65 protein-coding genes and 1 riboswitch (1 of these 66 only partly in view) are annotated in these 56,676 nt (G+C 50.1%); of the genes, 53 read left to right on the forward strand and 12 right to left on the reverse strand.

The genetic code is table 11. The features are described from left to right. A partial coding sequence (locus C508_RS19895) for an IS3 family transposase (protein WP_156817631.1) occupies positions 1-264 on the forward strand: 264 nt, incomplete at its 5' end. On the opposite strand, the gene C508_RS20855 is transcribed toward C508_RS19895, so the two are convergent. Then, positions 208-606: a helix-turn-helix domain-containing protein gene (locus tag C508_RS20855; protein ID WP_018704083.1), complete on the reverse strand. Its 399-nt coding sequence runs from the start codon at positions 604-606 to the stop codon at positions 208-210. The two genes, C508_RS19895 and C508_RS20855, sit on opposite strands and share 57 nt — an antisense overlap. 298 nt (positions 607-904) lie before the next feature. Between C508_RS20855 and C508_RS18620 the strand changes: the two genes are divergently transcribed. Continuing rightward, positions 905-2,155 (forward strand): purple acid phosphatase family protein, encoded by a 1,251-nt coding sequence (locus tag C508_RS18620; RefSeq protein ID WP_018704084.1) that lies wholly within the window; start codon positions 905-907, stop codon positions 2,153-2,155. A 145-nt stretch (positions 2,156-2,300) separates the two neighbouring features. On the opposite strand, the gene C508_RS0113420 is transcribed toward C508_RS18620, so the two are convergent. From C508_RS0113420 to C508_RS0113445, 6 genes are all read right to left on the reverse strand, one after another. Then, complete coding sequence (locus C508_RS0113420; protein ID WP_018704085.1) at positions 2,301-3,659, reverse strand: MATE family efflux transporter; 1,359 nt, start codon at positions 3,657-3,659, stop codon at positions 2,301-2,303. A 156-nt stretch (positions 3,660-3,815) separates the two neighbouring features. Continuing rightward, complete coding sequence (locus tag C508_RS0113425) at positions 3,816-4,682, reverse strand: fumarylacetoacetate hydrolase family protein (RefSeq protein ID WP_018704086.1); 867 nt, start codon at positions 4,680-4,682, stop codon at positions 3,816-3,818. A gap of 53 nt (positions 4,683-4,735) precedes the next feature. Next, entirely contained in the window at positions 4,736-5,374 is a 639-nt protein-coding gene (locus C508_RS18625) for a TrmB family transcriptional regulator sugar-binding domain-containing protein (protein ID WP_018704087.1), read from the reverse strand. A 423-nt stretch (positions 5,375-5,797) separates the two neighbouring features. Beyond that, entirely contained in the window at positions 5,798-6,166 is a 369-nt protein-coding gene (locus tag C508_RS0113435) for a hypothetical protein (protein WP_018704088.1), read from the reverse strand. Between the two features lie 22 nt (positions 6,167-6,188). Next, positions 6,189-6,629, reverse strand: coding sequence for a helix-turn-helix domain-containing protein (locus tag C508_RS19575; RefSeq protein WP_018704089.1), 441 nt, complete (start codon positions 6,627-6,629; stop codon positions 6,189-6,191). A 338-nt stretch (positions 6,630-6,967) separates the two neighbouring features. Next, positions 6,968-7,423, reverse strand: coding sequence for a hypothetical protein (locus tag C508_RS0113445; protein WP_018704090.1), 456 nt, complete (start codon positions 7,421-7,423; stop codon positions 6,968-6,970). 120 nt (positions 7,424-7,543) lie between these two features. Between C508_RS0113445 and C508_RS18635 the strand changes: the two genes are divergently transcribed. From C508_RS18635 to C508_RS0113650, 40 genes are all read left to right on the forward strand, one after another. Continuing rightward, entirely contained in the window at positions 7,544-7,795 is a 252-nt protein-coding gene (locus C508_RS18635) for a hypothetical protein (RefSeq protein WP_018704091.1), read from the forward strand. Between the two features lie 16 nt (positions 7,796-7,811). Next, positions 7,812-8,009, forward strand: a complete 198-nt coding sequence (locus tag C508_RS0113455; protein WP_018704092.1) for a helix-turn-helix domain-containing protein — start codon at positions 7,812-7,814, stop codon at positions 8,007-8,009. 21 nt (positions 8,010-8,030) lie between these two features. Then, positions 8,031-8,411, forward strand: a complete 381-nt coding sequence (locus tag C508_RS0113460) for a hypothetical protein (RefSeq protein WP_018704093.1) — start codon at positions 8,031-8,033, stop codon at positions 8,409-8,411. A 113-nt stretch (positions 8,412-8,524) separates the two neighbouring features. Continuing rightward, positions 8,525-9,031 carry a hypothetical protein gene (locus C508_RS0113465; RefSeq protein WP_018704094.1) on the forward strand — a complete coding sequence of 169 codons (507 nt, stop codon included), beginning with the start codon at positions 8,525-8,527 and terminating at the stop codon, positions 9,029-9,031. A 148-nt stretch (positions 9,032-9,179) separates the two neighbouring features. Continuing rightward, complete coding sequence (locus tag C508_RS0113470) at positions 9,180-11,099, forward strand: DNA-binding domain-containing protein (RefSeq protein WP_018704095.1); 1,920 nt, start codon at positions 9,180-9,182, stop codon at positions 11,097-11,099. A 12-nt stretch (positions 11,100-11,111) separates the two neighbouring features. Next, a complete protein-coding gene (locus C508_RS0113475) occupies positions 11,112-12,065 on the forward strand; it encodes an AAA family ATPase (protein WP_018704096.1) in 954 nt (317 codons plus the stop codon). A 57-nt stretch (positions 12,066-12,122) separates the two neighbouring features. Next, positions 12,123-12,413 carry a hypothetical protein gene (locus C508_RS0113485; protein ID WP_156817633.1) on the forward strand — a complete coding sequence of 97 codons (291 nt, stop codon included), beginning with the start codon at positions 12,123-12,125 and terminating at the stop codon, positions 12,411-12,413. Between the two features lie 18 nt (positions 12,414-12,431). Further along, on the forward strand, positions 12,432-12,929 hold the full coding sequence (locus tag C508_RS0113490) for a host-nuclease inhibitor Gam family protein (protein WP_026319536.1): 498 nt from the start codon (positions 12,432-12,434) through the stop codon (positions 12,927-12,929). Between the two features lie 160 nt (positions 12,930-13,089). Then, the gene (locus C508_RS18640; protein WP_018704100.1) at positions 13,090-13,539 is read left to right on the forward strand and encodes a regulatory protein GemA; all 450 of its coding nucleotides are present in this window, start codon (positions 13,090-13,092) and stop codon (positions 13,537-13,539) included. Between the two features lie 20 nt (positions 13,540-13,559). Continuing rightward, positions 13,560-13,907, forward strand: a complete 348-nt coding sequence (locus C508_RS18645; protein ID WP_018704101.1) for a Mor transcription activator family protein — start codon at positions 13,560-13,562, stop codon at positions 13,905-13,907. Between the two features lie 139 nt (positions 13,908-14,046). After that, on the forward strand, positions 14,047-14,325 hold the full coding sequence (locus C508_RS0113505) for a hypothetical protein (protein WP_018704102.1): 279 nt from the start codon (positions 14,047-14,049) through the stop codon (positions 14,323-14,325). Further along, a complete protein-coding gene (locus C508_RS0113510) occupies positions 14,322-14,663 on the forward strand; it encodes a hypothetical protein (RefSeq protein WP_156817635.1) in 342 nt (113 codons plus the stop codon). Before C508_RS0113505 ends, C508_RS0113510 begins: the two co-directional genes overlap by 4 nt. Then, positions 14,644-15,303, forward strand: a complete 660-nt coding sequence (locus C508_RS0113515) for a VgrG-related protein (RefSeq protein ID WP_026319537.1) — start codon at positions 14,644-14,646, stop codon at positions 15,301-15,303. The genes C508_RS0113510 and C508_RS0113515 overlap by 20 nt, the downstream gene beginning before the upstream one ends. A gap of 5 nt (positions 15,304-15,308) precedes the next feature. Beyond that, positions 15,309-15,785 carry a hypothetical protein gene (locus C508_RS0113520; RefSeq protein ID WP_156817636.1) on the forward strand — a complete coding sequence of 159 codons (477 nt, stop codon included), beginning with the start codon at positions 15,309-15,311 and terminating at the stop codon, positions 15,783-15,785. Further along, positions 15,736-16,473, forward strand: coding sequence for a hypothetical protein (locus C508_RS0113525; protein WP_018704106.1), 738 nt, complete (start codon positions 15,736-15,738; stop codon positions 16,471-16,473). Before C508_RS0113520 ends, C508_RS0113525 begins: the two co-directional genes overlap by 50 nt. Before the next feature lie 11 nt (positions 16,474-16,484). After that, on the forward strand, positions 16,485-16,811 hold the full coding sequence (locus C508_RS0113530; protein ID WP_018704107.1) for a hypothetical protein: 327 nt from the start codon (positions 16,485-16,487) through the stop codon (positions 16,809-16,811). After that, complete coding sequence (locus tag C508_RS18650) at positions 16,808-17,116, forward strand: hypothetical protein (RefSeq protein ID WP_018704108.1); 309 nt, start codon at positions 16,808-16,810, stop codon at positions 17,114-17,116. The genes C508_RS0113530 and C508_RS18650 overlap by 4 nt, the downstream gene beginning before the upstream one ends. Beyond that, a complete protein-coding gene (locus C508_RS0113540; protein WP_018704109.1) occupies positions 17,109-17,645 on the forward strand; it encodes a phage protein Gp27 family protein in 537 nt (178 codons plus the stop codon). Before C508_RS18650 ends, C508_RS0113540 begins: the two co-directional genes overlap by 8 nt. 14 nt (positions 17,646-17,659) lie before the next feature. Then, entirely contained in the window at positions 17,660-19,123 is a 1,464-nt protein-coding gene (terL, locus tag C508_RS18655; RefSeq protein WP_018704110.1) for a phage terminase large subunit, read from the forward strand. Positions 19,124-19,136: 13 nt separating this feature from the next. Further along, on the forward strand, positions 19,137-21,350 hold the full coding sequence (locus C508_RS0113550; RefSeq protein WP_018704111.1) for a phage portal protein: 2,214 nt from the start codon (positions 19,137-19,139) through the stop codon (positions 21,348-21,350). Positions 21,351-21,475: 125 nt separating this feature from the next. Next, the gene (locus tag C508_RS19580) at positions 21,476-22,642 is read left to right on the forward strand and encodes an XkdF-like putative serine protease domain-containing protein (RefSeq protein WP_018704112.1); all 1,167 of its coding nucleotides are present in this window, start codon (positions 21,476-21,478) and stop codon (positions 22,640-22,642) included. A gap of 15 nt (positions 22,643-22,657) precedes the next feature. Further along, positions 22,658-24,154 (forward strand): hypothetical protein, encoded by a 1,497-nt coding sequence (locus tag C508_RS0113560; RefSeq protein ID WP_018704113.1) that lies wholly within the window; start codon positions 22,658-22,660, stop codon positions 24,152-24,154. A 25-nt stretch (positions 24,155-24,179) separates the two neighbouring features. Further along, entirely contained in the window at positions 24,180-24,419 is a 240-nt protein-coding gene (locus C508_RS0113565) for a hypothetical protein (RefSeq protein WP_018704114.1), read from the forward strand. A gap of 11 nt (positions 24,420-24,430) precedes the next feature. Further along, positions 24,431-24,784 (forward strand): head-tail connector protein, encoded by a 354-nt coding sequence (locus C508_RS0113570; protein WP_018704115.1) that lies wholly within the window; start codon positions 24,431-24,433, stop codon positions 24,782-24,784. Then, positions 24,781-25,320: an HK97 gp10 family phage protein gene (locus tag C508_RS0113575; protein ID WP_018704116.1), complete on the forward strand. Its 540-nt coding sequence runs from the start codon at positions 24,781-24,783 to the stop codon at positions 25,318-25,320. The genes C508_RS0113570 and C508_RS0113575 overlap by 4 nt, the downstream gene beginning before the upstream one ends. Next, positions 25,317-25,751 (forward strand): hypothetical protein, encoded by a 435-nt coding sequence (locus C508_RS0113580; protein WP_215731977.1) that lies wholly within the window; start codon positions 25,317-25,319, stop codon positions 25,749-25,751. The genes C508_RS0113575 and C508_RS0113580 overlap by 4 nt, the downstream gene beginning before the upstream one ends. Beyond that, a complete protein-coding gene (locus C508_RS0113585; RefSeq protein ID WP_018704118.1) occupies positions 25,744-25,935 on the forward strand; it encodes a hypothetical protein in 192 nt (63 codons plus the stop codon). Before C508_RS0113580 ends, C508_RS0113585 begins: the two co-directional genes overlap by 8 nt. A gap of 1 nt (position 25,936) precedes the next feature. Continuing rightward, a complete protein-coding gene (locus C508_RS0113590) occupies positions 25,937-26,665 on the forward strand; it encodes a hypothetical protein (RefSeq protein WP_018704119.1) in 729 nt (242 codons plus the stop codon). Positions 26,666-26,687: 22 nt separating this feature from the next. Then, positions 26,688-27,035 (forward strand): hypothetical protein, encoded by a 348-nt coding sequence (locus C508_RS0113595; protein ID WP_018704120.1) that lies wholly within the window; start codon positions 26,688-26,690, stop codon positions 27,033-27,035. Between the two features lie 101 nt (positions 27,036-27,136). Next, positions 27,137-27,322, forward strand: a complete 186-nt coding sequence (locus C508_RS0113600; RefSeq protein ID WP_018704121.1) for a hypothetical protein — start codon at positions 27,137-27,139, stop codon at positions 27,320-27,322. After that, positions 27,322-30,633, forward strand: a complete 3,312-nt coding sequence (locus C508_RS0113605; RefSeq protein ID WP_018704122.1) for a hypothetical protein — start codon at positions 27,322-27,324, stop codon at positions 30,631-30,633. The genes C508_RS0113600 and C508_RS0113605 overlap by 1 nt, the downstream gene beginning before the upstream one ends. A gap of 4 nt (positions 30,634-30,637) precedes the next feature. After that, positions 30,638-31,237, forward strand: a complete 600-nt coding sequence (locus tag C508_RS0113610) for a DUF2460 domain-containing protein (RefSeq protein WP_018704123.1) — start codon at positions 30,638-30,640, stop codon at positions 31,235-31,237. Then, a complete protein-coding gene (locus C508_RS0113615) occupies positions 31,238-32,107 on the forward strand; it encodes a phage/gene transfer agent baseplate hub protein (RefSeq protein ID WP_018704124.1) in 870 nt (289 codons plus the stop codon). An 11-nt stretch (positions 32,108-32,118) separates the two neighbouring features. Continuing rightward, the gene (locus C508_RS0113620) at positions 32,119-32,547 is read left to right on the forward strand and encodes an NlpC/P60 family protein (protein ID WP_018704125.1); all 429 of its coding nucleotides are present in this window, start codon (positions 32,119-32,121) and stop codon (positions 32,545-32,547) included. Positions 32,548-32,553: 6 nt separating this feature from the next. Next, entirely contained in the window at positions 32,554-35,559 is a 3,006-nt protein-coding gene (locus tag C508_RS18665) for a phage tail protein (RefSeq protein ID WP_018704126.1), read from the forward strand. Between the two features lies 1 nt (position 35,560). Beyond that, complete coding sequence (locus C508_RS0113630; protein WP_018704127.1) at positions 35,561-35,962, forward strand: hypothetical protein; 402 nt, start codon at positions 35,561-35,563, stop codon at positions 35,960-35,962. Further along, a complete protein-coding gene (locus C508_RS0113635; protein WP_018704128.1) occupies positions 35,959-36,252 on the forward strand; it encodes a hypothetical protein in 294 nt (97 codons plus the stop codon). Before C508_RS0113630 ends, C508_RS0113635 begins: the two co-directional genes overlap by 4 nt. Beyond that, positions 36,252-37,334 (forward strand): SUMF1/EgtB/PvdO family nonheme iron enzyme, encoded by a 1,083-nt coding sequence (locus C508_RS19585; RefSeq protein ID WP_018704129.1) that lies wholly within the window; start codon positions 36,252-36,254, stop codon positions 37,332-37,334. Before C508_RS0113635 ends, C508_RS19585 begins: the two co-directional genes overlap by 1 nt. Before the next feature lie 41 nt (positions 37,335-37,375). Continuing rightward, positions 37,376-37,714 carry a diversity-generating retroelement protein Avd gene (avd, locus tag C508_RS0113645; RefSeq protein ID WP_018704130.1) on the forward strand — a complete coding sequence of 113 codons (339 nt, stop codon included), beginning with the start codon at positions 37,376-37,378 and terminating at the stop codon, positions 37,712-37,714. 276 nt (positions 37,715-37,990) lie between these two features. Next, on the forward strand, positions 37,991-38,992 hold the full coding sequence (locus C508_RS0113650) for a reverse transcriptase/maturase family protein (protein ID WP_018704131.1): 1,002 nt from the start codon (positions 37,991-37,993) through the stop codon (positions 38,990-38,992). Here C508_RS0113650 and C508_RS20930 read toward each other — a convergent pair. Next, complete coding sequence (locus C508_RS20930; RefSeq protein ID WP_018704132.1) at positions 38,981-39,208, reverse strand: helix-turn-helix domain-containing protein; 228 nt, start codon at positions 39,206-39,208, stop codon at positions 38,981-38,983. The genes C508_RS0113650 and C508_RS20930 overlap by 12 nt on opposite strands. A 142-nt stretch (positions 39,209-39,350) precedes the next feature. Here C508_RS20930 and C508_RS0113660 point away from each other — a divergent pair, with 142 nt between their 5' ends. The 3 genes from C508_RS0113660 to C508_RS0113670 all read left to right on the forward strand — a co-directional run bounded on the left by C508_RS0113660 (position 39,351) and on the right by C508_RS0113670 (position 42,345). Further along, complete coding sequence (locus C508_RS0113660; RefSeq protein ID WP_018704133.1) at positions 39,351-39,995, forward strand: cyclase family protein; 645 nt, start codon at positions 39,351-39,353, stop codon at positions 39,993-39,995. A gap of 36 nt (positions 39,996-40,031) precedes the next feature. Continuing rightward, positions 40,032-40,892, forward strand: coding sequence for a ferredoxin-like domain-containing protein (locus tag C508_RS0113665; RefSeq protein ID WP_018704134.1), 861 nt, complete (start codon positions 40,032-40,034; stop codon positions 40,890-40,892). 127 nt (positions 40,893-41,019) lie between these two features. Next, positions 41,020-42,345, forward strand: a complete 1,326-nt coding sequence (locus C508_RS0113670; RefSeq protein WP_018704135.1) for an MATE family efflux transporter — start codon at positions 41,020-41,022, stop codon at positions 42,343-42,345. A gap of 170 nt (positions 42,346-42,515) precedes the next feature. On the opposite strand, the gene ribB is transcribed toward C508_RS0113670, so the two are convergent. Then, positions 42,516-43,157: a 3,4-dihydroxy-2-butanone-4-phosphate synthase gene (gene ribB / locus C508_RS0113675; RefSeq protein WP_018704136.1), complete on the reverse strand. Its 642-nt coding sequence runs from the start codon at positions 43,155-43,157 to the stop codon at positions 42,516-42,518. A gap of 126 nt (positions 43,158-43,283) precedes the next feature. Then, positions 43,284-43,435: riboswitch (FMN riboswitch) on the reverse strand. Between the two features lie 111 nt (positions 43,436-43,546). Here ribB and C508_RS0113680 point away from each other — a divergent pair. Beyond that, positions 43,547-44,080, forward strand: coding sequence for a DUF4337 domain-containing protein (locus C508_RS0113680; protein ID WP_018704137.1), 534 nt, complete (start codon positions 43,547-43,549; stop codon positions 44,078-44,080). 22 nt (positions 44,081-44,102) lie between these two features. Continuing rightward, complete coding sequence (locus tag C508_RS0113685; RefSeq protein WP_018704138.1) at positions 44,103-45,104, forward strand: hypothetical protein; 1,002 nt, start codon at positions 44,103-44,105, stop codon at positions 45,102-45,104. A 344-nt stretch (positions 45,105-45,448) separates the two neighbouring features. On the opposite strand, the gene C508_RS0113690 is transcribed toward C508_RS0113685, so the two are convergent. The 3 genes from C508_RS0113690 to C508_RS0113700 form a co-directional block, all read right to left on the reverse strand. After that, positions 45,449-45,880, reverse strand: a complete 432-nt coding sequence (locus tag C508_RS0113690) for an OmpH/Skp family outer membrane protein (RefSeq protein ID WP_018704139.1) — start codon at positions 45,878-45,880, stop codon at positions 45,449-45,451. 202 nt (positions 45,881-46,082) lie between these two features. Continuing rightward, complete coding sequence (hcp, locus tag C508_RS0113695; protein ID WP_018704140.1) at positions 46,083-47,726, reverse strand: hydroxylamine reductase; 1,644 nt, start codon at positions 47,724-47,726, stop codon at positions 46,083-46,085. Positions 47,727-48,004: 278 nt separating this feature from the next. Continuing rightward, positions 48,005-49,267, reverse strand: a complete 1,263-nt coding sequence (locus tag C508_RS0113700; RefSeq protein WP_018704141.1) for an amidohydrolase family protein — start codon at positions 49,265-49,267, stop codon at positions 48,005-48,007. 166 nt (positions 49,268-49,433) lie between these two features. On the opposite strand from C508_RS0113700, the gene ppnP reads away from it, so the two are divergent. From ppnP to C508_RS0113730, 6 genes are all read left to right on the forward strand, one after another. Then, a complete protein-coding gene (gene ppnP / locus C508_RS0113705; protein WP_018704142.1) occupies positions 49,434-49,751 on the forward strand; it encodes a pyrimidine/purine nucleoside phosphorylase in 318 nt (105 codons plus the stop codon). A 186-nt stretch (positions 49,752-49,937) separates the two neighbouring features. Continuing rightward, positions 49,938-52,409: a PAS domain-containing hybrid sensor histidine kinase/response regulator gene (locus tag C508_RS18675; protein ID WP_169342534.1), complete on the forward strand. Its 2,472-nt coding sequence runs from the start codon at positions 49,938-49,940 to the stop codon at positions 52,407-52,409. Further along, positions 52,406-53,497: a response regulator gene (locus C508_RS0113715; protein ID WP_018704144.1), complete on the forward strand. Its 1,092-nt coding sequence runs from the start codon at positions 52,406-52,408 to the stop codon at positions 53,495-53,497. Before C508_RS18675 ends, C508_RS0113715 begins: the two co-directional genes overlap by 4 nt. Before the next feature lie 57 nt (positions 53,498-53,554). Next, positions 53,555-54,535 carry a metallophosphoesterase family protein gene (locus tag C508_RS19590; RefSeq protein ID WP_018704145.1) on the forward strand — a complete coding sequence of 327 codons (981 nt, stop codon included), beginning with the start codon at positions 53,555-53,557 and terminating at the stop codon, positions 54,533-54,535. Positions 54,536-54,666: 131 nt separating this feature from the next. Next, the gene (queF, locus tag C508_RS0113725; protein ID WP_018704146.1) at positions 54,667-55,164 is read left to right on the forward strand and encodes a preQ(1) synthase; all 498 of its coding nucleotides are present in this window, start codon (positions 54,667-54,669) and stop codon (positions 55,162-55,164) included. Positions 55,165-55,423: 259 nt separating this feature from the next. Next, positions 55,424-56,676: the 5' portion of an APC family permease gene (locus C508_RS0113730; RefSeq protein ID WP_018704147.1), read on the forward strand. The gene runs 586 nt beyond the window's last position; the window shows 1,253 of its 1,839 coding nt (coding positions 1-1,253); the start codon lies at positions 55,424-55,426; the stop codon falls past the right edge of the window.

Consider the following 56,676-nt stretch of genomic DNA (forward strand, 5'->3'; position numbering starts at 1 on the left):
TGGATTTCTAGAATGAAAAACGCGGGTCTTCAACGCTCCATGTCAAAGAAGGGGTGCTCTCCAGACAACTCTGCTTGTGAAGGTCTGTTTGGACGTTTGAAAAATGAAATGTTCTATAATCGTAACTGGTCCGGTGTAAGCATTCATCAGTTTATCGAAATCCTTAACAACTACTTAATCTGGTACAATGAAACAAGGATTAAAACGTCACTGGGAAATAGAAGTCCATTGGAGTACCGACGAAGTCTTGGATTGGTTGCTTAGGGTGTCCAAGATATCGTCCGCACCCCCAGGCTTGCCCGATTCAAAAGGAAAAAGAGAGAATAGAGACAGGCCGTCATTAGCATCCTTTACAAGGGGGCAAGAGGCTTGGCGCACGATTTCAACTTGCTGCTTATCTTCCCACAGTAAATCGTTAAAAGAAACACGCAGGCCTGTGGCAATTTTCCAAAGCGTATTGACGGTGGGATTGGATTCGCCCCGCTCGATTTGGCTGAGCATAGCTTTGCTCACGCCGGAAAGCTCAGAGAGTTTATCAAGGCTGAGGCGTTTTTGAAGACGCAATTTGGCTAAGTTTTTACTGATGGTTTGTGTTAGATTATGCAAGAAAAAGTCTCCTTAATAATAGTTATATTGACAATTTATATATTATAACATATGACTTTTCGCAATGCAGCAGTGGAAAAACAAGAAAATGGGTCATACGATAGAGAGAAAGATGCTTGAACGTAAAAAAACGTTAAAAGTCGCAGCTAGGTAGAGCTAGAAGCAGCCTAGCAATTGATTCAGAATAAAAAAGAAATCAAATTGCTAAGATTTCCTAGGGGCATTATGAAAAGCAGGGAAATCGGTTCCTGTCAACGAAAAGGGCAACAACATTAGAGAAAGCTAAGGCGGAACAAGTATGAAAAAAATGTATCTATGCTGTCTCGGAAGCGTCCTTTGGTTACTTGGCTGGAGTTGTGTAGCTGCAGCGGCGCCAGTCCCGGAGCAAATTGTCTTGACCTGGAGCGAAGAGCCGACTACGACGCAAACGATTTCCTGGAAGATGGAAACGGGAACTGGCTTGGTTCAGTACGGTGAAGCTGCAGCAAGACCAGCAGCAACTGGAACGTTTCGTGCGATAGCGGCGCAAGCAGTCGTGTTGCCAACGAATTTAGGGGAAGTGAAACAGTTTTCCGCTACCTTGCGGCAGCTTCGCCCAGGCGTTCGCTATGCATACCGCGTAGGTGACGGCGTTAATTGGAGTGCTTGGCGTACGTTTAGGACGGCTGCGTATCAGCCTGCAAAGCTGAAGTTTTTGGTGTTTGGAGACTCTCAGAGCTTAAATTATCAAGTTTGGGGAAATACGCTGCAAAAAGCCTTTCAGGCCAATCCGGATGCGTCCTTTATGGTGAACATGGGGGACTTGGTGGATGTAGGGGAGGATTATGGACAGTGGAAAAGCTGGCTAAATGCCGGGCAGGGAGTGGTTGATACTATTCCGGTAGTGCCGGTGGTAGGCAATCATGAAACCTACACGCCCAATCGTACCTTCTCTATGCCTCAATTATTTGCGTCGCAGCTGCCTGTGCCGCACAACGGACCAGCAGAATTGCGCGGTCAGGTATACTCTTTGGAATATGGGGATGTTCATTTGGCGGTGCTGGACAGCCAAATAGGGGAAGAACGGGCTTTTGTGCCGTATAGTCTTTTTTTGCAGCAGGAGTGGTTGAAAAAAGATTTGGCACATAGCCGCAAGCCTTGGAACCTCGTGTTGACGCATCGGCCACTTTACGGCAATCGCAAGGCGAAAGATTCGGAAGTTCTTCGCAACGCCTTTGTGCCGATATTGCAGGAAGCCAAAGTCGATATCGTCCTTACGGCGCATGAGCATGTCTATGCGCGATCCGTTCCTTTGGACGGTAAAGGGAATGAGTTTCCTGGTACAATCCATGTAGCTACCGGACGCAGCGGCACCAAAACCTATCCGGATCCGGCGCGGCAGGTTTGGAATGAAAGCTTTTATAATCCTGTGGACGAGCCGAATTATCTCACCGTAGAGGTCGGGCGTAATGTGTTGCTGGTGAAAGCCTTTAAAGTCAGCGGCGCACTGCTGGACATGTGGAGTCTTCATAAGCTGCGCCCTGCAGCGGGTTCCTATAGTGTTTTTTAGGAGCCGCCAATTTATTCGCAGTTTGCGCCAGCGCGGCCTTTTTCTCGTCGTACTTTGTCAAAACCTCTCGGCATAGCTCTACTATGCCGAGAGGTTTTTCTTTGTAATCCGCATGTGAACTTTCTCGTGACTCCTGTTCTCCTGTTCAATTTCCCGTAACTTCATTCCCCGCGTTTTTCAAGCGCCGAAGTTCCCTTAGCAGGAAGAAGCCCGTTAGGCAGGCGGAGCCAAGGTCGGCTACAGGACCGGCTGTCCAGATGCCGTTGAGGCCCAGCCACTGCGGCAACAGATAGACCAGCGGAATGAGCAGGATGAATTGGCGCAGCAGATTGAAAACAATAGAATAGCCTGCTTTGCCTATTGCCTGAAAATAGTTGGCGCCGATAATTTGAAAGCCGATGACAGGCAGCATGGCCAGGAAAATGCAGAGTCCTTCCGAGCCGATACGGATGAGTTCGGGGTTATCGTTGAATAAGCGGACAAGCGCTTCGTGACCAGTGAGGACTATGACTAGGCCTGCGATACAAAGCAATGTGGCGCTGCCGGCGGCCAACTTGATGGCTTGGAGAACGCGGCTATAATTTTGGGCGCCGTAATTATAGCCCACAATGGGCTGGACGCCTTGACTGATGCCGAGTACTGGCATTAACAGCAGCATCAATACGCGGTTCACGATGCCAAAAGCGGCAATAGCCAAGTTGCCGCCATAAGATAGCAAGGTAAAGTTAAAGATGACAATGACTAAGCTGCTGCCAAGCTGCATTAAAAACGGAGCCATGCCGATGCGGGAAATGTCGAGAACTAGCTTTTTTTGCAGCGGCAGACAGGCGAGGCGCAAACGCAGCGTGCTGCGTCCATAGAGAAAATACATTAATACCCAGACTGTAGCGACAAACTGGGAAAGAACCGTAGCCCAGGCGGAGCCGGCGATTCCCCATTGGAAAACAAAAATAAATAAAGGATTGAGCGCCGTATTAAGCAAGGCGGCGATGAGCATGGTATAGAGCGCTGTTTTGGCATCTCCTTGGGCGCGGATCAGGCCGTTAAGGCCGAAGCTGATGTGCATAAAAATGCTGCCGCATAAAATGATACGGGTAAAATCCATGGCGTAGGGCAGAACTTCAGGACTGGCGCCGAGCCATTGCAGCAGCTCTTCTAAAAAGAGCAGCGCCAAGCCGGTGGTGGGCAGCATAATTAGACAGAGCAGCGTCAAAGCATTGCCAAGGATGCACTCTGCGCCTTGCTTGTCACCGGCGCCTAAGCGCAGCGAAGCGATGGAAGCGGCGCCTAAGCCGACAAACATGCCCAGTCCCATGAGGATGGTCATGAGTGGAAAGGCGATAGTAACGGCGGCCAGAGCCAATTCGCCAACGCCTTGGCCGACAAAAATGCTGTCAACAATATTATAGAGGGCGTTTACCAGCATGCCGATAATAGCCGGCAGCGAGCAGCGCCAGAGCAAGGGGCCGATGGGCTCTTTGCCCAAGGCTTCCGTATGATTCATAGGTTCGTCCTCCTTTGGTGTCTCTGGTATTATAGCTCGTTTTATTTTTTGTTTAAAGGAAAATCAATAAAAGTTCATCCAACTGACACAAAAATGCCGAAACAATCCGCTAGGGACTGCTTCGGCATTTCTGTTTTATAGCTTCATTATGGTTGTTTAGTCGGTTAATTTATTTACCAGTCGTCCGATGCCTTCGATTTCGATGACGACTTCATCGCCAGCTTTCAGCCAGACTTGCTTTTCTTCCGGGTATCCTAAGATGACGCCGCTGGGCGTGCCGGTAAAGATGAGGTCGCCGGGTTGTAGCGTCAGATGCTGCGAGAGGTAGCTGATGACGGTGGCGCAGTCGAAAATCATGTCGCTGGTGTTGGAATGCTGGCGGATTTCGCCGTTAACGCGGCTGGAAATTTCGAGCTTCGCGGGGTTAAGCGAAGCGGCTGTAACCACGCAGGGGCCAGTAGGTGCGAAGTGATCACAGGTTTTTCCCAACAGCCACTGAGGGGTGCGCATTTGCAGATCCCGGGCGGAAAGGTCGTTGCCGGCGGTGTAGCCGAAGACATAATCAAGAGCTTTTTCTTTGCTGACATTATTGGCGGTTTTGCCAATAATGACGACTAGTTCTGCTTCATAGTCCACTTTAGAGGTGCAGGGCGGTATAGGAATGCTTTCTTGGTGCGCCGCCAAGGTATTGTTGAATTTGCTGAAGATCACCGGCACAGTTGGCAAATCGGCTTTGCATTCGGCGCTGTGTGCGGCGTAGTTGAGACCGACGCAGAGGATTTTTTCCGGCGATGCGATGCAGGGTGCATACGTAATGGCATCAAGAGAAAGAGCTTCCGGTTTGGTTGCCAAAAGTGCTTGCAATTGAGCAAGAGCCTCTTGGCCTCCGGCGATGACTTCCTCCATAGTCCGCGGCGCAGCCAGAGAAGCAGCCGCAGCGGCTGTGGCTACAGGGATGATGCCGTTTTCCTGTTGGATGCCTAGCGTGGGTTGGCCGTTTTGATAGAAGCTAACAAGTTTCATTATTATTCCTCCTTAAAATCGAATAAGGGGATGCAATGTTGCAAAATTTTCTCTTAGCGATTTTCGGGCATGTGCGCCGAAGAAAACTTCATTTCCGAGGCAACGTCACGGACAAAGCGGCTGAGAGGAAATGAAGCGTCCGTTTTTTCTCTCAGTCGAGAGAATAAGACGTCGTGAAACACATAGTCTTCCATTAAAAAAATATGAGTGGCGTCATTCGTGAAAAACGCGCTGCCTTCGTTAGTAGTAGTATGACCGTAAAGCAGATCGCGGCTGTCGACGGAAAGAATAAACCATTCTGCAGGCGTTTCCTGCTTGTGGAATTTCAAAGCGCGGTGTGAGGCGAGAGGCGGGAGCGGCTGTTCTACCTGAAAGGTGATGCCGCCGAGTGTGCAGCCTCGTGCGACGCAGGCTTGCAGTTCCGGCAGCAGCTCTTGGTATAAGTCGTCCCAAAGAGAGACGATAATTTTATCGGCAGCTTCTTGTAGCAGTTGTCGGCAAAAAGCAAGAATAGGCTCGCGCCCACGCACCGTGGAAACATAACGTTCTTCCTGAGGCTGTTCTTCCAGACGACATAGTTTATCTGCCAACTGTCCGTAAGAATGAGTCCATTGGCTGCGGAGCTGCTCTAAAAATACGGTAGCTGGTAACGGTGCATAGGCTTTGGTGCCATCGCTGTCGGCTTCCAGCATCACGACGCCTCGCTCGGTATAATGAGACATGAAGTTTGAGAAAAGTGTGGACAACTTTATTTTACTGTGGATAACCCTGGACAAGGCTTGTCTACTGGGGTTGTGGGCTCCGGCGGCGTCGCGGGCTCGCGGTGGCGTGGGACATCTATTTTGAGAAATCACGGTGGGCTGTGGACAAACTCGTCGTTTTTACCCTTTTTGAAAATTGGATTTTTAAAAGTCTTCAACGTCCCTTTAATACTGGTTTCAACGCCTTTAAGAGGTATGTAAAAACAAAAGAAAGTGTCCTTTGGTAGTGTACAGGTGCGGTCATTTTTTTAGTAAGTGCGGTCAGTGAAGAAAAAAGCCGATAAACCCAATAAAATCAAGGGTTTACGGCTTTGCAATGCTTAATAAAGGTGCGGTCAATAAATGAACTGGGTTTTATTTGTCGAAGTCTAGTTTAACAAGAAACCATTTGTCTTCTATGCGCTCCATTACTACGATGTATTTTGTGCGGATCATCGCGCCAAAATCGTTTTGCGAGTCAACAAAAGAGGTGACTTGATACTGACTGTCGTTTATTTTTTGGATACTGGATTCAGCTACACTCGCAAATTTGGCCGTAGAAGGTGCCTTTAAATTCTGCTGTACATACATCTGTGAGGAAACAAATGCGTCAATTTTAATATCAGGAGCCGTTTTTTCATGATTTATTCCCCAGGAAAGAAAGGCGGATAATACAATTATAATTAAAAGCACACAACCGCATCCAGTTGATTTTTTTCTTTTTTCATCTTTTGGTTCACTCATTTTTAAAATTCCTCCTCATCTTTTAACTAACGTCAACATGCAATTTGTCGGAATCTTCTTGTTTTTTTAATCTCTCTTCCTCTTCTTCTATAAAAGGCTTAAAGCAGTATTCGAACTGCTTTTTGGCCCAAATCCTTGTTTCTTGGTCACTTTGCATCATCTTGCGTAATAAAATAATCATACGTTCCAACTCGGGGTCTTCGATGACTTCGAGTTTTTTTATTTCCTTTCCCGTCAACAACCAGTCTATAGAACACTCAAATTTTAGAGCTATATTTTTCAAGGCGATTGCGCCGGGTAGCGATGAGCCAGACTCCCACATGCCAACATTACCAGCAGAAACACCTATGGCATTGCCAAATTTAGCTTGGGAGAGGCCTGCCTTTGAACGTATTTCCTTTAGTCGATTAACAATATCTTTTTTTTCTTGATCAGCATCATTATCTATGTTTATTATACTCAAAGCCTCACCCACCTTCCATAAAAAATAGAGTAATAAATTGACAACACTCTATTTTTAGAGTAATATTTCAGTATAAGTAAATGTGTATACCTAGAAACCCGAAAAACTTCCCCGTTCTGGTACAACGGGGGAGAGAAAGGAGTCTAAAATATTCCATATTATGGGTATGCCCAAAAAACAGGTGTTTTAAAACATTTATAAGGAGGAAATTTACATGATATCAAAAGAGAGAGAAGATCTTGCTCGATTTATCAACGGGAAACCAAACAAGCGGCTCCAAAAAATTATTGATACTGCGCCGGAGTGGATACCAAAGTACGAAGCCAAGGTTCGCGCCTTTATGTGGGGCACTCTTTATCAGGAATCGCAGCCGGCCGGCCAACTTGTTCATGTGGAGCGCGAGTAAGAATTAAAAGACAGTAAGCCATTGCCGCAAATTCCGGCCAAACAAAACCAGCAAGTCCTGCCTGATCAAGATCATCCATAGTTTGAACAACTGTATTACAACGGTGAACCAACAGCGCCTGCATGAGCGGCGTTTGCGAAGAAAGAAGTCTCTTTCTTGCCTCGGAATTAGGGCACCTCAGAGCCTTAAGAATCAGGTCGTCTACTTCTTTTGCATGCTGAATAGCAAGCCGAGTCTGTTCCTTTTCAGTGTGCTCCCTCGAAAACTGATTAAAGTAATTTGTCCTACCCTCTAACAAATCGTGTATAATCACAGCATTCCAAAAATCATCGACCATCTTATTAAGGTATTCAGGTTTTTCAAACCTATTACGCCCTTTGTTTTTCATACGCAACCTCCCACGTAATTTAATTTATCTTTCTTATCTTTCCGCTAAGGCGTGACCGTGAAGGCCGGTCAGGGGGAGATGCGTCTCCCCTCCAGTTCAAGGAAAGGAGGTGAAACATATATGGCAGGCACTCAATACGAACTGCCGGACGGGCGGGTTGTTTTCGCCAGCGCAGGACTTGGACAAGATGTATTCATGTCTTTTACCCGCAGGGAAAGCGGAGGGCTGCAACGGTATGTATCCAAAGCCCTGCCAATCCGCAAAAGTCTGAATGAAGCCCAAAAGGACCTTGATTCTTACGCGAAAACCAAAAAACTAAAGCCTGTCGGCTTGGTCAGGTTGAAACCTTTCGACCCAGAACCGGCAGCATGAAAGGAGGATTAACACCATGACACCCAATCAGATCCGGGCAGCAATGCTACTGAAAAACGTTAGACCTGCAGATATTGCCCGGCGGCTCAACGTTACGCGCGGCGCGGTTTCCAACGTTATCAGCGGGTTGATAGTCAGCCAACGTATCCGCGAGGCGGTCGCCGAGGCCATTGGGAAAGAAGTTGACGCCATTTGGCCCCTGTCGGCAGCGTGATATTGAAAGCGAGGTGAATCCGTGGATATATGTAAGGACTGTAACAGCGCCATGGACCGTGCTATCGGCCGCTTTTACCGGCAGGTATCAGACGAACCGTTATACATCTACCGGGCAAGCATTGAACGCCGGCCGTTTTTCATAGTCTTTTCAAAAAACGAGTTAAAAACCTACCGGCTGCCGCTTCAAAAAGCGGCCATGGTTATTGGTGATTCTGACTCCCTGCGGGATTCTAAGCGTAGGTTGCAAGCACATGATTTAGATAAAAGAACACGATTGCAAATTAAGGCAATCAAAGGAATGCACCAATATTACCAAGCGCAAGACGCGCTGGAAAAGCTAAAACGGGGCGGCGATGAATCCGCCGAAGATGCTCAGTGTGTGGTAGCAGAGAGCAAATAGGCAAAAAACCACCCCATTCTAAAGATAATTCAACGATTCCAAAATAATTCCTTTATAAAAGTGGTTTAAAAATACTCACACATACAGTATAAAGCCGAGAACGGAGGTGCGCAATGGCTAGGCGATCACGAAAAACAGACTCGACCATGGAAAACCAGATTTCTCTTTTTGACATGATCGAGGATATCCAGTTTAAAAAATTAGACCCCATTCGTCAGCCTGATTACCAAGTAGAAACAAAACCGTTTGGCCTTCGAGTAAAAGAGGCCGTCTCCGAAGCCCTAAAAACAAGCGCGTACAAACGCTGGGAAGTCGCAGGACGAATGAGTGAATATCTGGGAGTGGAAATTACCGAAGCGATGCTTAACTCCTGGACAGCCGAATCTAAGGAAGGGCATCGTTTCCCGGTTGAGTTCTTGCCGGCGCTCTGCCTGCAGACCGGAGACTATTCGCTATTAGAAATGCTGGTAGCGGCATGTGGCTGCCGGATGGTCAAATCAGATGAAATCTATCTCCTGGAGTTAGGAAAAATCAAGCAAGCCCAGCGTTCATTATCCAAAAAGGAAATGCAACTGCAAAAAGAATGGGATCGCACGCGCGGCGTCCAGAAACCGAGGTGATGCGACATGATTCTATGTATCGGCATCATACGCCACGGAGTAAAAACCGTAACATATATTCAAGACGGGCGCGTAATACTTAAAACCACATTAAGCCAACCGCCGCGCCCCCCCAAGGGAACTGCCGCAAAACGACCGAGTGATGCTTATGTACAATGAGGCATTAACGGTCAAAGAAGTTGCTAAGTTGCTTGGGGTTTTAGAAAGAAGGATTCGGCGCCGAGTCGAACGAGGTGAATACCCGAACGCTACCCGCGAGAAATCCAATAAAGGCGGCAGTGAACTTATCAAAATTCCGCTTTCAGACCTGCCCGATGATGCGCAAACGTCCTATTTAAGGCAAAAAGGGCTTATTCAAAACCAAATTCCAGACGATGGCGGCGAATTCGCCAAGGCCCCGGAGACAAAACGCAATGTGGCCCTGGAACGCCTTGGCATTCTGCAAGCATGGGACAAGTACCTTTGGGACAATCGGGAGCGGGCGGAAAAGACGAAGCTGAGCGAAGAATTTGCAGCGGCAACCAGCCTGCCGAACGGCAAGCGCGTATCCATGAAAACCCTGTACCGCTGGCAAAAGGACTACCGCGAAAACGGACTTTGTGGCTTATTGCCTGACTGGGGGCGGCGCGATGATCGGCACTCCATAGATGATGCAGCCTATGAATATTTTTGTGCGCTGTATCTTACGGAGAAAAAGAGATCCGTCCGGTATTGCTACGACCTGTTAAAGAGCAAGGCGCTTGAAATGGGCTGGTTAATTCCCGGCTCGGTAAAAACGCTGCAGCGAATTGCCAATGAAATTCCCGAAGCGGTGCGAGTTGCCGCTTGCGACGGTAAAAAAGCGGCTTACGACAACTGCCTGCCGTACACCGAGCGGGACATAGAAAGCGTTAAAGGCAATCAAGTGTGGGTCGGCGACCATTTTATCGGAGACTTTTTCATCGCCGGACCTAAAAAGAAAAAAGACGGCGGCACAATCTGGACGCGCCCCTGGTTTACCATGTGGATGGACTTTCGCAGCCGGAAGATGGTTGGCTGGCATATTGACTTCACCCCGTCCACCGGAACAATCATTGCGGCGTTTGCCAATGCCGCTCTAAATCCCAATATTGGGCTGCCGCAAGAAATACTTACCGACAACGGCCGCGACTATTGTTCCAAAGAATTTGCTGGCCGAGGCCACAGAAAAATTGCGGACGAACAAGAAGAACGCCGGGTCAAACCACTAATTGAACACCTGGGCGTTGGTGCACATTTTGCCATTCCAGAAAACGCAAGAGCCAAGCCGATTGAAAGAGAGTTTAGAACTTTTGCCGAGCATTTTTGTAAAGAGTTCGCCTCCTATTGCGGCTCCCGCCCGGAGGCGCGGCCGGAAGACTTGGAAAGCACTCTTAAAGGATTGCCGACATATAACCTCACCATGGACGACTTAAAGCGGCTTTTTTCGGACTGGGTGCAGTATGTGAAAAACAAACAAGTATCCGAAGGCAAAGGACGCAAAGGAGAATGCCCCGATGAGACATTCGCCAGGACGCGGCTGCCGCTTCGGCTGGCTCCGATGGAAGCCATGCGGCTTCTCTTCCAGCGCCATACCCAGGCGGTCAAGGTCAATCGGTGCATGGTCAAATTCCGTGGTCAAAACTATTTTCATGCCGACTTGGCGCTGCATAAGGACAAACACGTATATATCCGATACCGCGAGGAAGATTTAAGCGTCGTCAGCGTCTATAGCTTAAAAGATGAATGGCTGCTCGACGCGCAGATCACCAGCGCCCTGCCGGCTTTCGGAGCAACGCCGGAGCAGTTTGCAGTCGAGGGGGCCAAAAAGAAAGCGGCACGAGAAAAAATCTACAAGCACCCGAGCATGCAAGCCGCCAAGAAAACAAAGGTAGACAGCCTAGAGACGGAACTTGCCCGCCGCAAGCGTCTGGCATCGCCGGAAACGCCAGCCGACAATGTGGTCATTCCGGTAGCTGTCGGACAGAACATCCTCGATTCCGCACGCCAGCAAAGCGGTCGGAAATCACGGCGTAAAATCGACATTATGAGCGTATTGAGCAAAAATTAACGGAGGTGCATCATGTTAGCAAATGCAATGGTTCAACAGGAGGCCACTATCGACATCCAGGCGGTACGCGAAAGCCTGAAAACATATATTGAAACAACCGGAAAAACCCAGTCTGAAATAGCCAGAAGCGTAGGCGTTTCCGGCTCTCGAATCAGTCAATTCTTAAAAGGAACTTACCCTGGAGATAACGAGCAGCTAGCCTATTCCCTGCAACAAATGATGAGTGTGGACACGCGCCGCCAGCAGACGGTAAAAAAGCCGGGTTTCGTTGTCACCACTACTGCCAAGGAAGTGGCCACAGTGGCACGCTACACCCATGAACATACAGATATCGGCGTAGTTTACGGGCCGGCCGGCATCGGCAAAACCATGGCGCTGCAGCAATACGCACAAGAATATCCATCCGTTGTTTTTATCACGGTGGACGTAACAACATCTAGAGCCAAGGCGCTGCTGGAGGAAATTGCAGATAAAATCGGCACAAAATCGTCGGGCACGCAGGCCGCCATTAAACGCGGCATTGTATCCGAGCTGCGCGGATCGGGGCGCATGGTCATTCTTGATGAAGCGCAGCACCTGACCTATGAAGCGCTGGAAGCCTTACGCACCATCTTGTACGACGCCTGCGGAGTTGGCATTCTGCTTTGCGGTAATGAAACCATCTATTCCAACATGGTCGGAAAGCGAAACGCCCCGTTCGCGCAGATTTTCTCCCGCGTTGGCATCAACCGGGGCATAGGGAAAAAGGTTAGCCTGGAGGATATCCGAAAGATTGTATGTCAGGATCTACCTGTATCGGAAGAATGCGTGCAATACTTCCATTCGGTAGCCAACAGCAACGGCGGAATCCGCCTGGCGGTGAAACTGTTCGTGCTGGCCTGGGAAACCGCCAATCGGATTGGCGAGCCTATCAATTTGGACATTCTCGCGTCGGCATCGGAATTTTTGATGCAGCATAATGCGTAAGGAGGCGGCCGGCATGATTCGGATACCGAAACGGAACACCTGCGAAATTACAAACCTATGGATTCCCAGCATCGCCATTCCTGCGAGCCGTTGGGAACGGTTGCGGAGGTGGCTAAAAACATGGATGTAAAAAAGCCGATTGTGTACGCTGATGCCACTATCATCGAAACCAACGGGAGCGGCCAGGATGTCCTTAAAGTTATTGAACTGCTTATCATAGAACAGATTCATCAAATGAACCGGTGCGGCGTGTCGATACAGACAGGAATACTCCTGTTTGAAGGCATGATGGCCAACATAGCCGCCAACCTGTCAGAGGCAAGGCTTACCAACCGGCAAGTAAATTAAGAAAGCGAGGAATATATTATGACTAGAAAACGATTCACAGAACCAACATTGAAATCCTGGGAGGAAGTAGACCTCCACATGAAGGAAATCGGCGAACTAGAGCTTGATTTACTAAACATCGAAGGAACCATGAACCAGAAGATTTCAGACGCCAAACTGGAAGCTGAAATAGAAGCCAAACCACTCAAAGACCGCAAAGAGCTTTTGGCCCGCGAAATAAAGGACTTTGTAGAAAACCGCCGCTGTGAAATTATCGGCAAGACCAAAAAAATGAACTTCGGTCAGCTCGGATTCCGCCAAAGCACAAAAGTGGTTATCCCTAAAGACCAAGCGAAGGTACAGGCCATTATCGCCGTCCTTAAAGCCAAGGATATGCTGGATTGTGTCAGCATCAAAGAAGATGTAAACAAAGATGCGCTGCGTGCCTACCCCGATGAAGTAATTGCCGCTGTGGGAGCCAGGAAAAAAGTTGAGGACGTATTCTGGCTGGAGCCGGATTACGAAAAGCTCAAATGATATGCAAGCGCTGCGGCAAAGAAATGATTCGCGGCTACAGCCGCCAATACCGCCACCAGGTTTATCTTTGCGTGCGCTGCGGCTGGGCGGCTTACCTGGACTATAATCGCGGCCGGACTATCGTAATCTGGCCTGGAAGACCACTGCGGAGGTATATAGCATGCGGACAGTAAATAAACGGGATTTCGGACTGACGAACAAGCAGCTTGCTCTTGTACATCTTGCCAAAAAGGAACTTGGATTAACAGAAGACGATTATCGCAGTGTGCTGCAGCTCTACGGCGGAGTTGATTCTGCCAAGCACCTGCGCCTGGATGGCTTTGAACGGGTGATGGAACAATTTGAACGCCTGGGGTTTAAAAGTACGGCGGGTAAAGGCTTCAAACAGCCGTGCCACGCGAAGAGCCGCGATGCGGACGGGAAACCTTACCCGGCCCAGCTTCATATGATCCGGCATCATTTTGAACAGGTTGGTTTCACAGAAACGGAGCGGCAGCAAGGATTTTGCCGCAGAATTATTAAAAAACCGTGGCCGCAAACAAGGGCGGAAGCGAACAAAATCTTTGAAGCGCTCAAAGCTATGCTTGCCAGGGGATACAAACCACAGTAAAATAAAAGGTGGTGAATTTTTTGATTGACGAAGAAGTAAAAAACAGACTGCGCGAAAACGTCGGCCTTGAAGACTTGCGCGAGCTGTCGCCGGCGCTCATGCAGGCGGTTGATATTATCGGTCTTGAGCGATTCGTCGACTTATGCTACGTCATTGGCGGCCTAAGTATTTATGTACCGAAGTTTGAAAGCATTGTAGCGGCCGCGCGTGACAGGCTCATCTTGAAGGAGTTTAGCGGATACAATTACAGCGAACTGGCCATGAAATACAGCATCTCGGAAGTATGGGTCAGGCAGATTGTGGCCAAGGCGAAATTCGAGGAAAACTCCATTTCCCTGTTCGGAGAATCCGATACTAAAGTTTCCTAGAAAGTGGCTTTCAAAACGGCGTATCGCAAGAAAAATACAAAACTGCTATGAATGTAAACTTTATACAGAACCATTGTACAATTCCAGTGTGGACCAAATCCGCACTGGAATTTTTATTTTACACGAAAGGATGATAGATATGGCTGAACAGGAAAAAGACCTCATCGCCCAGGCCGAAAACGAAGTGGCGAACCTGCAGCAGGAATACGCAGCGAAACTCTCCGTCGCCCAAACTAAGCTGGAGGAATTGCGAAAAAATGCGCAACAGGCGGCCGATGAAGCTGCAGCAGAAATCCATGAAGCAGCCGACGCTGCAGAAGAAACCTTCCGGGCTAAATACGGCATTTCCTTGGCGGTTTACTTGACGCTGCTGCTGCCGCAAGCAATCATACTCCTGCTTGTGCTCTTCAAACGATGATGCGCATTGTAAACGCCCTATGCTGGCCGCTGCTGTGCATAAAAGTGCTGGCGGCGGCCGGCGTTGCGGCTATTGCAAGCGCATTGCGGCGCGGCTTTGATTTCGCAAAAAGCAATATGCTCGAAATCGTATCCACCATGTTTATGGTGATCTGTGTTTTGTTCCTGGGAGGCTGGCTTTATAACAGCTTTAAAAAAGGGGACTGCGACCTTCCGGTGCTGCTGCAGGGAATGACGGCTTTATGCGGCGCTGGCGTTCTGGCTGCCGTGAAATACATTACCGATTCCGTGAAAAATTCCCAAAACGGAACAATGCCTTATGAGAAAAGGAGTGAATAAAATGCGAGAACTTGGAGAATTAAGCGCAAAATACGAATCCTGCGGTGACCCCGCCTCTGTTTCCTGCTCATCCGGCGATGCCGGCGGCGTATCGTATGGAGTATATCAATTTGCAACAAATTGCGGCGTTCCGCAGGCGTTTGTTGATTGGCTCCAGGAGCAGCCGGAACCATGGGCCAATTATGGCAGGGTGCTGGCATCGTCCGGTCAGCCGGGAGAACTTACCTTCTCCGCCTGCTGGAAGGATATTGGTGAAACCGATCCTGTAGGGTTTGGTCAACTCCAGCACGATTATGTGAAAGCGGTGTATTACGACAACGCCGCACAGCTCCTGCGCGAGCAGTTCGGCTTTGAAATTGAAAGTCGAAGCGAAGCCCTCAAGCAGGTATTATGGTCCCGTGCGGTTCAATATTCGGCTCACTGGATGCCGGAGCTGTTTCAAAATGCAGCCGACATGGCCGAAAAGTCATTAAATGAAATTGACGACGCCGACCTCATTGCCAATATCTACGAAGTGAACCTCACTGATCCGAGCTGGACAAGCGGCTCCCCTTCTCTTCGCCCTGGTCTTTTTAACCGCTTTGAAAACGAGCGTGCAGAAGCGCTGGCGCTGCTGCGAGAAGAGCGTGGCGAGGGGTGAGTGACTTGCAAGAGACGCATAGCGGTGTTTCAGTTGACTTACAAAAAGCGCTTATTGGCGTTGGAGTTGACTTGCAAGGGGCGTTTAACGGGTTTTTAAAGGGTATTGAAGACCAGTTTAACAGTCTACGCGACTACCTCAAGGAAATCATGGAATCCGGCTGGTGCGGCTATGACCGCGCCGGCCGGTACTACATAGCTCCTTGCGGCGCGGCGCATCGCTGCAAACGGCGCGGGTGGACTTGTCCGTTCATTGGAGATTGCGGGCGTATTCCATCGGCAAGACAAAAAGCTCGGCAGCGCCTATATATTGTGGAGTGGCAGCGAGTAGGCCAAAAAGGACTGCGCAAACAACAATTGCTAAAATGCTTCACCCGCTATTACGGGCGAATGCATGCACGAAATAAACCGAAAAAGAACGGAGGTGCAGCACATGAACGAAAGAGAACTGGCGCGGGATGTATACAACCAGATAAAAAATAGTATCCCCTCTCCCTCTTGTCCATGGAAAGCACTAGCTATTACGGCGGTGATATCGCTTGGGATTGGATTGGGAGTCGGCTTGTACTGGTCTGAATCCAATCGACCGGCCATCCAGCCCGATGTGACGCTGTCGCAAGAAAACGCAAAAAAGCCGGAAAAAGTCCAGGAGGCAGCAGATAAAGCTGGCATTCCCCTGACTGACGGCCAGGCGGAAGAAGCTGCGCACAAGATTGCGGCTGCGACAAAACCGGATCATACGGTGGAAACGAACTGGGCGAATTTGCGAACGACTGTAGAAAAAGAACGCAAGGCCGCCGGAGCGGATTTCGCTATTATCACGGACCCGACAAAACCGAAAACGGCACCAAATTTGGACGGGCCAATCAAAAGCGAGTTATCCAATGAACAGTCTCTTACTACCGGAACCGACCCTAACGACCGCATCCAGCTCAACCAGTACAATATCCAAGCGTACAAAAAAAGTATGGATGTGCTTACCATTGCCACCCGGAGCCTGGGGTACAGCCATTTGCGAAAAGTTGATTTACCAAAGATACCGCTTCTTCTTCCGAAAGGTGGAGTTGGCTATGCAGGACCTTATATCGGAGTGCAGCATAACGGCCTTGAACACCTCGGCAAAGACATGCGCTTTGAACGAGTGGAAGCCGGGATTACCGTTGCATTCTAGGGAGGTCTGACATGATTGATACGAATACAGCATGGAATATAGCTATTACCATTATCCTCTTTTTCCTTTCGGGTTTCGCTGGCGTCATTGGGTACTTTTTGAAAGACATCAAAGATGGAATCAAAGAAAAGCAAGACAGCCACGACAAGGCCATTGAGAAGGTAAAAGAGGACTTTTCCGCTTTTAAGGCACGAATGCCGCAGGAATATGTCATGAGGGATGATTTCCTCCGTGCCATTTCCAACCTTGAATTCAAATTTGATAAGGTGGCGACAGATATCACTGAAATTAACAAGAATGTGAGCAAGCTGCTTGCCGCAGGGGGCGAAAAAACATGAATAAGTTAGAAAAGCAGTTGTCGCGGGAAATTCGCGGCTACATCTTAAAAATGCTCGACATTAACTACCCTTACCCTTCCAGTGACCATCTTATCGCGGAAATCTTAACCGATGCCCAGTATATCTGCTCGCCGGCACAGGTTAAAGTACACCTGGCCTACCTGGCGGAAAAAGGATATATCGAACTGGATACTGTGTCGGTGGAAGAGCTCGGGACCCGCTGTCTGGCCAAACTCACCGTCAAAGGCAAAGACCTTTTGGAAGGCAGCATCGCTGCCGATCCGGGCGTGACTGTCAATGGCTAGAAGAAGTCACCCGAAAATCGAGGATTTACCGCAAGAACTGAGGGAAGCCGTACACAAGAAGATTACGGAAGGGTACACCTACCGGGATATTGCCGATTGGATCACCAAGCAAGGACATGGCATATCAAAAAGTGCAATCGGCAAATACGGAAAGAATTTCCTATCCAAGTTGGAGCGCCTGCGCATTGCAAGAGAACAGGCCAAGACCATTGTCGCGGAGGCAAAGGACGGCCCGGCTCTTGAAATGACAGAGGCAGCCAACCAAATGGCTGTTCAGATTATCTTGGAACGGCTAATCAATATGGACGATCTGGAAAACGCCAAGTCGACCGAGGTATTAAAGGCGCTGGCGCTTTTGGAGAGATCCGCCGTCCAGCGCGAAAAGCTCAAGTTTGACTTTAATCGCGGCGTAGATGCCGCCGAGGAACGAATATTGAGTCGGCTGCAGGCGGAATTGTCCAAGCAGCCGGAACTACTGGATAAAATTGCGGTCGCGGTAGCTGCAGCTGCAAAAGAGGTAAAACAGTAAGCGAGGTGATGTACATGGCAGGTTCAATGTTAGAGCGCATTGCCTCCGGCACTGGCACAATAGCGATAACGCCGGAAATTGAACGGCTGCGCAATAATTACATGGCCTATGTCGAGCATGTGCATCGCGGCAAATGGAAGCCAGCCAAGCATCTGGAGTATGTTTGCCAACATATTGAAGCCGTGGAACGCGGCGAAATTGAACGGCTGATTATTTGCCTGCCGCCCCGGCACTCCAAGAGCCAGACGGTAACAGAAACGCTGCCGAGCTGGTTTATTGGCAAGAATCCCGACAGGCGGGTCATTGAAGTAAGCTACGGAGCCAGCTTTGCGCAAAAATTCGGGAATTCAAACCGGCGTAAGGTGTCTGAATTCGGCAGTGAAATATTCGGTCTGAAACTTGACCCGACGCAAAATACAAAAACAAACTGGTTAATAAACGGTTATGCGGGCGGCATGATTTCGGTCGGTATCGGCGGCTCTATCACGGGTGAAGGCGCTGACCTTCTAATTGTGGATGACGTCGTGAAAAACCGGCAGGAAGCTGATTCGGACACTGTCCGGGAGCATATTTGGGACGAATGGACAGGCACACTGCTTACCCGTCTGCATCCTGGCGGCCGCATCATTATTATCATGACCCGCTGGCACGATGACGATCTGGTTGGCCGTGTCCTAAAACAAGCCGAAGAAGACGGCGAAGAATGGACTGTAATTAATCTGCCCTGCGAGGCGGAGGAAGACGATCCGCTCGGCCGCGCGGTCGGCGAACCACTCTGGCCGGAACGTTTTGGCCAAGAATGGATGGAGAAAAAGAAAAAAGCGGTCGGAAGCCGCGACTGGTCAGCATTGTATCAGCAACGGCCGCGACCGAAAAATGAAGATAAAATGTTCCGGCGAGAATGGTTTGAGATTGTACCAGATTGGCCGCGTAAAGCCCGGTCGGTTCGCTACTGGGATCTGGCCGCGACGGAAAAAAGCGCCAAAAACAGCGACCCGGATTTTACATCCGGCTGCCGCATGGCGGAGCTGGACGGCATTTATTACATCATCGACGTGCGCCGCGCCCGCGCTTCTCCCAAGGGCGTAGAGGACCTGGTCAAACAAACCGCCGACTTGGATGGTATTGGAGTTTCTGTCTACATTGAGCAGGAGCCTGGCTCCGGCGGCAAAAACACCATCGACCACTACCAGCGGCAAGTATTAAAAGGCTATAGTGTTTACCCTGACAAAAAAGTGGTGGACAAAATTCAGCGAGCGCTGCCGCTTTCCGCTGCTGCGGAAGCAGGAAACGTAAAATTGGTGCGTGGAGCATGGAACAAGGAATTTCTAGATGAAGTGGAGTTGTTCCCGTTCGTTAAACATGACGACCAGACCGATACGGCTTCCGGGGCAAAAGCCATGCTGGATAGTGGACGATTCGGCCTGCTGGATTATTACAAGGCTCTGGCCGAGCAGGCCAAAGCAAGAACTCGTTGAAGGGAGGATGGACATGGCAGAAATATTCTCGAAAATCGTAGCCGGTTTCCAAGGTTTTAAAGCTGGTTTTCAAGGCCGCCAGCAAACGCAGTCCGGGCAGCCACCATGGTCCCCTGGAGAACCGCAAGCAACAACCGAGCCGGCAGGGACTCAGCCGCTGCAGTGGCAATACCCGTGGGGGTATAACTTGCGAAACGCGCCGCGCCCTGATGAACCGGTGAGCTTCGCGCAGCTTCGGGCGCTGGCTGATAATTACGACTTGCTGCGTCTGGCCATTGAGACACGCAAGGACCAAATGGAAAGCCTGGACTGGACGATTGTTCCCAAAAACAGAAAAGACAAAAGCCGCCAGGCTGATATTGACCTCGTGACGGAACTGTTTCGCCGCCCGGACAGGAACCTTCCGTTTCGGCGATGGCTGCGGGCGCTCCTGGAAGACATGCTGGTTATTGACGCGCCGTCCATTTATCTGCATAAAAACAGAGGCGGCGGCATTTACAGCCTGGACTTGGTGGACGGAGCCACTATTAAACCGATTATCGACCAGACCGGCCGCAAGCCAGCTCCGCCCCTTCCGGCTTACCAGCAAGTGCTTTATGGATTGCCGGCCATACCTTTAACCACAGAAGAACTGCTATATATGCCGCGCAACGTTCGCACCCACAAAGTATACGGCTTTGGGAATGTCGAGCAGATCATTATGACAGTTAACATCGCACTGCGCCGGCAGTGCTACCAGCTTGGGTACTACACCGAGGGCAACGTCCCTGACGCTTTTATTTCGTGCCCGGAAAGCTGGGGCGTACAGCAGGTCATTGAGTTCCAGGCGTATTGGGACTCGCTGTTTTCGGCAAATACCAATATACGCCGCCGCGCCCGCTTCATCCCCAACGGAACCAATCCGGTTTTCCCGAAGGACAATCCGCTGAAAGACGAATATGACGAATGGCTGGCGCGGATCATCGCCTATTGCTTCAACCTCCCTCCTACCGCCCTGGTTAAGGAGACGAATCGGGCAACGGCGGAAACGACCCAGGAAGCCGGTAAGGCCGAGGGACTGACGCCGCTTAGAAATTACGTCAAGGAGCTTATGGATTTAATCATCCAGGACTATATGGGCTTGACGGAGATTGAATTTGCCTGGTCGGAAGAAGAGGTCAACGACCCTCTGAAACAAGCCCAGGTAAATCAAATCTATGTCGGCATGATGGCTTTAACGCCGGACGAAGTTCGCGAGCAGATCGGCTGGGAACCAATGACCGAAGAGCAAAAAGAATCGCTTCGATCCATGCAAGCCGCGTCTTTGTTTTCGTCGATGAGCCAGGCTGTGCCTGGCGAAGAACCGCCAGATGATGAAACGGCAAAGCTGGCCAAACGCCTGGGAGCCATGTTGGCTAAACGAGATCCGCCGCGCAAGGCCGACCCAAAGCAGCTTGTTATGACGCAGTCATCGTCGCTGCTCCCGGCGCAGAAAAAACTGGCAACCGTCATTCAAAAGTTCTTTAAAAAGGTTTCAAAAGATATGGCCCAGCAAGTTTCCGAACGTTACCAGGCGGCAATTGTCAAAGCGGACGACACCAAAACCATTGTTGAACGCATCCTCAAGGAGCTGGACTTTTCCGGCTGGGATATCCTTTATGACGATGTGCAGCCGATTTTAGAGGAGATTGCAAAAGCATCCGGCGCAAAAGCGTTGGCGCAAGTGCGGGTGAAGAATGAAAAAATAACGGAGCTGGTCAATAAGGATGCCGTAGAATACGCCCGGCGTCGGGCAGCGGAAATGGTCGGCCGCGCTTGGGTAGATGGAGAGCTTATCGACAATCCGAACGCACAATGGGCCATCACGGAATCAACGCGCGGATATCTCAGGAGCAATATCACCCAGGCGGTGGAAGAAGGCTGGTCGCCGCAAGCGCTGGCGGATCATCTTGCCGAGAATACCGGGTTCAGCTATGACCGAGCGGATAACATCGCCCGGACGGAGGTTGCCACTGCTCACACGCAAGGCAATTTGACAGGCTGGAAACGCTCGGGGGTAGTACAGGGAAAACAGTCCATTCTGGCAGATACCCACGATTACGAAGATGAATGCGACGTGAACGCGGCTGCCGGAGTTATTCCCATTGATGAGCCGTTCCCATCCGGGGATGACGGTCCGCCATACCATCCAAGGTGCACCTGCGTGGTCGTTCCGGTGGTGGATATGGAGGAAGACGGTAATACCTAGTTTTAAAAATCCTTCAAAACCCCTTTAACGTTCTTCAATTCGCGTTTTAAAGGTGGCACGGGTATAAATAGACGTACAGATAAAAACAAACGCTCTAAAGGGCAATTTAAAGGATGGTGAATGCTGTGAAAAACGGAAAAGCAAAGATTTTTGTTCCCATCGCAAAAGTAGACGACGACGAACGCATGGTCTACGGTTATGCGACCACCGAGGCACTGGACAACCAAGGTGAGATTATCAAAATTGATGCCGTGAAAAACGCACTGGATGAGTACATGAAGTTCGCCAATGTGCGCGAAATGCACCAACCCAGCGCAGTAGGCGTATGCAAAATGGCCACGGTTGACAGCAAGGGCCTGTATGTAGGCATCAAAGTAGTGGATGACTCGGCTTGGAAAAAAGTCAAGGAAGAAGTATACAAAGGCTTTAGCATTGGCGGCTCTACCATCAAAAAGGTTGATAAATCCATTGTAAAAATGCGATTGACGGAAATATCGTTGGTAGACCGTCCATGCAATCCCGAGGCCACAATTGAGCTTTGGAAGATGGACGCTTCGGAGCCGCTGCAAAAAGGAATGTACGAAGTATCCTCCCTGGCTGATTTTTTAGCCAGACTCAACAGCCTGCGTCAAGCTGTCGACGCAGAGGCTATGTACGAAAACGACGGCAGTCAGATTGGCAGCCGCATTAAAGACGCTATTGACAGCCTGGCTGGCATCTTGGTGGAAATGACCCAAGAAGAAACGGCGGAATTGACAGCAAAAATGGCCGCTGCCGACGATATTGCAAAAGCCGGGTCTAGAAACTCCAAGGATGATATGGCCCGTATTCAACAATTGCATGATCTTGCCGTGGAGCTTGGCGCGAACTGCGGCAGTAAAACGCCGGACAAAAAAGACGATAAGCCCGACGATAAGCCTAAGCCCGACGACACTCAAAAAAGCGAACCAATGGGCGAACTGCTCAAGGCGTTTAAAGCGGCTGCCGAAAATATGGCGCAGGCTGCAGCTGACATAAAGAAGATGGCCGCTCCGCCTGCCCCACAAGTTGTAAAGACGGAAATAGCCGTCGGTCAGGATATAAAAAAAGCGGATTTCTCGGCGGCTGTATCTGAGATTATGAAACGTCTGGAAAAAATCGAAGGCCAGCCGGCTGCGGCTAAAGTCATTTTAAAAGCGGTTGATAAAGAAGCTGACTCGCCCATGGCCAAGGTGGAAACGCAACCTGACAACACCGACCCATTGGCTGCAATCAGAAAAATCCATCAAGACGGCCCTATTGGCCGGGTATAAAAGGAGGAAAATCACATGAAAACCAACGTAACGCAGCAAACCATCGACATGGTGAAAACGGCCCAGCAAACGCCTATCGCCAAAGCGGACACCACAGGCATTACCCAGCAAAGCGGCCTGCAATATTACGACCTGCAGCCGGCAGCCAAGCTCTTGTATCCGGTGCTTACGCCGCTGCGCAATGAAATACCACGCGTGGCCGGTAAAGGCGGCGACTCCACGCACTGGAAAGCGGTAACCGGCGTCAATGTCGGACGACTCTCCCTGGGCGTAGCGGAGGGGCATCGCAATGCGGTTATGCAGACGCGCACAGAAGACAAGCTGGCCAAATATGCCACCATCGGCCTTGAAAACGCAGTGACCGATGAAGCGCAGCTTGGCGCAGAAAACTTCGATGACGTAAAAGCCATGGCTGTACTGAACCTGCTCCAGGCCACGATGATTGGCGAAGAAGCCTTGATTATCGGCGGTAACTCTTCGCTGGCTTTAGGAACGACACCGACTCCAACGTTGGCCACCGTAACAACGGGCGGCTCTTTAGCGGCCGCCACGGCAGTAAGCGTCATTGCCGTAGCACTCACCTTTGAAGGCTATATGTCCAGTTCTGTGGCCAGCGGCGTTCCTGGCGTCATTACCCGCACGAATGCGGACGGCACGCAGGATGCCTTCGGCGGCGGATCGGCGGCCAAGTCGGCAGCGGCCACCGTCACCACCGGAGCCGGAACCACAAACAGCATTACGGCCAGCGTAACGCCTGTAGCCGGTGCGGTCGGTTACGCCTGGTATTGGGGCGCGGCTGGCGCGGAAAAACTCGGAGCCATTACATCCCTTAACAGCGTAGTGATTAAGGATGTGGCGGCAGGTACTCAACTGGCATCGGCGCTGACTGGTGATAATTCCAAGAATGGCCTGGTGTTTGACGGGCTTATGACTCAGATTGCTACGCCTGGCAGCGGCGCTTACATGAAAATTATGCCTTCCGGCACTCCTGGCATTGGCACTGGACTTACGGCTGACGGCAGCGCAGGCATCGCGGAATTCGACGAAGCCTTCCGCTACTTCTGGGATAACTTCCGGGTATCGCCGGATGAAATTCTGTGCAGCGCCCGCGAGATCGGAAATATCACGAAAAAAATCATTGCCGGCGGCGGCTCTCCTCTCTTCCGCTTCAATGTGGATGCCCAGGCTGCAGCGTCTGGCGACTTCTCTTTAACTGCTGGCGTTGTCATTGGCAGCTATCTCAATAAGTACGCCATGGGCGGCGGGCAGCTTGTGGCCATCCGATTGCATCCGAATGTACCGCCCGGAACGACGGTCTTCCGCAAAAAATCCGTACCGTATCCTATGGCTAACATCAACAACATTCTGGAAGTGCGGTATCTGCAGGATTATTACCAGACGGAATGGCCGCGCCGCACGCGGGCATATGAATACGGCGTATACAGCCGCCAGGTGCTCGCCTGCTACGCCCCGTTCTGCTTCGGCATGATTAGCAATATCGCAGACGCGTAATCGCGACATAAAGGAGGAATTTCGTATGTGGTTAAAAGCGCCAGAGAATATGCCGTCGGTTAGCGCCGGCGGCAAGGAATACACGGTAGAATCCGGGCTTGTCGAAGTGCCGGACAACGTCGGCAAAGAACTCTTGGATCATGGTTTGACTGTCGGCAATGCGCCTGCAGGTAAAGAGCCTGACGGAACCGACGACAAAGGCAAAGGAACGAAGGATAAAGAACCTGCCAATGCAGGCGGTGACGATGCTAAAGGCAAAGCGTGAGGTGATGCGTCATGCAGGACCTTACAACCTTGCTAAAGGCGAAAGAATACCTGTCTATTTCTCCTGACGTCTTGGATGATGACGAATTGCTGGCGCGGCTCATTGCCGCCGCCAGCGCCTTTCTCCTCGGAGAAATGAGGCGCGAAAGCATGAATCAGGAATACTCTTTCGCCGCATCCTATGCCAACGTTCCGGCCGATGTGGAGGAAGCCTGCCTGGAAATGGTGGCCGCCCGCTTTAAAGGTCGAGATCGTATCGGCGAGGTATCCAAAAATCTTGGCGGAATGACGGTCAGTTATTCGCAAAAAGATATGTCTGATTTTTGCCGTTCGGTAGTGAACCGGTACAGGCGGGTGACGCCATGATCCAGGGGACGATTATCGGCACGGACGCATTGGTCGCACGTCTTGAAAATGTTCATCCCAAGGTACTGCAGTCATTGGAAAAAACAATGAACCGAGTCATGGCCAAGCTGCAGGCCAAGATTGTAACGGATAAACTCAGCGGCCAGGTTCTCAAAGTTCAAACAGGCACGCTGCGGCGCAGCATCACCAATGAAGTGACTGTATCCGCCACCGGCGTTACCGGCATGGTCGGCACAAACATGAAATACGCGGCCTACCATGAATACGGATTCAGCGGCACAGTAAACGTCCGGGAGCATCTTCGCCGGGCGAAAGTAAAAACGGTGTACTTTACCCAGGGACCGCGAGCCGGAGAAGCCAATTTGGCGGCTACCAAACGCAAATTAAAAACCCAGGAGCCGACCATCAAAGTGCGGGCGCATACCCGTAAGGTCGAATACCCGGAACATTCTTTCCTGCGTTCGGCCATGCGGGAAATGCAGGATGAAATCATGCAGGATATCCGACAGGCAGTGACCGAGGGGGTGCGTGGTTGATGGACCGTGAAGCGATTTATAACGCGTTGTTTGCCAAGGTATCCGCTATTCCTGGCTTGAAAACCAAGAGCAGGACTCTGCAGCATTGGAATGACGTGACGCCCACGCAGCAGCCGGCCCTATTCCAGGCGCAAGGCGACCAGGTAGCCGCGCCGATGCCCGGCGGGCCTACCAAGTGGACTTTTTATGTATCCCTGTACCTGTATTGCCACAGCACCAATCCGAAAGCGCCGCCAGCCACACAATTAAACCGCCTTTTAGATGCCATTGAAACAGCTTTAAAAGCGGATTTAACCGGGTATCAAAATTTAGGCGGCCTGGTGTTTGACTGCGGTATTGACGGGAAGGTAGAAACGGATGAGGGCCTGCTTGGCTCGCAGTCCATTGCTATTATCCCCATAAAAATTTTGGTGGTGAATGACGATGAGTGAAAAGACAAGTGACACGGATCGGATTGTGGATGAGTGGTTTCAAAACCACGTCCAAAACTCCCCTGCCTCCCGCGATGAACAGGTGTATGCTCACCTTTACCACGCAAAGGATGCGCTAAAAGCTGCGCTAAACAGCGGCGGTACAACACCGGAGGAAGACGAAACCATGGAAGGAGGAAATTAAAATGGGTCAATACAATTTTGGAGCGGGCTTTATGTTCGCTGTTCCGCCCGGCGCAAACCCTACGCCCCAACAATTCGGAACTATGCAGGAGGCGGGCATCGATTTTGCCGCTTCCAATAAATCTTTATTCGGGCAAATGCGTTTTGCCGAGGCGGTCGCCCAGGGGCAAATGAAAGTCACCGGCAAGGCCAAATTTGCCAAAATCAAAGTGGCCACCTATAACAGTATCTTTTTCAATGAAACCGTAAAGCCTGGCATGACACTGGCAGCGCTGAACGAACCGGGAACGATTGCGGCCGGAGGTATCACCGTAGCCAATAGCGCGACGTTTTCCCAAGACCTTGGTGTCATTGACGCATTAACCGGCAAACCATATACGTGCGTCGGGTCGGCTCCGTCCACCGGGCAATATAGCGTGGCTGCCGGCGTGTACACGTTCGCTGCCGGCGATACCGGCAAGGCTGTATATATTTGCTACCTGTACACGGACGCCACTAATGGCAGCAGCATCACGATTAACAACCAGCCCATGGGGGCTGCGCCAAGCTTTAAGGCTATCTTTAACGGGCGCTTTAGCGGCAAGCAGATTACTTTGATATTAAACTGCTGCGTATCGTCCAAGCTCAATTTAATCAGCACCAAGCTGGAAGATTTTTCGATTCCTGAATTTGACTTCGAGGCATCGGTCGATGCCGGCGGTGTGCTGGGACTGTTAAGCGCCAATGAATAACTCTATGAGGAGGATATAGACCATGGAACAGCAAGAATTGTATGAAGGCGCTCCTATTAAGGTGCGCGGGAAAGAATACATCGTGCCCGGCCTCTCCTTTGCTCAGTTGGAAAAGCATATGAAGGCTATTGAGCGCTTGAACGACAAGAAGAACAAAGGGGCACTCACTCCGCAAATTATGCAAGATATTGCCACTGTCATTCACGCAGCTATGTCCAGAAACTACCCGGATTTGAAACTGGATGACATCAAAGACATGCTCGACACCCGTAATGCCGGTTATTTCGTGCAGGTCATCATGGGGCTTTCCGGGTTTGAACAAGTGAGTGCTGCTGACGGTGGTCAGGGGGAAACGGAGCCTGTAGCTTAGCGGAAATCCCCTGGGGGGACATCTATTCTGAAATTGCTACAGCTACAGGCTGGACTTGGGATTATATCCGTCACAACATGACGTTCCGGCGGTACACCCAGATGAAGCGGTACTGGCGGAGAAATCCGCCGGTACATCGTCTGCTGGCGTGGATTGTAGACTACGAAGCACCACAGGAACCAGAAGAGAACAATTCGGCGTATGGTTCGGAACAAGCTGACGAATCGCCGGATGCGTTAAACAATTTGATACGCGACTTTATGGCGGCCGGAGGGGTGGTGGGTTAATGGCTGGCCAACAGGAAGAAATTCAAGTCAGGGTCATAGCGGACGCAGCGGATCTGGCTCCGGGCATGCAGAAGATTGTCGGCATGTTCCAGCAGGGGATGGATAATATTTCAAATTCCATTAGCATTACCGGCTCCACAGCGCAATCGCTGGGCGACAAAATAAAAGAAGGCGCCGACAAAGGCGGCGCGGGGCTTAAAAACCTGCAAGGAGAAAGCCAAAAGTCCGCCTCTCTTCTCGGTCAATTACAAAATGCCGTCGGCGGTCTGGGAAGTAAATTTGAGCAAATCAAAGCCACTGTGGGGGCTGCCGGCATTGCCATGACAACCTATCTCGGTTCGGCCATCGGCGAGGCCATGAAGTTCCAGCGGGCTATTGTCGATATGACCCGCACCACGGGAATGTCGACGCAGGCGGCCGGAGAATTCGCCTATGCAACCAAGCGCATGGCTGTAGATATGGATTCTTTCAACATGGCTATCATGGTCTTGTCGCGCAATGTAATGAACGCTAAAGGGCATCTTGGCGAAGGAAAAACCAAGTTCGAGGAATGGGGCGTGTCCATTACCACCGCCGAAGGCAAGCTGCTCAGCACCGACCAGATTATGCGCAACATCATGACCCGGTATAAACAACTTCCGAGCCAAATTGAACGCAACGCCATGGCGCAGGATCTTCTTGGCCGCAGCGCTAAAGACCTGGCAAAATTCCTAAATTTAGGCGCTGCCGGTCTGGATAAACTTGCGGAGGAAGCTAAAAAGGCCGGCGTTGACCTAGGGAATGTTGATACAGCAAAGGCGTTTATTGAAGCTGATAAGGCTGTGAAAACAATGAATGCAACGCTAGACCTTTTTAAGGTATCGGTTGGTTCTCAATTTTTGCCGATAGTCACTGTTCTTTCTAATGCAGTTTTGAACTTGCTTGACGCCTTTAATAAAATAGATCCCGTTATTAGAAATACGGGGGTTGTTGTTATTAGTGTAACTGGCGCTTTGGCAACTCTTTGGGGCGGCTGGGCGGCATTGTCAAAAATATTAATGACCCTCGGTGGACCGTTTGCTTCTATTGCCGGCTGGCTAAGCAAACTTTGGGGCCTCATCGGCAGCGGGGTTACTGCGCTGGGTGGGTTTATTGCGACACTATACAAAACCCATGTTGCCTGGCTGGTAGGCATGGGGCCGGTCGGATGGGTTATCGGCGCGTTGGAAGCGGTCGGGATTGCCATTGCTATCCTATACACGGCCTGGACTAATAACTTTGGCGGGATTCAACAAACAACCGCCGAAGCGCTGAATAACATTCTTTCCGCCTGGCATCAATTCACCAGCGCGTTGTCGCAAATCGGCAGTTCTATCATGCAGATTGTAAGAGCCATCGGCCAGGCGCTTAGTGACCCGGCCGGCGCGGCAAAATCCGGCGCGGAAGGGTTTCAAAACCTTATGGCTGGCTGGGACGGCGTCAAAATCGCTTTAGGAAACCTAGCGAGCGGAGTCAGGTCTGCCGGCGTGGCTGTTGGCGGTTCGTTTGTCGAGGGAATTAAACAATCCGTAAGCTCGGCTTGGAATAAGCTCACTTCTCGCCCTGGTGTTGAAACTCCCTCGGGCGGATCGGGAGACGGCGCGGACGAAAGCGGCGCGGATGGAGCTGGCGGCGACAAGGCCGGTGGAGCTGATGGGAAGACCGAGTCCGCATTTGCAAAGGCCAAGGAGCAATACGAACAGGACGTCCAGCGAGCTGAGTACACGGCAGCGGAAAAGCTGGCCCTCTATAAAAAGTATGTGGGTGGTGTTGAAAAAAGCGCCAAAGAACTGGTTGAATATAAAATTGCTCTGTATCGCATGGAAGCCAATGTCCTACAGGAATCTCTCAAGATGCAGGAAGCGGATTTAGAGATTTCCAAAATCAAGGAAGAAACTACCGAGAAGGACTATTTGGCAAAAAAAGCGGCTATTCGCAAGGCTTCCCTGGCGGCTGAAACGGAGTTTGAAGTACAAGCCCGGATGGAGATTCTTGGGCTGAACGAGCAGGAAAAGCAAGCGCAGCATGACAAGATTGAAGCTGAGGTTAAAGGTACACTCCGTTATAAAGACGCTTTAAAGAGCGTTTTAGAAGAGGAAAAACGCCTGGTCGAGTATCAGCGGGAAGTGGCCAATATTATATCCGCCATGGCCTCCGACAAGGCCAAATCTTCAATCGAGGATGAACGGCAGCGCGTTGAGGAACAGCGCGAACTCGGGCTTATTTCCGAACAGGAAAAAATCAACCAACTACAACGGCTGACGCAAGCCGAATATGAAGAAGACCAAAAACGCCTGGCTTTTGAATACCAAAACGCCAAGGAGGGCACTAAGGAATACGCCCAATACCTGCAGAAAAAGCAAGAGCTGGAACTTGGACATAACCGCAAGATGTCGCAGCTCAGTTATCAGCGATTCCAGGAGGATCATCGCTACCAGCTTGATTTTATCAAGGACATGCAGGACGCTTTCAGCAGCGCTATCACAGGGGTAATCAAGGGAACCACGAAACTGAAACAGGCATTCCGCGATATGGGCAATGCTATTTTGAATTCCGTTGTCAATAGCATTACCAAGCCGATGGTTGAGCGGTTCAGCGCATCCCTTACCCGGATGCTGGGACTGGACAAGCAATACCTGACCATGAAACAAACCATCGATGCTGGCGCGAAAGCAACCGAGCTGGCGGCAACGGCTCAAGGGGAAGCCGCAAAGACCGCACTTGTTACCGCTGGCGGACAAGCACAAGTGGCAGCAACGTCGGCAGCCGGCGCTGCTGCCACAGCAACGGCAACCGCCACAACGGGCGCGAACATGACAATGCTTGAATCTATCGGCACGGCGCTTTCGTCTATTCCCTGGTATGGCTGGGTTGGCCTGGCGATTCTCGCCGGGGTTGCCAGCGCCAGGAGTTCTGGCGGCGGTTCGAGTTCTCCACAGGAAGTTAACCTGGGGCGCAACCCGGATTCTTACTACCAAGCGCCGTATTATGTAGGGATGCCGTCTTATGACGTAGGCTCTTGGCAGCTCCCTAGCGACACGGTGGCCAAGGTGCATAAAGACGAAATGATTGTGCCGGCAAAAGGCGGCATGGCGGATAATGTCCGGGCGCTGTTGTCGGGGAAAGCGTCTTTGGCTGGAGCTGGCGGCCCTGCGGTGTTTTCACCGAATATCAGTATCAACGCCAGTGCAATCGACGGCCGAGGCATGAAAAAAGCACTTCAAGACGCCGGGCGCGACCTGGTGGATGTATTAAACAAAGAGTACCGGAATTTCAACCGACCAAGGAGGTAAGAAGATGTCCGACGCCGTCTTCCCGGAACTTCCTGGCCTCACATGGGACAGGGAGAAAAATCCGGAATTTAAAACCGTTATTCAGACCAGCGCTTCCGGCTGCGAAAAGAGCGCAGCCATGTGGGTATATCCGAAATGGCATTTTAAACTCAGTTATGAGTTTTTGCGCGATGACGGGACAATGCAAGGAGAACTGCAACAACTGATCGGCTTCTTCCTCGCCCGCCGGGGAGATTTTGACACCTGGCTATACCGGGACCCGGAAGAGTGCCGGGCGGTTAACCAAGTCATCGCCCTGGGCGATGGAGTGACAAAAGAATTTCAGTTAGTGCGCAATTTTGCCGGGTTTATCGAACCTGTTTTTGGCATCAAAGTTAAGCCAACTATTCTGGTCGCCGGCGCGGCTGCTGAGTTCGATTTCAATACCTGGGGGCTGATTACGTTTGCCGCTCCGCCGCCCGACCGCGCTCAGATTGTGGCCACCTTCGACTATTACTACCGTGTGCGGTTTAAAAACTCCATGATGGAACTGAACCAGTTTGTAAAATCTCTATGGTCGGCTAAAACTGTGGAATTCGCTTCGGTAAAAAGGCAGGGAATATGAATGAAACAGGCATCGGAAGCGCTTATAAATTTATTGCACAACAGCGACCAGATTTATGTCGCAGACCTATACACCATCATGCTAATTGATGATACGGTGCTGCGGTACACGTCACTGGATGAAAACCTAACCGTCGGCAATGACGTGTTCCGCTCTTTTACCATAGACCGAAACAATGTCAGCCAGCGCATTGGCCTGGAAGTGGATGAGTTGTCGATTGTTATGTATGCAAATCAAAACGACAAGCTGCCCAGCGGGGCCAGTGTATTGCAGGCTATGTGCGGCGGAGCATTTGACAATGCCATGCTGGCGCTGGAAGTCCTTTTCTCTCCCGTTCCGTGGCAGTATAATATGCCGGCTATTTCGGCAGATTACAAGCTGCTGCACTTTTTAGGCAGGATGGATATTGAGGAAGTGGACGGACTTCGGGCGGAAATTAAGGTAAAGGCTCTTACGGAGCTGCTGAATGTAAAGCAGCCGCGCAACCTGGTAATGCCGAGCTGCCTGCATACGGTTTATGATTCGCGTTGCTGCATCCAAAAAGCTAACTATGCAGCGGTGGGAACTATTGGGAGCGGCAGTACGAAAGCGATTGTATCTTGTACACTTTCGCAGCCGGCCGGGTATTTTGATATGGGCGAAATCCTGTTTAAAGACGGGCAAAACGCCTGCATCACCCGAGGCGTGCGACAGTATGGTAACGGGCGGATTGTTTTGTCTCATCCCCTGCCATATGCACCAGTGCAGGGAGATTCGTTTACGATATACCCAGGATGCGACCGAACCAAGTACACCTGCCTAACCAGATTCAATAATCTTAATAATTTCCGAGGGTATCCCTATGTTCCAACCCCGGAAACGTTGCTTTAGGCGGTGATTTTATGACAGAACAAGCGCAGCGTGCGGCAGTTGTGGCCGAAGCGCTCACCTGGCTAAATACGCCCTATCACCATATGGGACGTGTCAAAGGAGCTGGTGTAGACTGTGGCATGCTGATTGCAGAAGTGTTTGAACGTGCGGGGCTTATCCCTCACTTGGACATTGGATATTATCCGATGGATTGGCACTTGCACCGTGGAGCGGAACGGTATCTCTGCTGGGTATCGAAGTATGCAAACGAAGTGCAGCGAGATCCGCTGCCGGGAGATATCGTCTTGCACCAATGGGGCCGCTGTATTAGTCATGGTGCGATTGTGATTAAATGGCCAATGGTAATCCATTCTTATATTGGCCAGGGCGTTGTGCTGGCGGATGGCACTAAGGAGCCGTTGGCCGGCAGGCAACGGGCAATACATTCTTTTTGGGGGTGATGAGTCTTGGGAGGTCTTTTCGGTGGCGGCAGCACGATATCGCATGAAGAATCGCGAATCAACGCGCTGCGTATCCAACAAAGTACCTATGGGGCCGTCATCCCCATTGTTTTTGGTACGACTCGAATCACCGGCAATTTTTTGGATTATGACGATTTTACCGCCATTCCGCACACGACGACGCAGTCCTCTGGTGGTAAAGGTGGCGGTGGAGTTACCCAGACGGAAACCACCTACACCTATACTACGGCAATCATCATTGGCTTATGCGAAGCTATGGTGCAAAAGATTGGCCAAGTGTGGTCAGGGAAAGAAATTACCACGCTGGCGGCTAAAAGCCTGGAAATGTATCAAAACCAGATATGGCCATACATGCAGTCTAAGCACCCGGATAAGGCGCTGACATACAAAGACACAACGTATGTGGCCGGAGTAATCGACCTCGGTTCTTCGGGGGATATCCCAAATCTTTCTTTTGAAGTATTTGCGCTGTGCCAATACGGGCGCGGGATTATCGACGCTTTGCCGACAGACGTCATCCGCGAGCTGCTGGTCAACGACCAGTTCGGTATTGACTTCCCGGTATCGTGCATAGGCGATTTAACGTTATACACTTCCTATTGCATCGCAAACGGCCTGTTTATCTCCCCTGCTTTTACTGAACAAAAGGAATGCCGGGAAAATATCACTGATATATTGCAATGCACAAACAGCGAGGCGGTATGGAGCCAAGGAAAGTTAAAAATCGTACCATATGGGGATGAAGTGGTTTCGGGAAATGGCGTGACATACAACCCGCCGCCCGCTCCCTGGTACGATTTGGATAATAACGACTTCCTTCCTGATGATGACGAAATGCCTGTCATCTGTAAGCGAAGCAGAACTGCCGATGCCTATAATATTCAGCCGTTCGAGTTTTTAAGCAGGGCCAATGGCTACAACATTGAAACTGACGACGTGAAGGATGCCGCCAACATTGGCATGTTCGGGCCGCGACCGGCTGAACCAATTTCGATGCACTTTTTTTGCGATAAGCAGGCAGCCAAAACGGCAGCCCAGGGAATTCTGCAGCGAAAGCTCTATAAACGGAATCAGTACGAATTTAAAATAGGCTGGAAATATTACCGCCTGGAGCCAATGGACATCGTCACGCTTACGGAAGAGAATCTCGGCTTGGTTAAAGAGCCGGTGCAAATTGTTAGCATTGAAGAAATCGACAACGGCCGGTTTCAAGTTGTGGCCGAAGAGTGCCCGGCTGGCGTCCATGGCATAACGAAATATCCTTGCAAAGACGCTGAACGATCCCATATAAACTACAATTGCAGTCCTGGCGAGGTAGCGACTCCGATTATCTTTGAACCGCCGGCGGAAACTGTACAAAATGGCCTGGAATTATGCGTGGCCACTTGCGGCGGTACGAGTGATTTCTGGGGCGGCGCGTGCGTCTGGGTAAGCTATGACGGCGACACTTATAAGCAAATAGGGAGAATCACAGCTCCAGCCCGAATCGGCAAGTTGATTACAGCACTGCCGGAGGGGTACTCCAAAGATTATCAGAACAAACTGAGCGTGAAGCTGCAGGGCCGCGCCGATCTGCTCAGCGGTACTGCGGCTGATGCGGATATGAAAAATACTTTGTGCTATGTTGACGGGGAGTTTATCTCTTACGAAACGGCTCTTTTAAAGGGCGTCGCGCAGTATGATCTGTACGGGCTGCGCCGTGGAGCGTATGGGTCAGCTATCAAAAGTCATGCTGCAGGGAGCAATTTTGTCCGCGTGGACAATGCTATCTTTCATTATCCGTACCGTGTCGAAGATATCGGCCGCACCATTTTTATTAAGTTTACCAGTTACAATATTTTTGGCGTGAGCATGCAAGAATTGAGCGAGGTTGACGCGTACAGGTACACGATACAAGGAGCCGAACAAAGCGTGCCGGCGGTTAGCTTCACTGTCACCCAAGACGGCGAAAAGCTGACTGCTTCTCTAGACAGAACCTTCTTGGATTCAAATAATAATAGCTTTTTCTCTTATGAATTACGCTTCGGCAGTTCTTGGGATTCTGGGGTTTTAATGGGAATATTCTCAGGTTCAAGATACACGTTTGACGCCCCGCAGGAAGGGACGCTCACCTTTTGGTTGCGTGCTGTTGACAATAAAGGAAACGCTTCAAAGACGGCCGCCAGAGCTACGGTGAACGTGGTCGGGTTGCCTAAACGAAATGTATTGTTTGAACGTACCGACGCCCCGGATGTTTGGGCCGTAGAGAATATGTATCGGGTGGAAAACGGTTACACGCTGCAAGGAATAAAGGTCCTGCGGGATTACGAAAAGTTTTTTGATATCTTTGTGATTCCTCCTTATCTTACGGATTCTGCGTATATTTATTTGCCACTGATTGACCTCGGGGAAAATATCATAGAAAGTGACTGTTATTATATTGACCCCGTGGGTGAGTGGCATCTGCGCAGTGTAGAAACATTGCGGGATTACGGAAAGTTCTTTGATATCTTCGGAGCGCCTATTCACTATGTAACCCCAAAATATGCCGTTCAGACATTTGCGACCATCGACGTACAATATGACCACAAACAGAATGTTCGTTTAGAAACAGAGTATCGGGTCAGCTTCGACGGTAAAGTTTGGAGCGACTGGGTAACCTCTACACAGAAACAGTTTTATGGTCGTTTTGTGGCCATTCGCATCCACCCGGTTTCACTGGACGGGTTAACCAACACGGTAGTGCGCTCGGTAAAGGTCAGTATCGACGTTCCTGATCTGGAAGACCGAATCGTTAATGTAGATGTGCCGGCGCAAAAGACGCATGTAACTTTCCACCGTCACTTCACGCTGCCGCCGATGCTTGGGATATTCGCTCAAGATTTGAACGGAAAACAAGCGACCTGGCGCGTGTCGAATATTACAGAAACCGGGTTTGATATTGAGTTGCTGGATGCTAGCGGCAATCTAATCGCAGGCAAATTACCATTAATAATTGCAAGGGGGTATTGATATGGCAGAAACACTGGATCTTGGCATGGGGCCAGAGCAGGCGCTGCAGGTGTTGAATGCGCACGACCATTCTGTCGGCGGTGTTGGTGGGCCAATCGGCGAAAGTGCCATCGCTGATGGCGCGATAAGCACGGGAAAAGTTAAAAATAAAGCCATCACGGTCGAAAAGCTGGATGATGGAGTCTTGAAGGCAATCAGCGACTCTCCACTGAATCCGCTGCAGGCATGTTCAATCACTTATAATGCAGCGGGACAGCCGGAAACGGTCGTATCAGAGGGTAAAACCTACACTATGACCTATGACTCGAAGAAACGGCTTAACACTGTGAGCGATGGACTTAAAACCATTCAATGCCAGTATAACGAATGGGGACAATTTACAGGGACGGTGATTGTATTATGACAAAACGATTTTTTCCTAAAGACTGCGGAATTGCTTTTGTGGCTGATGTGGCAATCGACGGCGACCATATAAGTGTGCCGGACTTCGTCTTTGAGCTAGACGGCAAGGAACATCAAATCACCGGCGGAGTCTTTGACGTTGTGGTTGGTGATACGATTTACATTACACCACAAGGGCTTCAAAAGGTGCCGGAAAAAGAGTACCCGGAACATTTATTTGAAAGTGGATCCGCTTACTGGCTTGTAAGTAAAACGAAAGACGACATTCTGGTATTGGAGGTAGAGAAATAATGATAGTCATTCAAGCAAACAATTTCCCTCAATATAGTATTGGTGCCGATGCCGTTTTTGAACCGCTCTTTTTGCCGCCGGATGGGAATAGAACGCGCTTTTGTATTGGATGGTCTGGGTTAGGCCGCTACACAGCCGGCACTCTCCGCCTGTGGCGCAATGGAGTAAGTTTAGCGCCGAATGTTGATTTTATCGAAGAAGATAATGGCATGTTCTATAAATTTACTACCGCCCCTACGGGAAAGCTCTTGGAATATATGGTTTCCTATGTACCGAGAGCGACCGATAAAGCCTTTGCAACTGGAACCGACGAAATGTTTCTGTTCCCTAACTGGTTGGGCGCGGTTGGCATTGGCGATGCCTTCTGGATCGGAAGACATGCAGCTTCAAGAAGTGATGCGTCAAATACGGCTGTCGGAACCTCAAACGTGCCGAGTTCACGGCGCAGTGTTGTTCCGTGGTGCTCGGTAGACTTTGCGACCGCCAAAAGTGCTTGCTTCGCCAAAGGAACCGGCTGGCATATCGTACAGAACCGCGAGTGGGCAAATATCGCACGCTGGTGCAAGCTCCTGGATATTTACCCGACAGGAAACTCGGCCAGCGGCGTAGATGGTATGGGCGTCGCTCATGCGCCCGATCCGACAGTATCGGGAAGAGCGCTTACCAGCACCGGGCCAACGACATCCAGTCATAACTTGCTGCCGAGTGGCATATACGACCTAGTCGGCAATGTTTGGGAATGGATTGATGGCGTACAGCTTCAAGGTGGTGTATTGTGGATTTTCGATGGCAACAATGCTTTGGTGACTACTGGGATTAACCCTACTTTTGGATCTTCTGGCGGCGCATTTTCATACCTTCGTACAGACGCAAACCTTGTAAACGAATGCATCCCAGCCACGACCGGAGAATCTTGCAGAGGAAATGATGGTTTCTGGTTTAGTGCTTCCGGCGTTACCCAACTTCTAAGAGGTGGCGGCTGGGGCAACGGTGCCCTCGGCGGGCTGTTTACGTTCGGCGTCAACGGTGCCCCGTCGGGCTCCGGTACGAGCGTTGGCTTCCGCCTCGCAAAGAGCATGTGATAATCTGAAATCTGTAATCTGAAAATCTGGAGGTTTTTAAATTGGTATCTGACCTAGCTATTTGGCAAAAAATCGTGGATATGACTGCATACGTCATCCCGGTATGTAATAAATTTCCCAAGAACCAACGCTTCGTTTTAGGACAGCAAATTCAAAACAAATTACTGCAGTTGGCAACAACGACGATTGAGGCCAATAAAGCTAGGAATAAAACTCAATTACTTGATAAATTAGACACAGAATTGGATCAGTTTCGATTCTTAGTCCGGGTTGCTGCTACCTTAAAACTGATGCCAGGACAACAATATGAGAACATTGCTAAGATGACGGCAGAAGTAGGCCGTATGTTGGGCGGTTGGCAGCGGCGTTTTCGGGCATAAATTAGGGCGGCGGCTTATAGGTGGCAACTGGGGCAACGGTGCCCTCGACGGGCTGTTTACGTTCAACGTCAACAATGCCCCGTCGAACTCCGATACGAACATTGGCTTCCGCCTCGCAAGCATGCAATTGCCCGAAGACGTCCGCTTCTCCGGTCGTCCTGTGCTCATGCTCTTGGAGCCGCCGTCCTTCCTCTCAGAGGTAAACAGCAAGATGTCAGCGTCCGGCTGGTAGCGTTTGCGAATGTGGGGCGACTTTTATTACTCAGGTGATAGTATTTGAAACGTTTTGGAAATTTATACGAAAAAATTTACGATTGGCAGAATTTAATCTCCGCCTATCAAAAAGCACGGCTAGGCAAACGATATAAAAGTGATGTGCTTCGCTTCTCTCTTAACCTTGAAGAAGAAATATGCAACATTCAGAACCACCTGATATGGGGAACATATAAACCAGGCGACTATTATTTGTTTAAGGTATATGAGCCGAAAGAAAGAGATATAATGGCCTTGCCTTTTAAGGATAGAGTGGTTCAGCACGCTCTTGTAAACGTCATTGAAGCGCTGTTTAACAGGTCTTTTATTTATGATAGTTACGCTTGTAGAGTCGGGAAAGGCTCTCAGCGTGGAATGTTGAGAGCGCAGGAATTTATACGCAGGGCTGGTCCTGGTTGTTGGATACTCAAGGCTGATATAAAAAAGTTCTTCAATAATATTGACCATTCTATCCTTAAAAGAATACTTATAAGAAAGATAAAATGCCGCAAAACCCTTTGGTTATGCGGCCAATATATTGATAAGCACGGAGGCAAGGCTGGAATACCTATAGGAAACTTGACAAGCCAGTTATACGCGAATATCTACCTGGACCAATTGGATCATTATGTTAAAGATATGCTCGGTATAAAATGGTATGTTAGATATATGGATGACTTTATGATTGTATGTAAAACAAAAGAAGAGGCATATAATTTAAAGAAACATCTTGCAACCTGGTTATGGGAAAACCTTCGTATGGAGTTTAACAGCAAAACCCAGGTGTTCCCCGAAAGGCAAGGAGTAAACTTCCTGGGCTATAGAATCTGGCATAATGGTATTAAAATAAGACATACAACGGTGCGAAGGTTGAAAGGTAAAATCAAACGTTTTAAACGGATGAGGGTAAAAAGAAAAGCATCGGTAGCTGATATTATACCGACGCTGATGAGTTGGCAAGGTATGGCAAAATGGGGGAATTGCAGGACGATTGAAAAGCGGATTTTTAAACTATTAAACGAATGAGTTTTTCTCAAAATAAATGTCCCAAATTCTCAAACTTCGTGTCGCGCTATACTCGGCTAATGCGTTCAGAATGTCATAGATGCGGGTACGAGGGACGCCGGCGGTTTTGCTGACTTTATAGGCGTTGCTTCGTCCTAGGCGTAGAAGAGCTAAGTAGGTTTTTGCTTCATATTGTGTAAGGCCGAAAGTTTGTAACTCTTGGCAAAGTGTATCCATTTAACGAGGACTCCTTTATAGTAGTCACTACAATGAATACTATAAAGAAGCGCGTAAAAAATGTCAATAAAATCCTCTTGACGGATCAGATCGTAAAGCGCAAATTAGTAAGTGAGAAGTAGCTGAGGAGGCGGAATGAATTATGCGAATGATCGATTTATCGCAGCCGTTGCACGAAGGCATGCCGGTGTATCCTGGTACGCCTGCTCCTGTATTTTCTACAGTAACTACCGTGGAGAACCATGGGTATCGGGTAAAGAAAATCTCCATGAACACGCATGTTGGAACACATATGGATGCGCCTGCGCATATGCTGGCACAGGGAAAGACCTTAGATGCGCTGCCCTTAGAACGGTTTATGGGACGGGCGGCCATTGTAGATGTGCGCGCTTGCGCTGGCGGCGCGATTGGCGTAAAAGACTTGCAGGCGCAGGAAGAATGGTTGGCGCAAGTTGACTTTGTTCTGTTTTGGACAGGCTGGAGCCGTTATTGGGGGCAGGAACAGTATTTGCGGCAGTACCCTGTTTTAACGGCGGAAGCCGCGAGTTATCTAGGAAAGTGCCAGCTAAAAGGGGTAGGGATTGACGCTATCTCCTTTGACGCGATTGATAGCAACGATTTTGAAATTCACCAACGGCTCTTGGCGCAGGAATTGGTATTGATTGAGAATTTAACCCGCTTAGAGGAGGTTCAGAGCGGTGCGAACTTTTTTGCGCTGCCTTTACCGCTCAGCGGGGCGGATGGCTCGCCGGTGAGGGCCTTTGCTTCGCAAACAGAAGTGATATAATTAAAAGTAAAAATGAGCAAGAAGAGGTGCTTGGTTATGGCGGCGAAACCGGACTATAAAAAATACGGCTTTATTCCTCAACGGCAGAAGGGTCTTCTTTTGATGCGCCTGCGCAATTGCGCAGGGAATGCAACAGCGGAGGATTTGCGTAAGATTGCGGCGTTGGCGGAGAAATTCGGAAGTGGTGAAGTGCATTTTACGGTGCGTCAGGGCGTAGAGATCCCCGGCGTGCCGGAAGAGTGCTTTGAAGAGGCTCTGCAGGCTATTTTAGACGCAGGGCTGCAGCATGCGGTTTGCGGTCTACGTGTGCGTCCCGTCATGGTGTGTCCCGGCAACAGCACTTGCCCGTATGGCCTGGTGGATACGAACAGCCTGGGAAAAATGCTGGATCAAGACTATGTAGGCAAGGACTTGCCAGCTAAGACGAAGTTTACGGTCTGCGGCTGTGCAAATGCTTGTACTAAGCCCCAGGGGCATGATGTAGGCTTCCGAGGAGCGGCGGAGCCGTTGCTGAAAAAGGAAAGTTGCGTGCGTTGCGGCGCCTGTGTGAAGCGTTGTCCGGCGAAGGCTATGTCGCTGGAGTCCGGCGAGTTGGTTATCGACTATCAAAAATGCCTGTCTTGCGGTGTTTGTGTGCGTTTGTGCCCCAAGAAAGCGCTGCAAACAGGGCGGGAAGGCTATCATATCTATGTCGGCGGCAAAGGCGGACGTTATACGCAGGAAGGCAAGATTGTCGCGGAATTTGTCACCGAAAAAGAAGTGCCCCAATACCTGGACGCCATTTTGGCAGTGTACGAAGAAATTGGCGAAAAAGGACAGCGCCTGAATGCTGTTATGTCCCGCTATGGGTTGCGGAATTTCCAAAAGCGCATGGAGAAAAAATTAGGAGCAGAATAGTAATCTTTCCAGGGAAGATCTTGGAAGAAGCAAGAAAGGCCGCAACTGCGGCCTTTCTTTTCTTTGACAGGGCGAGGCTTCTTTGCTACGATAGTCTGACACCTGAAAGAAGACTAAGGAGAATGCTGTGAGGACGCAATCGTTATTTAAGTTGGCTTGGCCGATCTTTATTGAGCAGGCTCTCATTATTATGGTGGGAGTTGTAAATGTATATATTCTCAGTCGCTATGATAGCTCAGCGGCTGCGGCAGTAGAGGGATGCACCCAGGTGCTCTGGAATGTATTCTTGGTTTTTGCCGTTATTTCGCTCGGAACCTCGGTATTAGTGGCTCAGAATGTTGGCGCAGGAAATCGCGAACGCATTGATAAGACGGCGGCCGTATCGCTGCTGTTTAGCTTGGGACTGGGACTGTTCTCCAGTGTTGGACTGATTTTTTGGGGCGAAGAATTGCTTCTTTTTCTGGGCTTGTCAGAAGGACTGTTAGCGCATGCGAAGACGTATTTGCTCTTGGTGGGCGGGTTTGTTTTCCTTGATGCGCTGTTGTTCTCCAGCGACGCTATTTTGAAGGGCTTTGGTCGGACCAGGCAATGCTTGGCGGTGACGGCGACAATGAATGTGCTCAATCTTTGCGGCTCGGCGGTGTTGGGGTTGGGTCTGCTTGGGTTTCCGGCATTAGGCGTATGGGGAGTGGCTCTGGCGGCGGTCGGCAGCAAGGCGGTGGCGGTAGCTTTGGCGCAAGGGTATTTATTTACCCGTCTCTTGAAACCGGCTATTTTTCGCCATTTGCTCGCTTTTCCATTTTTGGAGCTGCGTCAAGTCTTGAAAATCGGCTTCCCCGCTGCGATGGAAAGCATGTCCTACACGTTGAGCCAAACGGTTTTGATGGCCTTAATTTTAACGTATTTGGGCTCGGAAGCTTATGTGGCGCGTACCTACGCTTGGTCGGTCATCAAGATGGCCTTTCTATTTTCCTTGGCTATCGGCCAGGCCAATGTGATTATGATTGGCCAATTAGTGGGCGCCGGGCGGTTTGACGAAGCGGCGCGCGTAGGAATGCGTAATTTCCGCATTGCTTTTGGCGCGGCCTGGGTGCTTGGTCTGGGCTTATTCATGGGGCGTACGGAATTGATGCGGATTTTTACGGATGAAGAGGCGATTATTTCATTAGGTGCGCTGGTATTTATGATCGATGCGTTCTTGGAGCCGGGAAGAACCTTTAATATTGTGCTCATTTCGGGTTTGCGCGGTGCCGGGGATGTGCAGTTCCCGGTGGTGATGGCGGTTTTGTCTATGTGGAGCGTGAATATTGGATTAGGATATTATCTAGGCGTTGTGCTGGGCTATGGCCTGCCAGGCATCTGGGCCGCCATGCTGGTAGATGAATGGATTCGCGGTTTGGCCATGCTCTGGCGCTGGCGCAGCGGCGCTTGGCGGAGCAAAGCCTTGGTGTGATAAAAGTTAGTAGAAGCGAAGAATAAACAAGAGAACCAGAGTGACCAGAGGGTACGCAAGAGGATTATGAAATAAAAAAGAGCAACATAGAAAAAAGAGCCGTCGGCGCAGATATAACGCCGACGGCTCTTTGCAAGTAGAAGTATAAGGTGGAAATTAACTGCTATTTCTCAGTCAAACTGCAGGCGGTAAGCGATGATATCATCAACCGTCACAACCGGCATGTCGTGCTTTTTGGCAAATGCGGCAATTTCCGGCAGGCGGGCCATAGTACCGTCTGGGTTGGTGAGTTCGCAAAGAACGCCGGCTGGCTCTAAACCGGCTAGGCGCATAAGGTCTACGTTTGCTTCTGTGTGACCAGGCCGATCTAAGACGCCGTTTTTCCGGGCGCGTAGCGGAAACATATGTCCGGGCATGCGCAGATCAGCAGTGGAAGCGTCAGCGGCAATGGCGGCTTTCACTGTAGCGACGCGGTCGGCTGCTGATACGCCGGTAGTCACGCCTTGAGCCGCTTCAATGGAGATGGTGAAAGGGGTCTGAAAACTGCTGGTATTGGTTTCGACCATCATCGGCAGGCCCAACTGGGAGGTTTTTTCCTCGGTGAGGCACAGGCAGACAATGCCGCTGCCTTCGCGAATAAGCAAGGCCATTTGCTGGGGTGTCAGGCTTTGGGCGGCAAAAAAAATATCGCCCTCGTTTTCCCGGTCCTCATTGTCGGTGACCAGGACGCCTTGTCCCTGACGCAAGGCGGCGAGCGCGTGTTCCACCCGTTCTGCGGGTGTGCCAAAAGAGTGAAGCAGAGATTGATTCATAGTAATACTCCTCCTTAATGCTAAGTCGGACTTACCAGAATCAGGGCCAGAAAGAGACAGTAAAAGCAACACAGTAAAACAAGCCGGACGAAAGTACTCCGGAACTTGCCAATGCGTTAGCAACTGCCTTATCCTCTTCTATCCGGACTATCACCGTCGGCACTGGCTTGTTACCAGTTCTGCTGACCTTTTTACGGTTAGGCAAAAAGCGCTCGCGGGCTCCCCGGCTGCGCCGGGATACCGCCGATGGGGAATTTCACCCCGCCCTGAGAATAAGTTCGCTTGCCTTTAGTATACTCTTTTGCGAGCGGGTGTCAACTCGCAAGAACAGGCAGGATTTTACGGTGTACAGCGGGAATATAGGAGAACTACTAATTGGGGAGGCTATTATGGCAGACAGGCAGAATGAGAAAAAAACGTGGAAAGATCACCTAACAACGGTCATTGCCGTGACGACGCTGGTTTTGGCAGCGTGCGCCACGATTGCTTCGTTTAAGGCGGCTGGATATGGAAACCGTATGGTATTGGCGCAGAACCGCGCTTCGGATCAATGGGCGTACTATCAGGCGAAAAGCATTAAGGAAACGCAGTATCAAGTGCAACGCGACTCCCTGACGGCATTGATGCCCCAGGAAACGCGCACAGAGGAGGTTGCTAAGCAAATCGGAGCCTTTGAAGAGGAAATCAAACGCTACAAAAAAGAAAAAAATGAAATCACCCAGGAAGCGCAAAAATTGGAAGCGGAACGAGACGCCGCCAGCCAGTATAATACGATGTTCGGTCAGGCATTGATGTTTTTACAGGTTGGCATTTTGTTGTCATCCTTGTCTGCGATCAGTAAATCGTATGGGTATTGGGGCGTTGGCGTGGTGGTAGGTTCTATAGGGGTTGGTTTGTTTTTTTATGCTTGGCTGATATTCTAACAGAAGAGCGGGGGAAGTCTAGATGAAAATTTTTTCAGGAAACCCTAGGGCACTCGTTGTTGCTGCTTGTATGGCTCTGATGATTAGCGGGCCTTCGGCGGCGTTGGCGCATAGCGATCATGGCCCCTGCCAGGATTGTATGTCAGCGGAAGAGTTCAGATTGGCGGATGTACGGCATTTTTTCCCGAGCGCTTTGGGGCAGAGCTGGAACTATGTCGGCTATGGACAGGAGTTTGCCGGTTTTAAGCGAACGGTGACGCAAAGCAAGGACGGGCGGGTACAGGTAGAGGATGTCAATGGCGGGGCCCATACGGCAAGAGTGTTTTCCATGGCGGAAGATATGATAGCGCAGCAGGTGGTGCTGAGTGAAAGTGAAGCTAAGGGAGATTTGCTTGCTGCTAAGCCTAACCAAGAAACGCTGCTTTTAAAAGGACCACTGCAACAAGGCGCTACCTGGGAAGACGGTATGTGGCGCTACCGCCTTCTCAGCGTCACTAAGACAGTGTGGGTGCCAGCAGGGCTGTTTGCCGGTGTTGTGGAGGTACAGGCTCGCTCTTTGGCTAGACCCAATGAGGTGGTGGTAGCCTGTTATGCACCGGAAGTAGGCTTGGTGCGGCGAGATTATTACAGCGGCGATGGCGCGCAAATCAGTGCGCAACTGCAAAGCATGAGCATAGCCGGACAGAACGCGCTGCCGCAGGAGAAACTATCGCTGCCTGATTTTTTTAGCGGTATTGTGAAGCAGCAGGTACCGGGAGAGGCAACCGCTGGAGTTCGCTTTGCTCGGATTCGCACCTTAAATGACAAAGGGCATGAACACTATGCAGCGATTGTCGATGTTTATCGCGCGCCTGCCGGTTTTAACGGCGATCCTCTGGCCATGCCGGAAAGCTGGAAAGCCGCTGGTTGGCAGGTTCTGATAGAAGCTACCTATCAGGCGCAGTTTCAGCGTAAAATAGAAGGCGGTCAAGCGAGCTACGTGCTGACAGAATGGCTGCCAGCGAAGGAAGCCTATCCGAAATAGAACACGAACAAGAGAGCTGGAGTGACTGGAGGGTACGACGGAGGATTCGTTTAACAGAATCTCTAATAAAAAAGGCAGCAGGTTTTCGGCCTGCTGCCTTTTTCGGCGAGTTCCATTTGTAACTTTACCGTTAAGGAGCTGATAATTTAATGAACACTCCATCAAAACGAAACGGCGCTGGATGCGCCTAAGGTCGGTTGTGCTAGGATTGCACGACAACCGACGTCTTTCTTCTTTTAACGCGAAAGAAAGCCTCGGCATAGCGGCGCTCTGCCGAGGCTTTCTGACAATGGCTGATGGAAAAAGAGCCGTTTTGATGTGAGATGTGAATAAATTAGCAGTTCCTATTTCTTTAGCTTTTGGAGGACTTCCGCGGTGATATCCGTACCGCCCAGGGCGACGCTGTTCTTATAGATGACTAAGGAGAGTCCTTTTTCATCGGCGACGGCTTTCATGGCGACCTGAATGCTGTCCGCAATAGGCTTAAATAGCTCTTGGCGTTTTTGAGCCAACTGCTTGCCAAGCTGTTGATCCAAGGCCTGCTTGTCTTTGTCGCTCAACCCGGCGGATTTTGTGGTAAACTCTTGGCGCAGTTGTGTTTGCTCGGTTTGCAGGGCTGCGTTGGCTTGAGCTACATCGGGATGATTATTGATTACATACATAATATCCACGACGCCGACCGGAAGTTCTGCGGCGGCTGCCGTGCCAGGCATAATCAGGCAAAGGGCAAGAGCTAAGATGGTAAAATAGGCTTTAAAGCAAGCGGACCATTTCATAGTGTAGCCTTCTTTCTATTCTTTATTTTTAGTAAGAGTACTGCTGGAACTATTATACAAACTATACGGCTTTAAAATTGCTTATGTCAAGATTAATCCCACGCGCCCTTCGGCTCTTATTGCGGTCCTTATTCAAATCTAGTTCTGCTCCTTGGCGTGATATAAAAAAGCCCGTCCAATAGGACGGGCTTTAAAGCGTTATTTAGGAGAAGAACATCTTCATGTCGTCTTCTACATTGGTGACGCCGCCGATGCCGAAGGTTTCTACGAGAACCTTGGCGACATTAGGCGAGAGGAAGCCAGGCAGCGTAGGACCGAGGTGAATGTTTTTAACACCCAAGTACAACAGCGCCAGCAGTACGATAACGGCTTTTTGCTCGTACCAAGCAATATTGTAAGAAATGGGGAGTTTGTTGACATCGTCCAGGCCGAAAGCTTCTTTAAGTTTCAAAGCAATAACGGCCAAGGAATAGGAGTCGTTACACTGACCAGCGTCCAGAACGCGGGGGATGCCGCCGATATCGCCGAGAGGCAGCTTGTTGTAGCGGTACTTGGCGCAGCCAGCGGTGAGGATGATGGCATCCTGCGGCAAAGCTTTGGCAAATTCACTGTAGTAGTCGCGGCTCTTCATGCGGCCATCGCAGCCGGCCATAACGAAGAAGCGTTTTACGGCGCCGCTTTTTACGGCTTCGATGACTTTGTCAGCCAGGGCCAGAACTTGGTTGTGGGCGAAGCCGCCGACGAGTTCGCCGTCTTCCAGCTTGGTAGGCGAAGGACATTGTTTGGCATGGGCGATGAGCGCCGAGAAATCTTTGGTTTTACCGGCTTGGCGAGGAGCAATCTTTTTGAGTCCTTCAAAGCCGACAACGCCGGTGACATAAACGCGGTCTTTATAGCTGTCCTTAGGCGGCACCAGACAGTTGGTGGTCAGCAGAACAGGACCGTTGAAGGTTTCGAATTCTTTATCCTGCAGCCACCAGGAGTTGCCGTAGTTGCCGACAAAGTTGTCATATTTTTTGAAGAAGGGATAATAATGAGCCGGCAGCATTTCGCCGTGAGTGTAGACGTCAACGCCGGTTCCTTTGGTTTGTTCCAGCAGTTCTTCAAGATCCTTGAGATCGTGGCCGCTGATAAGAATGGCCGGGTTGTTACGTACGCCAAGATTGACCTTGGTGATTTCCGGCGAGCCGTAGGTAGTGGTATTGGCTTTGTCCAAGAGCGCCATAACGTCCACGCCGAATTTACCGCATTCCATAACCTGGGCAACTAGTTCATCCGCGCTAAGCGCGTTATTGGTGGTGGCTACCAAGGCTTTTTCCATAGCGGCGAAAATAGCGTCGTCCGCATAGCCCAAAACATAAGCGTGCTCGGCGTAAGCAGCCATGCCTTTGACGCCGTAAATAATGAGTTCCCGTAAGGAACGAACATCTTCATTTTCCGTGGAGAGGACGCCGACAGTAGCCGCCTTGGCTTCAAACGCTTCTACGTTGTCAGCATGCCACAACGCGCTGTCGTGAGCGGCTTTAGGCGTCAGGCCAGCTTTGATTAAGGCGTTTTTGACATCTTCGCGCACCGCCAGGGCTTCCTTGATTAAAGCAACAAAGCGTTCTCTATCGAAGTTGGCGTTGGTGATGGTGGCGAAAAGGCCTTCCATGATGAATTTGTCCGCTCCGCCTGTAGGCAGCTTGGCTTCGCGGGCTTCCAAAGCGTACGCGGAAATTCCTTTAAGGGTGTAAATCAGAAGATCCTGCAGATTGGCTACATCCGAGGTCTTTCCGCAGACGCCGCGCATGGTGCAACCGGTTCCTTTAGCTGTTTCTTGACACTGAAAGCAAAACATTGACATAGTGTTCCCTCCTTATAATATACAAAGTGACAGTAAATCCGTGTGAAAACTGCTGGAACTATAGGTAATGCAGTTCTGTTGACAAACGTAGTATACCAAGGAGCTTTACGCATCGTCTGTGATGCAGGTCACATAAACAAAAAAATGCTGCAGAAAAACATAAGGTCTGAATTTTCCGTCTAAAGCATTTTAAGAAACAATTTCGACAAAGAAAAGTATTTTCCTGCTAGAATTATTTTTACTTTAAAGGGTACGGAAAATGGAGGGGCGGTGCAGCGTTAAGAACGCTGTTTGCCTGCAATGTAGCGGGTGGTGATGGCGGCAGCATTTTGGGTATAGAGAAAATGCTGCAACTGCTCTATGGGGGAAGCCGTTTGTAGGTGCTTGGCCGGCTGCAGAGCCAGCGCGTCCAGCTCATAGCCTTCTTCAAAGCTGCCGACTTGCCCGAAAAAGCGGCCGCCTCCTTTGGTGGCTAAATAGAAGGATTCGCTAAGGGTGAGGGGGTTCTGAGACACATCTTGTAAAAAGGCTAGCTTGGAAAGCTGTACAGCCCGAACGATGGCTTGGGGCATGCTGAAGGTGTGTCCAGCGCCGACATCGCTGCCTAGGCCTACCGGCACGTTTGCGTTTAGTAAGCGCCGCGCGGGCATAATGCCGCTGCCTAGGTTGAGGTTGGAATCCGGGCAATGCACCGCAAAGACTTGCTTTTCGCGCATGCGCTCCAAGGCGGTCTCGCTGAGATGCACGCAATGCGCCATCAGTGTCGGCTGTTGTCCGAATAAGCCGTAGTAGTCATAAACGTCATGATAGCCGGCTCGCTCCGGAAAGAGCTGGTTTACCCAGGCGATTTCTTCCTTGTTTTCGGACAGATGAGACTGTACCGGCAATTGATAGCGCGCCGAGAGCTGCCCCAGGCCTTGGAGAAGCTCCCGGCTGCAGGTGGGCGCAAAGCGCGGCGTGACGATGCCGCGTACCAACGGCCCTTTTGCATAGGCGGACAGAAAGGCCTCGGCGCTTTTCAGGGCTTGAGTCGTCTCTTCTCTAAGATACTCAGGGCAGTTACAGTCCATACTGACTTTGCCCACGTAGGCGCTTAGGCCGTATTTTTCCAAGGCGTGGCAAAGCAGCCGAGCGCTTTCCTCATGAATGGTAGCCCAGGTAACAACGCGGGTTGTTCCCTGGTGCAGCAGCTCGGCGGCAAACGCATCATATATTTCCTTAGCATACGCGGTGGCGGAAAAACGTTGCTCTTCCGGGAAGGTATATGTTTCTAGCCAAGGTAAGAGCGGCAAATCCAGTCCCAGACCTCGCTGGCGGAATTGTGCAGCATGGGTGTGCAAATCTACAAAACCGGGAATTAGCAAGTGGCCGCTGTAATCGGCGATGGGGGCGCCTGCGTACTTCTCCGGCAGTTCCGGCGTTAAGGATACGATGCGTCCTTGGCGAGCAACTAAATAGTGTTCCTTGTGGCAAGTAAACGAGGCGGCCGAGGGAGTATGAAGGAACGTTCCCTTTAAGATGATCAGATCCTTTTTGTTCATGAAAGATACACCTCCTTGCTAATTTTATGATACAGCAAATTGCTTTGATAATAAAGAAAGACTCTGTGATTGTATACAATTATGCAGGGGCAGGAGTATAAGAGCGGGTGGAGAATAACATTGACGTACAATAGTGATAACAGTAAATGTGGCGGAGGAGAAAATGATGAGTGAATTTGTAAATGTGACAGCGGTAAAAGAAGCTAATATCTATTTTGAAGGTAAGGTGACCAGCCGGACGCTGCTTTTTGCGGATGGCACGCGCAAAACGTTAGGCGTCATGCTGCCTGGGGAATATGAGTTCGGCACGGATGCGGCGGAATTAATGGAAATGCTCCAAGGTGAGATGGAGGTGCTGTTGCCGGGAGAAAGCGCTTGGAGAACGGTTAAAAGCGGCGACTCCTTCCGGGTACCGGCAAAATCTAAATTTCAGCTGCAGGTAAAGCAAGTGGCGGATTACTGCTGCTCGTATTTGCCGGAATAAAGTATATGAAGCAGGATTTTCGGAAGGAGAATCCTGCTTTTTTTTATCAGCGCTGCCTCTCTTCTCCTTGAAAACAAGAATAAATATTTGACTTTTCTGCCTATACAGAAGGGATTCAATATAGGAGCAAGGAATTTAAACGTAATAATGAAGGTGGAATTTTGCATGGAAAAGGAGGGGCCGCATATGCTTAAAAATGAGTGGAGCCGGTTGACGCCGGGTAAGATTGTTGCCGCATATGTGCTGGCGAGCTGGCTTTGGATTGCGGTTTCCGATCAGTTTTTGTACGCTCTGCCTTTTCCAGAGCATATGAAAACCTTAGCAGCGACAGCAAAAGGTACGCTCTATATCATTGTCATTGCACTGATGCTGTACGTTCTTTTGCGCGGCTATACCCGCGAACTGGAGCGTTCCGGGGCCAAGTTTGCCAAGGTGTTTCAACAAGCGGTCGATGTGATATTGATTGTTCGTATGCAGGATTTTCAGTTGCTGGAAGCGAGCTCGGCTTTTTTTTCAACTTTCGGTTATTCTCAAAGCGAAATGAGTCGGCAATCTTTTGATAAAGCTCGCATATGGCAAGATGGGAAGCAATGGCGGCAGCTTGTGCAAGCCTTGACGGACGAAGGTTCTGTGCGGGGGCAATTGGTGTCTTGGCAAACTAGGAGCGGTGAGCTATATTCTGGACGATGCTATGGCGATACGCTGGAACTGAATGACGAACCTTGCTTGATCTTAGTCTGGCATAATGTGACGGAACAATTGCAGGCGGAAGCGGCCCTGGTGGCTTCGCGCAACTATCTTGATAAAATCATTCAAGCGATTCCGGATCCTGTATTTGTCAAAAATCGGGCGCACCAATGGGTTCTTTTTAACGAAGCATTCTGCCGTATGATGAGCAAAGAAGCGGCGGAAATGCAAGGGAAGAGTGACTATGATTATTTTTCGGCGGAAGAGGCAAAGGTATTTTGGGAGCAGGACGAGCTGGTTTTCAGCAGTGGTAAGGAGAGTGTTAACGAAGAGACCCTTACCACTGCTAATGGCAACCAATGCACTATTGTAACCAAGAAAAGTCTCTATACGAATGAGCAGGGTGAGCCCTTCATTGTGGGCATTATTCGCGACATAACGCTTTTGAAACAAGTGGAAGAGAAGCTGCTTCAAGCTAAAAATGACCTGGAATGCAAAGTGGAAGAGCGCACGCAGGAACTGATGGCCATGAATGAAGAGATGATTGCTGTAAATGACGAATTGGTGAAAGCCAAGGAAGCGGCGGAAGCGGCCAATTTAGCGAAAAGCTTTTTTGTGGCCAACATGTCGCATGAAATTCGTACGCCGTTAAATGCGGTATTAGGCTTTGCGCAGTTGCTCCAACGGGATGAAACGCTTTCGCTGAGTCAAAAAGAGCATTTAGAACGCATTCATACGGCTGGAGAGCATTTGTTGCGTTTGATTAATGATATTTTGGAGATTTCGAAAGTCGAGGCTGGGCGTACGGAGTTGCAGCTGGCGCCTTGTTCGCTCGATAAACTTTTGCATGAGGTGGAGCAGATGTTCCGCCTGCGCTTAGAGGAAAAGGGACTGCGTTTTGTTCTGGAACGGGGCGAAGCCGTGCCGGAGAGAATTGTAACAGATGAAGGAAAGCTGCGGCAGATTTTACTGAATCTATTGGGTAATGCCGTGAAATTTACCCAAGAAGGATTTGTGGCGTTGCGCGTACAAGCCCAGGAAACCGGTGACGGCTATGTGCGTCTTGAGTTGGAGGTGGAGGATTCAGGGGCTGGCATGAACCAGGAAGAATTGGAGCAGCTCTTTAAGCCTTTTCAGCAGCTTCACGCCGGCAAGGTTCAAGGCAGCGGCACAGGGCTGGGGTTAGCCATCAGCCAGGAATATGCGAAACTCATGGGCGGACGAATTGTAGCGCGCAGCCAGCGCGACGCCGGCAGCTTGTTTACGCTGCAGGTACTTGTACAACAAGCTGGCGACGAGGAAGTCGCGCAGGAAGAGCGGCGGGTTTTGCGCGTTATAAACCAAAGACCGAAGGTGCTGCTGGTGGACGACGAGAAGGTGAATTGCGAGCTTTTGACACAGCTGTTGCGACCGTTAGGGTTTGAGACGCGGTGTGCGCGGCATGGGCAGGCCGCGCTGGAACTATATGAGTCATGGAAGCCGGATTTAATGCTTTTGGATATGAGGATGCCCATCATGGACGGGCATGAGGTTCTTAAGCGTATTCGGTTGAAAGAGGAACAAATGCCGATTATTGCTGTTACAGCCAGCAGCTTTTATGATGAACGGCGGAAGATATTTGACGAAGGCGCTAATGATTATTTAAGTAAGCCATTTCGAGAAGGGGAGCTGCTGAATAAAATCAAAGAAGCCCTTAAGTTGGAGTATGAGTACGCTGAAGAAGAACCGCTGCCATCCGAAAAGACTAATTTGGAAAAAATATGCCGTGAGGAGATTGCTGTTTTACCGCCAGAGCTTCGTAGCCGGTTGTATCAGGCGGTGGAAAGCGGGGACTACTATTTGACCTTGACTCTCCTAGAGGAAGTTAAAACAGTTGATAGTGAATTGGCGGAAAAAATGGTCAAAATGGCGCGAGCTTTTTCTTTTGAAACGATGTTGGAATTGCTGCAGCCGAAGGAGGAGCTTTCGTGAAACAAACGATATTTAATCGTCAACCGGTATTGCTTGTTGTAGATGATATGCCGGATAATTTAGAGCTTTTGGCGCGGATGTTTAAAGAAGAAGGCTATCAAGTGCGTTTGGCTCCTTCGGGGGCGTTGGCTCTAAAGGCCGTGCAGGTGCAGATGCCGGATTTGATTTTACTGGATATTAATATGCCGGAAATGAATGGTTTTGAGGTCTGTAAGCGCCTGAAGGAACAGGAACAGTGGCGACAAATCCCCATTATCTTTATTAGCGCCCTGGGCGATGCGAAGGCAAAACTGGAGGCTTTCGAAGCGGGCGGCGTAGATTATGTGACGAAGCCGTTCCAGTTTACCGAAGTTGAGGCGCGGGTACGCACGCATTTACAGTTGTATTTCTACCAGGAAAACCTGGAACAAATGGTAGCGGCGCAGGTCAAAGAGATTGCCGATACCCAGTTGAGCACCATCTTTGCGCTGGCCAAATTGGCTGAGTCTCGCGATGACGAAACCGGCGACCATTTGGAGCGGGTGCGTACCTGCTGCCGCTTGCTGGCGGAAGCCTTGCTGCAACTTCCGGAATGCGGGGAAGTAACGGATGAAAGTTTTGTGAGGACCATGGAGCAGGCCAGTTCGCTTCATGATATCGGCAAGGTAGGCATTCCAGACGGGATTCTCCTTAAGCCTGGTCGTCTGACCACGGCGGAGTTTGAAAAAATGAAAGAACACACTTTGATTGGCGCGCATACCTTGGAATCGGTGCGTGAACGGTATCCGCACAATATGTTTTTGACCACGTGTATTGAAATAGTGCGCTGGCATCATGAACGTTGGGATGGAGCTGGGTACCCGGACGGCTTGAATGGCGGCGTGATTCCGGTTTCAGCGCGTATTATGGCGGTAGCTGACGTATATGACGCTCTTCGTTCGCGTCGTTGTTACAAGGCAGCGTTAAGTCACGAAGAAAGCCGGAAGATTTTACAAGAGGGCAGTGGCAGCCAGTTTGATCCGTTGGTGATCAAAGCTTTTTTGACAGTGGAAGCGGAAATTGTGGCAGCCTATGAGGCCATTCAGGAAAGTAATTCGGATTATGAGTGAAAGTTACGGTGCGCGGCAGTTGCTGCGCGCCGTAACTTTTCTTAAGGAGGGAGAATTGTGAAACGTTGGCAGAGTGGGCGAGGACCGCTGGCATTTATTTGCGCGGCGGTATTGGGATTGTGCTTGTTGTCCTATTGGCTGCCCCAACCCAGAGCTGCGGCTGGTTATAGCCGTATTGTATTGCTTTCGGATGCGCACTTGCCGATGCGAACCGAAGTGGTACCGGATGTGGCGAAACAGCTGCGGATTGAAGAGGCCAAGAAAAAAGTGCTGCAAGACATCAATGGCTGGGACGATGCAGCGCAAGTGGCGGTGCTAGGCGATATTACGGCAGAGCGGGGCACAGCAGAAGAATATGCATATGCAGTTCGTTATTTTAGCGCCCTGAAAAAAACGCTTTGGCCTATTGTGGGTAATCATGACTACATATATGCAGACGTACTTTCGGAAAAGGGAAAACGCGTACGGGCGGATGCAAGAGAGCGCCAGGAAAAATTAGAGCGCTTTAAGGCGGCTTTTCATTTGCCGGAAGTGTATTACAGTAAACAAGAAGCAGGCTATTTGTTGCTCTTCCTTTCGCCGGACTCCCTGGACGGCAAGTATTTGACAGAGATTTCACCGCGGCAGTTGGCCTGGGCGCAGCAGCAGCTTGACGCCAATCCGCAGCTGCCGACCATCGTATTTTTCCATGCGCCCTTAGCGGGAACGCTAGCGTCCTATAATAAAGATGCCAATACTCCTAATTTTATCGCTCAGCCGGAAGCGGCGGTGGCGGAGCTTATTCAAAGGCATCCGCAAATTTTTCTTTGGGTATCAGGGCATACCCATACGCCGGCTACCAATGCAAGCTTTGCGTCGCCTGTAAATGTGTACGCTGGTCAGGTGACTACTATTCATAATGCGGATATGGATCGGGAAACCATCTGGACGAATTCGTTGTATTTATACCCGGACCGGGTGGTGGTCAAGACCTTTGATCATAAAAACGGGGCGTGGCTGACGCAACTGGAGCGCACGGTATATGCGCCGAAGCTTTGAAGCTTACTAGGCGAGATAGTAGCCGGAATTTTGCCGGAGTGCATCAATATGGATAGGCGAATTGACCGAAGTATGGTAAGATACTGGCAGATAGTCTGTGGGACTGCAAAACAAAGCTAGGGGAGAGACATATGTCGCGAAGCAAGGAAGAGTTGGCTGGAATCAGCCATTTAGGAAGCCAGAATACAAAGTATCAATACGCTTATGCGCCGGAGGTGCTGGAGGCGTTTGAAAACAAGCATCCAGGCAATGATTACTGGGTGAAATTCAATTGTCCGGAGTTTACCAGCCTTTGTCCGATGACAGGACAGCCAGACTTTGCCACTCTTTACATCAGTTATATTCCTGGTGAGAAGATGGTGGAAAGCAAGTCCTTAAAACTATATTTGCTTAGTTTTCGTAATCATGGAGATTTCCATGAGGATGTAGTGAACATTATCATGAAGGATTTGTTCAAGTTGATGCAGCCGAAATACATTGAGGTATGGGGAAAATTCCTGCCGCGAGGGGGCATTTCCATTGACCCTTACTGCAACATGGACAATGGCGAAGCAAAGTACGAAAAGCTCGCTTGGCATCGCATGGAGCAGCATGACCTCTATTGCATGGATAAAGTAGACAACCGTTGATGCAATTCGGACCTTGCCTGTAATTCGGGCAAGGTCCGTTTTCTTTCAATTTATAAAAAACGTTGCCAGCATGACTGCGCTAACGTGGTGCTGCGCCATAAAACCATAGTCTGTAAAATTGCGGAAAAAAAGAATAAATACGTCCTTGTTGACAAGATTTGGCTCTTTTCAATTGCTTGTAAACAGCATAAGATTAGAGCTGTTCTTTTTAACGGAAAAGTAATAGTTTTGTCAGTTGACGCGAAAGGGGTATGGGGTTATGCTGCGCACGTTGCGCTATTTGCTGATTGGCAGGCCGCTGCACAATCGCCAGGCAGCTCATGAACGTCTGCCCAAATGGAAGGCTTTAGCCATTTTTTCATCCGACGCGTTGTCTTCTGTTGGATACGGGCCGGAACAGGTTATCTTGACACTGGCAGCGTCAGGACTTTTAGTGTATGGATATTTTCAGGATATATTGTTGGCGGTGCTGGCTCTTTTGGCAGTAGTGACACTGTCTTATGTCCAAGTGTCGCGGGCCAATGCCGGCGGCGGCGGTTCCTACGCCGTGGCGAAGGCGAATCTGGGAGAGTATCCGGCGTTAATTGCTGCGTCGGCCTTGTTTGCGGACTATGTGCTGACCGTAGCGGTCAGCGTGTCCTCCGGTACGGATGCGCTGGTATCGGCGTTTCCCTCTTTCATTCCTTGGAGCGTAACCATTGATGTACTCGTTCTTTTCGGTATCTTGATGCTGGTCAACCTGCGGGGCGTTCGGGAATCCTCTAACGTTTTTGTTTTGCCTACGTATTTGTTTATTTTTGGCATTTTAGCTTTGATTGTTACAGGCCTTTATAGCGCTCTGACTGGTACGCAGCCAGTGGTGCCGCCTGAATCCATGGTGAAGCAAGAACTCGACTTGACGGTTATCGTGCTCATTTTGCGGGCCTTTGCCAACGGCTGCAGTTCCATGACGGGGGTAGAAGCTATTTCCAATGGCGTGCCCATGTTCAAGGCGCCGCAGACGGAGAACGCCATTCGCACGACCTACTGGATGTCCGGTATGCTGGCGGCTATGCTAGCAGGGCTGTCTTTTTTAATGATCCATTATCATGTGACGCCGATCGAAAACGTCACCATGTTATCTCAGATTGCTGAGGAGACCTTTGGTCGTGGCTGGTTGTATTATTACATTCAGCTGACAACGATGCTGATCTTGTATTTGGCGGCTAATACGGCCTTTAACGGTCTGCCGCCGTTGATGTCTCTTCTGGCTCGCGACGGCTACATGCCTCGTTATCTAAGCTCATTGGGAGACCGTCTTAGCTACTCGAACGGCATTATTTTGCTGACCGTTATTGCCGCTCTTTTGATTGTTCAATTCGAAGGAAATGTAGAGCATCTGATTTCTCTCTACGCCATCGGCGTATTCCTTTCGTTTACTTTGGCCCAGGCTGGTTTGGTATTGCATTGGCGCAAGGAGCGTTCTAAGGGCTGGCTGCACCGGGCGGCGCTTAACGGTTTTGGGGCGATTGT

The organism is Anaeromusa acidaminophila DSM 3853, from assembly GCF_000374545.1.
In the GTDB taxonomy this organism is placed as follows: domain Bacteria; phylum Bacillota; class Negativicutes; order Anaeromusales; family Anaeromusaceae; genus Anaeromusa; species Anaeromusa acidaminophila.

Excerpts from the sequence above, each read along its gene's own strand:
- C508_RS18620 (WP_018704084.1), top strand. The coding sequence starts at position 905 with ATGAAAAAAATGTATCTATGCTGTCTCGGAAGCGTCCTTTGGTTACTT.
- C508_RS0113420 (WP_018704085.1), bottom strand. The coding sequence starts at position 3,659 with ATGAATCATACGGAAGCCTTGGGCAAAGAGCCCATCGGCCCCTTGCTC.
- C508_RS0113425 (WP_018704086.1), bottom strand. The coding sequence starts at position 4,682 with ATGAAACTTGTTAGCTTCTATCAAAACGGCCAACCCACGCTAGGCATC.
- C508_RS18625 (WP_018704087.1), bottom strand. The coding sequence starts at position 5,374 with ATGCTGGAAGCCGACAGCGATGGCACCAAAGCCTATGCACCGTTACCA.
- C508_RS0113435 (WP_018704088.1), bottom strand. The coding sequence starts at position 6,166 with ATGAGTGAACCAAAAGATGAAAAAAGAAAAAAATCAACTGGATGCGGT.
- C508_RS0113445 (WP_018704090.1), bottom strand. The coding sequence starts at position 7,423 with ATGAAAAACAAAGGGCGTAATAGGTTTGAAAAACCTGAATACCTTAAT.
- C508_RS18635 (WP_018704091.1), top strand. The coding sequence starts at position 7,544 with ATGGCAGGCACTCAATACGAACTGCCGGACGGGCGGGTTGTTTTCGCC.
- C508_RS0113455 (WP_018704092.1), top strand. The coding sequence starts at position 7,812 with ATGACACCCAATCAGATCCGGGCAGCAATGCTACTGAAAAACGTTAGA.
- C508_RS0113465 (WP_018704094.1), top strand. The coding sequence starts at position 8,525 with ATGGCTAGGCGATCACGAAAAACAGACTCGACCATGGAAAACCAGATT.
- C508_RS0113470 (WP_018704095.1), top strand. The coding sequence starts at position 9,180 with ATGTACAATGAGGCATTAACGGTCAAAGAAGTTGCTAAGTTGCTTGGG.
- C508_RS0113475 (WP_018704096.1), top strand. The coding sequence starts at position 11,112 with ATGTTAGCAAATGCAATGGTTCAACAGGAGGCCACTATCGACATCCAG.
- C508_RS0113485 (WP_156817633.1), top strand. The coding sequence starts at position 12,123 with ATGGATTCCCAGCATCGCCATTCCTGCGAGCCGTTGGGAACGGTTGCG.
- C508_RS0113490 (WP_026319536.1), top strand. The coding sequence starts at position 12,432 with ATGACTAGAAAACGATTCACAGAACCAACATTGAAATCCTGGGAGGAA.
- C508_RS18640 (WP_018704100.1), top strand. The coding sequence starts at position 13,090 with ATGCGGACAGTAAATAAACGGGATTTCGGACTGACGAACAAGCAGCTT.
- C508_RS0113505 (WP_018704102.1), top strand. The coding sequence starts at position 14,047 with ATGGCTGAACAGGAAAAAGACCTCATCGCCCAGGCCGAAAACGAAGTG.
- C508_RS0113510 (WP_156817635.1), top strand. The coding sequence starts at position 14,322 with ATGATGCGCATTGTAAACGCCCTATGCTGGCCGCTGCTGTGCATAAAA.
- C508_RS0113515 (WP_026319537.1), top strand. The coding sequence starts at position 14,644 with ATGAGAAAAGGAGTGAATAAAATGCGAGAACTTGGAGAATTAAGCGCA.
- C508_RS0113525 (WP_018704106.1), top strand. The coding sequence starts at position 15,736 with ATGAACGAAAGAGAACTGGCGCGGGATGTATACAACCAGATAAAAAAT.
- C508_RS0113530 (WP_018704107.1), top strand. The coding sequence starts at position 16,485 with ATGATTGATACGAATACAGCATGGAATATAGCTATTACCATTATCCTC.
- C508_RS18650 (WP_018704108.1), top strand. The coding sequence starts at position 16,808 with ATGAATAAGTTAGAAAAGCAGTTGTCGCGGGAAATTCGCGGCTACATC.
- C508_RS0113540 (WP_018704109.1), top strand. The coding sequence starts at position 17,109 with ATGGCTAGAAGAAGTCACCCGAAAATCGAGGATTTACCGCAAGAACTG.
- terL (WP_018704110.1), top strand. The coding sequence starts at position 17,660 with ATGGCAGGTTCAATGTTAGAGCGCATTGCCTCCGGCACTGGCACAATA.
- C508_RS0113550 (WP_018704111.1), top strand. The coding sequence starts at position 19,137 with ATGGCAGAAATATTCTCGAAAATCGTAGCCGGTTTCCAAGGTTTTAAA.
- C508_RS0113560 (WP_018704113.1), top strand. The coding sequence starts at position 22,658 with ATGAAAACCAACGTAACGCAGCAAACCATCGACATGGTGAAAACGGCC.
- C508_RS0113565 (WP_018704114.1), top strand. The coding sequence starts at position 24,180 with ATGTGGTTAAAAGCGCCAGAGAATATGCCGTCGGTTAGCGCCGGCGGC.
- C508_RS0113570 (WP_018704115.1), top strand. The coding sequence starts at position 24,431 with ATGCAGGACCTTACAACCTTGCTAAAGGCGAAAGAATACCTGTCTATT.
- C508_RS0113575 (WP_018704116.1), top strand. The coding sequence starts at position 24,781 with ATGATCCAGGGGACGATTATCGGCACGGACGCATTGGTCGCACGTCTT.
- C508_RS0113585 (WP_018704118.1), top strand. The coding sequence starts at position 25,744 with ATGAGTGAAAAGACAAGTGACACGGATCGGATTGTGGATGAGTGGTTT.
- C508_RS0113590 (WP_018704119.1), top strand. The coding sequence starts at position 25,937 with ATGGGTCAATACAATTTTGGAGCGGGCTTTATGTTCGCTGTTCCGCCC.
- C508_RS0113595 (WP_018704120.1), top strand. The coding sequence starts at position 26,688 with ATGGAACAGCAAGAATTGTATGAAGGCGCTCCTATTAAGGTGCGCGGG.
- C508_RS0113600 (WP_018704121.1), top strand. The coding sequence starts at position 27,137 with ATGAAGCGGTACTGGCGGAGAAATCCGCCGGTACATCGTCTGCTGGCG.
- C508_RS0113605 (WP_018704122.1), top strand. The coding sequence starts at position 27,322 with ATGGCTGGCCAACAGGAAGAAATTCAAGTCAGGGTCATAGCGGACGCA.
- C508_RS0113610 (WP_018704123.1), top strand. The coding sequence starts at position 30,638 with ATGTCCGACGCCGTCTTCCCGGAACTTCCTGGCCTCACATGGGACAGG.
- C508_RS0113615 (WP_018704124.1), top strand. The coding sequence starts at position 31,238 with ATGAAACAGGCATCGGAAGCGCTTATAAATTTATTGCACAACAGCGAC.
- C508_RS0113620 (WP_018704125.1), top strand. The coding sequence starts at position 32,119 with ATGACAGAACAAGCGCAGCGTGCGGCAGTTGTGGCCGAAGCGCTCACC.
- C508_RS0113630 (WP_018704127.1), top strand. The coding sequence starts at position 35,561 with ATGGCAGAAACACTGGATCTTGGCATGGGGCCAGAGCAGGCGCTGCAG.
- C508_RS0113635 (WP_018704128.1), top strand. The coding sequence starts at position 35,959 with ATGACAAAACGATTTTTTCCTAAAGACTGCGGAATTGCTTTTGTGGCT.
- C508_RS19585 (WP_018704129.1), top strand. The coding sequence starts at position 36,252 with ATGATAGTCATTCAAGCAAACAATTTCCCTCAATATAGTATTGGTGCC.
- C508_RS20930 (WP_018704132.1), bottom strand. The coding sequence starts at position 39,208 with ATGGATACACTTTGCCAAGAGTTACAAACTTTCGGCCTTACACAATAT.
- C508_RS0113660 (WP_018704133.1), top strand. The coding sequence starts at position 39,351 with ATGCGAATGATCGATTTATCGCAGCCGTTGCACGAAGGCATGCCGGTG.
- C508_RS0113665 (WP_018704134.1), top strand. The coding sequence starts at position 40,032 with ATGGCGGCGAAACCGGACTATAAAAAATACGGCTTTATTCCTCAACGG.
- ribB (WP_018704136.1), bottom strand. The coding sequence starts at position 43,157 with ATGAATCAATCTCTGCTTCACTCTTTTGGCACACCCGCAGAACGGGTG.
- C508_RS0113680 (WP_018704137.1), top strand. The coding sequence starts at position 43,547 with ATGGCAGACAGGCAGAATGAGAAAAAAACGTGGAAAGATCACCTAACA.
- C508_RS0113685 (WP_018704138.1), top strand. The coding sequence starts at position 44,103 with ATGAAAATTTTTTCAGGAAACCCTAGGGCACTCGTTGTTGCTGCTTGT.
- C508_RS0113690 (WP_018704139.1), bottom strand. The coding sequence starts at position 45,880 with ATGAAATGGTCCGCTTGCTTTAAAGCCTATTTTACCATCTTAGCTCTT.
- hcp (WP_018704140.1), bottom strand. The coding sequence starts at position 47,726 with ATGTCAATGTTTTGCTTTCAGTGTCAAGAAACAGCTAAAGGAACCGGT.
- C508_RS0113700 (WP_018704141.1), bottom strand. The coding sequence starts at position 49,267 with ATGAACAAAAAGGATCTGATCATCTTAAAGGGAACGTTCCTTCATACT.
- ppnP (WP_018704142.1), top strand. The coding sequence starts at position 49,434 with ATGAGTGAATTTGTAAATGTGACAGCGGTAAAAGAAGCTAATATCTAT.
- C508_RS18675 (WP_169342534.1), top strand. The coding sequence starts at position 49,938 with ATGCTTAAAAATGAGTGGAGCCGGTTGACGCCGGGTAAGATTGTTGCC.
- queF (WP_018704146.1), top strand. The coding sequence starts at position 54,667 with ATGTCGCGAAGCAAGGAAGAGTTGGCTGGAATCAGCCATTTAGGAAGC.